This is a genomic window from Bacillus sp. FSL R5-0654, from assembly GCF_038008745.1.
Taxonomy (GTDB): domain Bacteria; phylum Bacillota; class Bacilli; order Bacillales; family Bacillaceae; genus Bacillus; species Bacillus safensis.
This window is the reverse complement of record NZ_JBBOZV010000001.1, coordinates 115,344-170,197: the sequence shown is the minus strand read 5'-3', so window position 1 is coordinate 170,197 and position 54,854 is coordinate 115,344. Positions and strand designations below refer to the sequence as shown.

The window sequence follows — 54,854 nt, the reverse complement described above, 5'->3', positions numbered from 1 at the left end:
GCCCCAGTCAAACTGCCCACCTGACACTGTCTCCCTGCCCGATAAGGGCAGCGGGTTAGAAGGTCAATACAGCCAGGGTAGTATCCCACCGATGCCTCCACCGAAGCTAGCGCTCCGGTTTCCAAGGCTCCTACCTATCCTGTACAAGCTGTACCAACATTCAATATCAGGCTGCAGTAAAGCTCCACGGGGTCTTTCCGTCCTGTCGCGGGTAACCTGCATCTTCACAGGTACTATAATTTCACCGAGTCTCTCGTTGAGACAGTGCCCAGATCGTTGCGCCTTTCGTGCGGGTCGGAACTTACCCGACAAGGAATTTCGCTACCTTAGGACCGTTATAGTTACGGCCGCCGTTTACTGGGGCTTCAATTCGCACCTTCGCTTACGCTAAGCGCTCCTCTTAACCTTCCAGCACCGGGCAGGCGTCAGCCCCTATACTTCGCCTTACGGCTTCGCAGAGACCTGTGTTTTTGCTAAACAGTCGCCTGGGCCTATTCACTGCGGCTTCTCGGGGCTTTAACACCCTAAGAAGCACCCCTTCTCCCGAAGTTACGGGGTCATTTTGCCGAGTTCCTTAACGAGAGTTCTCTCGATCACCTTAGGATTCTCTCCTCGCCTACCTGTGTCGGTTTGCGGTACGGGCACCTCTCACCTCGCTAGAGGCTTTTCTTGGCAGTGTGGAATCAGGAACTTCGCTACTAAATTTCGCTCGCCATCACAGCTCAGCCTTTATGGGAAACGGATTTGCCTATTTCCCAGCCTAACTGCTTGGACGCGGATATCCAATACCGCGCTTACCCTATCCTCCTGCGTCCCCCCATTGCTCAAATGGTGAGGAGGTGGTACAGGAATATCAACCTGTTGTCCATCGCCTACGCCTTTCGGCCTCGGCTTAGGTCCCGACTAACCCTGAGCGGACGAGCCTTCCTCAGGAAACCTTAGGCATTCGGTGGACGGGATTCTCACCCGTCTTTCGCTACTCATACCGGCATTCTCACTTCTAAGCGCTCCACCAGTCCTTCCGGTCTGGCTTCACAGCCCTTAGAACGCTCTCCTACCACTGTTCGTAAGAACAGTCCGCAGCTTCGGTGATACGTTTAGCCCCGGTACATTTTCGGCGCAGAGTCACTCGACCAGTGAGCTATTACGCACTCTTTAAATGGTGGCTGCTTCTAAGCCAACATCCTGGTTGTCTAAGCAACTCCACATCCTTTTCCACTTAACGTATACTTTGGGACCTTAGCTGGCGGTCTGGGCTGTTTCCCTTTCGACTACGGATCTTATCACTCGCAGTCTGACTCCCAAGGATAAGTCATCGGCATTCGGAGTTTGACTGAATTCGGTAACCCGGTAGGGGCCCCTAGTCCAATCAGTGCTCTACCTCCGAGACTCTTACCTTGAGGCTAGCCCTAAAGCTATTTCGGAGAGAACCAGCTATCTCCAGGTTCGATTGGCATTTCACCCCTACCCACACCTCATCCCCGCACTTTTCAACGTGCGTGGGTTCGGGCCTCCATTCAGTGTTACCTGAACTTCACCCTGGACATGGGTAGATCACCTGGTTTCGGGTCTACGACCACGTACTCATGCGCCCTATTCAGACTCGCTTTCGCTGCGGCTCCGCATCTTCTGCTTAACCTTGCACGGGATCGTAACTCGCCGGTTCATTCTACAAAAGGCACGCCATCACCCGTTAACGGGCTCTGACTACTTGTAGGCACACGGTTTCAGGATCTATTTCACTCCCCTTCCGGGGTGCTTTTCACCTTTCCCTCACGGTACTGGTTCACTATCGGTCACTAGGGAGTATTTAGCCTTGGGAGATGGTCCTCCCGGATTCCGACGGAATTTCACGTGTTCCGCCGTACTCAGGATCCACTCTGGAGAGAATGACATTTCAGTTACAGGGCTGTTACCTTCTTTGGCGGGCCTTTCCAGACCTCTTCGCTTATATCATTCCTTTGTAACTCCGTATAGAGTGTCCTACAACCCCAAGAGGCAAGCCTCTTGGTTTGGGCTGTTCCCGTTTCGCTCGCCGCTACTCAGGGAATCGCATTTGCTTTCTCTTCCTCCGGGTACTTAGATGTTTCAGTTCCCCGGGTATGCCTTCTCATACTCTATGTATTCAAGTATGGATACTACTCCATTACGAGCAGTGGGTTTCCCCATTCGGAAATCTCCGGATCAAAGCTTGCTTACAGCTCCCCGAAGCATATCGGTGTTCGTCCCGTCCTTCATCGGCTCCTAGTGCCAAGGCATCCACCGTGCGCCCTTTCTAACTTAACCATTTCTTACTTTAGAAAGAATCACTATGTGTGATGAACTTTGCATTGCATTCAATGTGAATGTATTACTTATTGTTATCTAGTTTTCAAAGAACAATCCTGTCTCGCTAGAGACATGTTTTGAAGGAATGATCCTTCAAAACTAAACAAGACGAAAACGTACGCTGCTCCATATATCCTTAGAAAGGAGGTGATCCAGCCGCACCTTCCGATACGGCTACCTTGTTACGACTTCACCCCAATCATCTGCCCCACCTTCGGCGGCTGGCTCCATAAAGGTTACCTCACCGACTTCGGGTGTTGCAAACTCTCGTGGTGTGACGGGCGGTGTGTACAAGGCCCGGGAACGTATTCACCGCGGCATGCTGATCCGCGATTACTAGCGATTCCAGCTTCACGCAGTCGAGTTGCAGACTGCGATCCGAACTGAGAACAGATTTATGGGATTGGCTAAACCTTGCGGTCTTGCAGCCCTTTGTTCTGTCCATTGTAGCACGTGTGTAGCCCAGGTCATAAGGGGCATGATGATTTGACGTCATCCCCACCTTCCTCCGGTTTGTCACCGGCAGTCACCTTAGAGTGCCCAACTGAATGCTGGCAACTAAGATCAAGGGTTGCGCTCGTTGCGGGACTTAACCCAACATCTCACGACACGAGCTGACGACAACCATGCACCACCTGTCACTCTGTCCCCGAAGGGAAAGCCCTATCTCTAGGGTTGTCAGAGGATGTCAAGACCTGGTAAGGTTCTTCGCGTTGCTTCGAATTAAACCACATGCTCCACCGCTTGTGCGGGCCCCCGTCAATTCCTTTGAGTTTCAGTCTTGCGACCGTACTCCCCAGGCGGAGTGCTTAATGCGTTAGCTGCAGCACTAAGGGGCGGAAACCCCCTAACACTTAGCACTCATCGTTTACGGCGTGGACTACCAGGGTATCTAATCCTGTTCGCTCCCCACGCTTTCGCTCCTCAGCGTCAGTTACAGACCAGAGAGTCGCCTTCGCCACTGGTGTTCCTCCACATCTCTACGCATTTCACCGCTACACGTGGAATTCCACTCTCCTCTTCTGCACTCAAGTTTCCCAGTTTCCAATGACCCTCCCCGGTTGAGCCGGGGGCTTTCACATCAGACTTAAGAAACCGCCTGCGAGCCCTTTACGCCCAATAATTCCGGACAACGCTTGCCACCTACGTATTACCGCGGCTGCTGGCACGTAGTTAGCCGTGGCTTTCTGGTTAGGTACCGTCAAGGTGCGAGCAGTTACTCTCGCACTTGTTCTTCCCTAACAACAGAGCTTTACGATCCGAAAACCTTCATCACTCACGCGGCGTTGCTCCGTCAGACTTTCGTCCATTGCGGAAGATTCCCTACTGCTGCCTCCCGTAGGAGTCTGGGCCGTGTCTCAGTCCCAGTGTGGCCGATCACCCTCTCAGGTCGGCTACGCATCGTCGCCTTGGTGAGCCATTACCCCACCAACTAGCTAATGCGCCGCGGGTCCATCTGTAAGTGACAGCCGAAACCGTCTTTCATCCTTGAACCATGCGGTTCAAGGAACTATCCGGTATTAGCTCCGGTTTCCCGGAGTTATCCCAGTCTTACAGGCAGGTTACCCACGTGTTACTCACCCGTCCGCCGCTAACATCCGGGAGCAAGCTCCCTTCTGTCCGCTCGACTTGCATGTATTAGGCACGCCGCCAGCGTTCGTCCTGAGCCAGGATCAAACTCTCCGAAAAAGTACAAAACCGAAGTTTTGCTTTTCGCCAGTTTGACTGACTACCTATGAAGTATCATAGGATTTTTTATAAAAACTCGAATTAACAGGTACGTTTTGTCTTGTTTAGTTTTCAAAGATCATCTCCGCCGTTCTTAGCGGCTTTAATAATATAACATTTCGCTTCATCTTATGTCAACAACTTTTTTCAAGTTTATTTCCCGAAGCGTTTTGTGTTTGTCACTGTGTGTCAGCGACGATTAATAATATATCACGAAAACATTCTCTTGGTCAATGTCTTTTCAAAACTTTTTTTGAAATAGTTTTATTAAGCATCTTAAATCCTTGTCCTGCATACAATCAAGTAACAATCTTGGACAAGGCAGGAGTGTTTGAATTGAGTCGATTATATGTGTTGCCTATTAAACGGCTGAAGCAAGTTGTCATTATTCTTGTAGCAGCCCTTGCAGCTGCAACCTTTTTTTATGTACAAAAGGCACCGCCGCTGTCGGTATTTAAAACTGAACATGGACCCCGAGCCATTTATAAAGGCGAGACTTCATCAAAACATGTCTCTCTCACTTTTAATATTGGCTGGGGAGATGAGAAGGCTGTTCCTATTTTAAATGTCCTTCGAGAGTACGGTATAAAGAACGCCACCTTCTTTCTGTCTGCTTCTTGGGCTGAGCGTCATCCTGATATCGTGAAACAAATTAGGGAGGACGGCCACCAGATCGGAAGCCTCGGCTATGCTTATAAAAATTATAGCCAGCTTGAGGATAGTGAGATCAAGCAAGATCTTGTCCGTGCACAAAATACATTTCAAAAGCTTGGACTAGATGACATTCAACTATTAAGACCGCCAACTGGACAGTTTAACGAAACAGCACTAAAAATAGCCACACAGTACGGTTATACCGTTGTTCATTACAGTATCAATTCACAGGATTGGCTGAATCCGGGTGTCGACCAGATTGTTCAGAATGTAAATGATCGAATGAAAAGCGGAGACATTGTTCTCCTTCACGCCTCAGATTCAGCAACCCAAACCGCCCAAGCCTTACCAGCTATTTTGAAACAAATAAAAGAAAAGCATTTAAAAAATGTGACGGTTGGCGAACTGATCTCCAATACGAAAACAAAATCATCGGAAGTTAAGTAGCTTTCGCTTTTGAAAACCGCGGCATCGCTAACAGCTGAAACGCATTACAGCCTAATAGCGGGAATAGCATTAAATACAGCCAGTCCTCTTCATTGACTCTGAGCGCCGGAAACCATTCTAACGACGTGATGACGACCATGAGAAACATTGCGGAAACAAATGTTTTCTTAGAGGACTGCTGCTGTTTAAAGTAAGCCACGATCAAAGCAAACACACCGATAAATAAAGGCAGCCACAAGTATGGAAGAAATGATTCATTCTCCCCGAAAAACAAAAATCGCAAGTAAGCTAAATCAAACAGCACAAAAATCACAAGAAACAGCTGAATGGTATTCCATAAAGAATGCGACCGAAAAATCTCTAACGCAAACCGGTGCACCGTCAAGAAGACAACAAACCCCATCTGGCTAATGACACTAAAGATCATCCCTACACCAATGAACCAAAACAACACAGATGCGATCTCTAGAATTTCAAACGATATAAAAAGCTTCTGATATTTCCCCCACTCCAGCGCAAAGCCTACCACGCTTGTAATGACCGCTCCAACAGCTAGCACAGAGAAGAAAAAACGAACTAAATCCCGACTTTTCATTGAATTGATCCAACCCCTATTTTTGTTATGTATAAATTTACGTGAAACATTCATATTAAAAGTAAGACATGTAACGAAAGGAGCCACAGTATGTCAAAAGGCATCTTGCGTATAATGAGCTGTTTTCTTCTTTTATCTCTAACAGCTTGTGCTCCCAAAACCCAATCCTCATCTAATATGGACTATGACGAAACAAAAAAAATGGTCGTCGATATATTAAAGACAGATGACGGTAAAAAGGCCATTCAACAGTTATTAAATGACGAGGCAATGAATGAAGCTTTGGTAATGGATGAACAAACTGTGAAAAAAACGATAGAGAAAACACTGACTTCTGATAAAGGCAAAGAGTTCTGGAAGAAGGTCTTTGAGGATTCTAAATTTGCCGAGACTTTCGCAAAATCCATGCAGCAACAGCATGAAAGAATGTTAAAACAGTTAATGAAGGATCCTGACTATCAACAGCTGATGATGGATATTCTCAAGGATCCTGAGATGGAAAAGAAATACGGTGAACTTGTAAAAAGCAAAGAGTTTAGAAAGCACTTAGAAAAAGTCATTACGGAAACATTGAGCAGCCCTCTTTATAAGAAGAAATTCGAAGATGAGCTCAAAAAGGCAGCATCTGAAAGCGGCAGTGATTCCGGCTCGAAAGATAGCGAAGGAAGCGATTAGTTAAACATCACCCGAGTGGCGTTCATCCACTCGGGCTTTCATTATGCTTTCACTGCTAATTGTTCAATGACTTTATTCGCAATGTGTTGATACACTTCTCCTGTCGGATGACTTGCATCATAGACAGAAGGCGCGAAATCATCCTCATTCCAATCAGGCTGTCTTAAAGGAATTTGGCCAAGAACTGATACACGCAGCTCTTCAGCCAGCTTGTCCCCGCCGCCTTTTCCAAAGACGTATTCCTTTTCACCTGTTTTTTTGCTTTCATAATAACTCATATTCTCAACGACCCCGAGCACCTCATGATCTGTTTGCAGTGCCATTGCGCCTGCTCTTGCTGCAACGAAGGCAGCCGTTGGATGTGGTGTAGTGACAATGATTTCTTTACAGCTAGGCAGCATTGTATGAATATCAAGCGCTACATCTCCCGTTCCAGGCGGAAGGTCTAATAGTAAGTAATCTAATTCTCCCCACTCAACTTCGTGGAAGAAGTTATTTAACATTTTTCCAAGCATCGGTCCTCTCCAAATAACCGGTGCATTTTCTTCAACAAAAAAGCCCATTGAAATCACTTTGACACCAAAGCGCTCCACAGGAATAATTTTTTCCCCTTTAACTGTTGGTCTGACAGTGATTCCCATCATATCCGGTACACTAAAGCCATAAATATCAGCATCAATCAGTCCGACTTTTTTCCCTAGACGAGCGAGCGCTACAGCAAGGTTAACAGAAACCGTCGATTTACCAACGCCGCCCTTTCCACTCGCAATCGCTAAGAACTCAGGCGGATTTTTAGAGTTAAGCAGGGTTTCTTCCTCATCTTGTGATGGCATAAACTTTTCAAGTGTTTCCTGAGGAAGTTCTTCAAAACGAAGTCCTACTGTGTTAGCGCCAGCTGCTTTCAAGGCTTGTACGATATCTTGCTGCAGCTTCATCTGCTCAGCAGTGCCTGTTTTGGCAATAGCCACCTTTAGACTCACATGCTCTTTCTCAGGCTTTAGGCTGATTTCCTTGATGGCATCCAGCTCACCAAGCGGTATATGAAGGAAAGGTTCGTCCATCTTCCCAACTAGTTTTCTTACATCATCTTGTCCGATCATAGCAGAACCTCACCCTTTATTGAATTCGTTTACAATCCAAGTATATCATACATATCCTTACAATGTCTGTCCTGTTTGCCTGCGATCAAAAGGAAAAAGCCCCTTATTCAGGCGGCTCTTTTTGCTCTGTTAAATATCTTAAAATCCCTTTATAAATAGAGGCAGCAATTTGATCCTGATATTTAGGTGTTGCCAGCTGGCCAGCCTCTTTCGGATTGGAGAGAAATCCAATTTCCACAAGAGCTCCTGGCTTTGTGACATTTTGCATTAAATAAATGCCGTTGATCCGCTTCGCTTTTCGATCTGTGTTTTCAAGATTTCTGCGTAATTCATCTTGAATGAACTTCGCCGCCTTTTCATTCTCTTCATACTTTCCGTAAAAAAACGTCTGCGCTCCGCTCCATTTGTTCGATGGTATCGCATTTAAATGAATGCTTAAATAGAGGTCCGCTTCAGATTCATTGATAACTTTAACGCGGTTCCTTAAATCCTCCGCTTTCTTCCGGGCATAACCCTTTGTATTCTTTGATGATAAATCAGAATCATCCTCTCGGGTCATGAGAACAAGTGCTCCCTGCTCCTGCAAATAGTCACGTATCTTCATGGATACATCTAGCGCAATCTCTTTCTCAAGCAGCTCTCCTCCTACAGCCCCGCCATCTGGACCGCCGTGACCCGGATCTAAATAGATGATCTTCCCGCTTAGAGGCAAATTCCACGATTTCCAAGAATCATCATTTAGAAATTGAAACCTGAATAAGAATAAGAGGACAATAAACCCGATTAAAAACCCTGTCCACTTCAGCTTTCTTTTCATCCCTGTCCCTCCCATACACCATTATTTTATAGATATGGGACAAGGGCTGGAAATATGCTTAGTGCAGCCGAAGCTTGTGTCTTTTTTCTGATTCACGAAAGCCTTCCTGCCACCACATACTTAAAAAATCTTTCGCAAATGGATATAAACATGACATCTTCCGCTCCATACGGAACATATTCCCCCACGATTGCAAGCATCCTGCGAGCTCTTCAATCAGCTCAGCTTCCTCCTGGGAGGACCGTTTTTTGATATCGTCGAACGATTCCCCGTATTTACTCGACTCACCGTATCTCCCGCCAGCTAAAAAAGCTTCAATGGCGAAATCGATACAGCCATCACTCATAATCCCAGCTGGATCATCTGCAAATGGAAACAGCTTCTTTGTGAATTTCTCAGAAGCGGCCGTTACTTGTTGAAGAGACAATGTACGCAAAAGCTTCTTTTCAAGCGTGACATCTCTTTTTGTTTTTAGTTGATAAAATGAAAGCACTTCTGCCATGGACTGAACTCCTTTTTTCTTTGTATTGTTCGTTGGTTTGAACAAAACATGCAGTTCAGTAAATGGAAATGACGGCCTGTGAACGATCGGAATGGAAAATTGTGATAAAATAGACATTTACATATAGAAAGAACAATAAAGGGGCAAAATCAATGAAGAAATGGATGTATATCCTGCTGCTATTAACAGTCGTCTTATCTGCATGCAGCAGTCAAGCCACAGAGAAAAAGAGCGATATAAAAGGAATAGAAGACATATCCTTAAAACAACTTTCAACACACAAAAACACGTATCTCGGTGACAATTCAGCCATTCGTGAAATCTTATCAGATCTTCCTGGAGGCGTAATACGTGAATTTGAAATCATCGATGGAAAAGCATTAGACGTCACGTATGGAGTAAAAGAAAATGCAGGCTATACAGAAGAACAGTTTGACGCCTTCTGGTTTGATCAAAAGGATACGATCGAAAAAACGTATTTATACAACGCCATCGCACTTTTTATTCTTGTCGATAACGTAGAGCAAGTGACACTTAACATGAGCTCTAAAGACGAGCCGTCCGTCACGTTTAAAAGAAAACAGCTAGAAAAAGAGCTCCCTCACCCTTTTAAAAAGTACAAAGACGATACTGCGCTTTGGCAAAAGGAACTGGTTGATGGAGTTGTGAAGTCAAAAAAGAAACGCCAAGATGTATACAAAGCGTTTCCAATGCAGAAATAATAAAACAGAGGGATGTTTCCCTCTGTTTTTTGATGTTTATGTATTGAAAGCCTGTATCAATCGTTGTCGAAAGTTTTGATCCACTGCTGCAGTAAGCATAAATTCGTTGAATACTCCCCCAATCCAGTGAGAATTGTTCGCTTTCGGATCATTGATAAAAAGAGAAATGGATATAGAGGATGTATCTATTCTTCGATATAAAGCACCTGTGAAAACGAACAATGTTGCTCCGCCTTTATACCAAAGATATTGATCTGTTTCCTTTTTCATTGTTTCTCCCAGTACGATTTGGCTAAAAAGACTCTTTTCTTCTATTGTTAACAGCTCATCCTGGAGACGTTTCATAAAATGTGCATATTGATTGGTTGTAGACTTTGTCAACTTTTGCGTCAGTAATGATTGAATACGCCAGCCTAATAAGTTCTTTTTTTTCATTTTTTCTTCTAACGCCTTTTTATGCTCTGGGTCATTTTTCATGATATTAAAAATCTCATTCATTAGAGATTTGTATTGTTCTTCGGATACACCGCTCATTTTCTTGAATGCATCCCGCCGACGATCAGATACATAAGCGGACCACAAAATCATTGGCGTCAGCGGCATGAGTTCATCATGTTCTGTAAGACCTGCTTGTTTCATCTGATCATTGATCTTTTCTAAGCCCAGCCGGTCAATCAAATAATCCGTACAAGCATTCGAACTGAATTGCATCATCCCTTTGGCAACATCTAATAAAGTCGCATGCTCAGAAAAATCATTGACCTCCAGCCAGTACGCGTGCGCACCACCGTCTGTCTATCAATATAAAACCGCTCTATAGCAGACAATGCCACTTTTTCCTCTAGCTTAATGGCGCCGCTCGATACAGCTTTAACAAAATGAAATAAAACCACTAATTTCACCGTACTTGCAAGTGGTGTTTTTTGATCAGCATTCCACTCTAACATCACATCATCATTTTCAATGATTGTCACTGAAACGTCCTTTTTGTTTTTTGCGACAAATGTCAAAAGATCTTCCTTCGTTTTTTTCATATCTCTTTTATACAGCAAGACTTGAACCAACACATAAAGTATGACCACACATATGACAATTAGACCGATTTTGAGTAACATGTTTCTCCTTTCCAAATAACAGAGGATTTATATATTGAATATAGCAAATATTTCTAATGAAGGCACAAAAAAGGCAGAGGTACGTGAATCCTCCGCTTCTTGATGTTCTTATTCATGGGGCAAATGCAGCTTCATTCCTTCATGAGTGGCTTCAAACCCTAATTTCTCATAAAAATGTCGTGCTTCTGGCCTCTGTTTATCTGTTGTCAGTTGAATCATATGACAGCCACGGTCGCTTGCGCGTTGAATGGCCCACTTTATAAGCAGCGAACCGACTCCTTTTCCTCTATGACTCGAAGCCGTGCGAACTCCTTCGATGGATGCTCTCCATCCCCCTTGATGTGTAAGAAATGGCGTCATGGTTAACTGAAGAACACCAACTGCTTCTTCCTGGTCACACGCAACAATGAGTTCAATATTTGGATCAGCATCGATTGATTGAAAGGCTTTGATATAGCTTTCTAATAATGGGCGAGTGTAACGCTCTCTCTTTTGACCTAACTTATCATCTGAAAGCATGAAGACGATTTTGTCGAGATCTTCTTGCACAGCTTCTCTAAATGTCAATTGATTTAAATTCAATGAAAGCACCTCCTTAGATGGAAGACTGTTTTTCACTTACTAAAATACCAGTTAAGAGCGTTCTCATATAAAAATTTGATCAGCTGCTTTTTCATCAAAGTACTTCATATCATGAAAACTGATCAAGCCCTCTTCACGAACCATTCCTCTTGTAAGATGGCATAGTAAAACTCATCCCACCACTCATTTCCTTGTGGTATACATTTTTTAAAATACCCCTCTCTCCTCATCCCCATTTTCTCCATCACTCTCCACGATGGCACATTTTCAGGCTGACAAGTGGCAATGATCCGATGTAAGTTCAGAGTGTGAAAACCATGATGTAAGACAGCATACGCCGCTTCTGATGCATATCCCTTGTTTTGATAGGCAGGATTGAAAACCCAGCCAATTTCATATGTGTGCTCACCAAAGTAAGAATGAAACACGATATGCCCGATGCAAATCTGGTCTTCTTTTAATAGAACAGCAAAATTCTTGGCTGTTTTAAGACGATTATTTTTAACAAATTCCTGCGCATTTTCTTTAGAAAAAACACCTTCCGGAATATACTTCATCACTTCCGGATCAGAAGTATATGCATAGACATCCTGCCAATCATCCTCAGCAAATGATCGAATGATACACCTTTCTGTTGTTAGATTCATATGACACCCTCCATAGACTTCGTTTTTTAAACAGAAACCTCGCTATGATCCTATTTTATATGTTTCCATACAGAATAAAACACAAATAAAAAAGCACCAGCAGGATGCTGATGCTTTTTTTATAAGGTTTGTCTGTAACAAACCTTTGTAAAACGTCCATACAATATAAAATTGATTAACGTTTTGAGAACTGAGGTGCGCGACGAGCGCCTTTAAGACCGTATTTCTTACGCTCTTTCATACGAGAGTCACGAGTAAGAAGTCCAGCACGTTTAAGTGGTGTACGGTACTCAGGATCTACTTCTAGAAGAGCACGAGAGATACCGTGACGAATTGCTCCAGCTTGACCAGAGAATCCACCACCGTGAACATTTACAAGAACATCGTAGCTGTTAGCTGTTTCTGTGATGTTCAAAGGCTGTTTCACGTCTTCGATTAAAGCAGCGAATGGAATGTATTCAGTAATTTCACGATTATTAACGACGATACGGCCTTCACCTGGAACTAAGCGAACGCGCGCTACAGAACTTTTACGACGACCTGTACCGTAATATTGAACCTGTGCCAAATTGTTAACCTCCCTTATAATTAACCGCGAAGTTCGTAAACTTCAGGTTGTTGTGCTTGATGTGGATGCTCAGAACCACGGTACACATTTAATTTTTTGAACATTTGACGACCTAGTGGACCCTTTGGAAGCATACCTTTGATAGCAAGCTCCAACATTTTTTCAGGGTAGTTTGTACGCATCTCAAGAGCAGTTCTTTGTTTCAAACCACCTGGGTGCATCGTGTGACGGTAGTAAATTTTGTCCGTCAATTTCTTACCAGTTAATTCGATTTTCTCAGCATTGATGATGATCACATGATCACCTGTATCAACGTGTGGTGTATAAGTTGGTTTGTGCTTACCGCGCAAAAGTGATGCTACTTCAGTAGAAAGACGACCTAGAGTCTTGCCTGCCGCATCAACAACTAGCCATTTGCGCTCAATTGTGCTTGCGTTCGCCATTGGTGTTGTACGCATGAGTTTCCCTCCTAAATAAATCAATGAATTTTCCTTGAATCAAATGCTACGTTCTATTTCAAAACACAGATAAGTCTTCCGGGGCTTATTTGTGGGGTTGAAATACATACCATATGATATCTTATAACTTTCTGCTTCCTGTGTCAAGAACATGTTACACCTGGTTTAGTTGTCATAGAAAACTTCCCATAAATACAGTCCGTGACTAGGCGCAGTCTTGCCTGCCGCTTCGCGATTTCGGGCGGCAAGCATGGTTTTTATGTCATCAGGGTGAAATTTACCAGAACCGATTTCAAGCAACGTTCCAGCGATAATCCGCACCATGTTGTATAAAAAACCATTCCCTCTCACACGCATTTCAAGCCCGTCTGAGACGCTTTTCCACTCGAGGGCATAAATAACCCTCACCTTGTCCTGAACCTCTGTATTGGCCGCACAAAAGCTTGTAAAGTCATGTGTCCCAATCAGGTGCTCTGCGGCTTCTCTCATTTTATCGATGTCCAGCCGGTAAGGATAGTGGCAGGCATACTGTCTCGTGAACACATTTTGGTGTGTTTCTGTTGAGACCTTATAACGGTACTCCTTCGAAACAACACCAAATCTGGCATGAAACGAATCATCGACCTCCTCAGCCTTTAGAACACGGATATCACCCGGCAGCAGGCTGTTGAGGGCAAAAGGCCATCTCTCCATCGGGATCGAGAGCGGGGTCTCAAAATGGATGACCTGCCCCTTTGCATGGACACCGCTGTCTGTCCGGCCGGAAGCCACAATCGGAATCAGTTCATCCTGTTTGTGCATTCTTGCAAGGGCAGACTCAATCTCCGTCTGAACGGTTCGCTGCCCTGGCTGCACCTGATAGCCTTTAAAATGTGTCCCATCGTAGGAAACGGTACATTTGACCTTCATCTAGGAATCACCTAATTTCTAAGCAGCACAAGGAGTGCTGTTAACAGGATGAATAGAAGCAGCGTGAACGTGTCCTTCATGCCCCAGACAAGCTGACGGTATTTCGTCCGTCCTTCTCCCCCGCGGTAGCCTCTCGCTTCCATCGCGGTCGCCAGTTCCTCTGCACGCTTAAACGCACTGACAAAAAGCGGAACAAGCAAAGGAACGATAGCTTTCAGGCGATCCTTTAAAGGTCCGCTTGTAAAATCAACGCCTCGTGCCATTTGTGCCTTCATGATTTTGTCTGTCTCTTCTAATAACGTCGGAATAAACCGAAGAGAGATGGACATCATGAGAGCAAGCTCATGAACAGGCAGTTTGATTTTACGGAATGGGTGCAGCAGTTTTTCCATCCCGTCTGTCACTTCTATAGGCGTTGTCGTTAACGTAAGAAGTGTCGTCATCATGATGAGATAGACAAAACGGAGTGAAATGAAGATCCCCTGCTTTAGACCTTCTTCATAAATATTCAGAAAACCAAAGTGGAATAGCAAGGCGCCATCCTTCGTCATGAAAATATGAAGAATAAAGGTAAACAGGACAATCCATAGGATCGGCTTCATTCCCTTGAGAATAAAGTATAGCGGCACCTGAGAAACCATCACCACAAGGATGGTAAAGACACCTAAAAGCCCGTAAGTGATGTAATTATTAGCAAAAAAGACAATAAAGACGAAAAAGAAAATTGATAACAGCTTTGTCCTTGGGTCAAGACGATGGACAAAGGATGAGCCTGGCACATATTTGCCGATAATCATACTATCCATCATGATGTCGTGTCCTCCTGATAAAGAGCTGTTAAGGCTTCTGCCATCTCATCCATGGTCAGAAGCGGCCTTGGAAACGTAATACCAAGCTTTTCTTCTACAGTCTGCTGGAATTTAATCGTTTCTGGGAGGTCGAGACCAAACGAAGACATGTCTTTACGATTGGCAAACAACTCTCTCGGCGTGCCTGTTGCCTTCACTGTCCCTTTATGCATCACAATCATTTGATCCGCATAATGAGCGGCATCCTCCATACTGTGTGTGACGAGGATCGTGGTGAGGTTTGCCTTTTGATGAAGGTCATAGAACATGTCCATGATTTCCTTCCGTCCGCGTGGATCCAATCCAGCAGTCGGCTCATCAAGCACAAGCACTTCTGGCTCCATCGCTAAAACGCCTGCAATCGCCACACGTCTCATTTGACCGCCGCTTAGTTCAAAGGGAGATCGAGATAATAGGGATTCAGGAAGACCCACCAGTTTCAGCATCTCCTTCGCCTTCGCTTCTGCCTTCTCTTGAGGGACACCGAAGTTCATTGGACCAAAGCAGATATCCTTGAGGATGGTTTCCTCAAAGAGCTGATGTTCAGGAAACTGAAACACGATGCCTACCTTTTTCCGGAGGGGTTTCATATCCTTCTGCTTTTTATTGGCTTGTAAAATGGTCTCTCCAAGCGCAATGCTCCCCTTCGTTGGTTTGAGCAATCCATTTAAATGCTGCAGCAATGTAGACTTGCCAGAGCCCGTATGACCAATGACAGCGACATAGCTGCCCTCTTTGATGGAAGCATTGACATCATACAAAGCGAGACGCTCAAACGGCGTTTTCATTTGATAACGATGCTCTAATTCTTTGATCGTAATGTCCATAGCTCTTTCACCAATCCTTCTTGTGTCAAATGGGCATTTGCAAGCGGCACACCTTGCTGCTTCAATTGCTTGCTCAATCGATAGGAGAATGGCAGATCAAGTCCAATCTGAACCAGCTGTTCATCTAGTTCAAATACTTCCTCTGGCGTTCCCTCGGCAAATTTCTTCCCGCCATTCATCACAATGACGCGGTCTGCCTTGGCAGCCTCGTCTAAATCATGTGTGATGGAAATGACTGTGACTGTTCCTTGTTCCTTCAGTAGTCTAACAGTCTCTAACACTTCTTCACGGCCAATCGGATCAAGCATTGATGTTGCTTCATCCAAGATCATGATGTCAGGGCTTGCGGCAAGCACACCTGCAATAGCGACTCTCTGCTTCTGCCCGCCTGATAGATGGTGCGGCTCTTGATCAAGAAACTCCTGCATATTGACCTGTTTGACAGCCCAATCTACACGTTCTATCATCAATTCCCGCTCAACCCCGTTATTTTCTAAACCAAAAGCCACATCATCACGAACTGTTGAGCCCACAAATTGGTTATCTGGGTTTTGAAAGACCATTCCGACCTTTTTGCGAATATCCCAAACACTTTCTTCTTTGAGCTCAATCTCTCCAACCTTGACCGTACCAGCATCCGGTAAAATGAGCCCATTCAGCACACGGGCAAGTGTGGATTTACCTGAACCGTTATGACCAACAATGGCGAGCCATTCATTTTGATTCACATGCAGTGACACTTGATCTAAAGCGGGCTTGTCCGCATCCTTGTGATAACGAAATACAATGTCCTTTACGTCAATTAATGTCTTCCCCATCTCTACCGGACCTCCTCTCAGCTCAACCTCTTCTTTGCTTATTCCTAAAAAAAGCCGTAGTACCTAAAAAAGGGCATAGATCCAGTTATGAACTGTCCCGCCCTTTCTTAGATACACGATATGTGATTAAACTAATTCAATGACAGCCATTGGTGCGCCATCGCCGCGACGAGGTCCAAGCTTCATGATACGAGTGTATCCACCTTGGCGATCTTCGTAGCGAGTTGCAACGTCAGCGAATAATTTTTGAAGTGCATCTTGGTTTGTTTCAGCGTTAGCTACTTCATTACGAATGTAAGCTGCAGCTTGACGGCGAGCATGAAGATCTCCGCGTTTGCCAAGAGTGATCATTTTTTCAACTACAGAGCGAAGTTCTTTCGCACGTGTTTCAGTTGTTTCGATGCGTTCGTTGATGATCAAATCAGTCGTTAGGTCACGAAGCATTGCTTTACGTTGTGCACTAGTGCGTCCTAGCTTTCTGTATGCCATGTGATGTCCCCTCCTTAATTAGAGATGCTGTATGAATAAAAAACACACGAAAATCCTAGTTCACAATGAAACTAGTCAATCGTCTTTACGAAGACCCAGTCCAAGTTCTTCTAGTTTCGCTTTCACTTCTTCAAGAGATTTACGTCCAAGGTTACGAACTTTCATCATATCCTCTTCTGTCTTGTTAGCAAGCTCTTGAACAGTGTTAATACCCGCACGCTTCAAACAGTTGTAAGAACGAACAGAAAGATCAAGCTCTTCAATTGTCATTTCAAGCACTTTTTCTTTTTGGTCTTCTTCTTTCTCAACCATGATTTCAGCATGCTGAGCTTCGTCAGTTAACCCAACGAAAATATTCAGGTGTTCAGTTAAAATCTTAGAACCTAGAGCGATCGCTTCTTTCGGTCCTGTGCTTCCATCAGTCCATACATCTAGTGTTAATTTATCATAGTTTGTGATTTGCCCAACACGGGTGTTCTCCACTTGATAAGTCACACGAGATACAGGTGTATAGATTGAGTCGATCGGAATCACACCGATTGGCTGATCGTCTCTTTTGTTTGCATCAGCAGGATTATACCCGCGACCTCTTTGTGCAGTTAAGCGAACACGGAAGCTCGCATTCTTGCCAAGAGTTGCGATGTGAAGATCTGGATTTAAGATTTCAATATCGCTGTCGTGTGTAATATCAGCAGCTGTTACAGTACCTTCATCTTGTACATCAATTTCAAGCGTCTTCTCTTCTTCAGAGTAGATTTTGAGTGCAAGCTTTTTAATGTTTAAGATAATCGTTGTAACATCTTCAACCACGCCTTCGATCGTTGAGAATTCGTGTAAGACACCATCTATCTGGATCGATGTTACAGCTGCACCAGGAAGTGAGGATAAAAGGATACGACGAAGGGAGTTCCCTAAAGTGGTACCATATCCACGCTCAAGTGGCTCTACGACAAACTTGCCATACTTGGCATCGTCGCTGATTTCAACCGTTTCGATTTTTGGTTTTTCAATTTCGATCATCTAATAAAACCCTCCTTCAAAACGTCGAAACCTCGAATAGAATCATATGAGATTCCATCCGAAATTCCTCATTGTTTAGTCCCGTATGTGCTCAGGCAACGAGTCGTGTATTCGTCTCATAAATAACTGTATCATAACCCATTATTGACAGGGACACAAAATCTATACAAACAAATTACACGCGGCGACGTTTTGGTGGACGGCATCCGTTATGAGGAACTGGAGTTACGTCTCTAATTGCAGTAACTTCAAGACCTGCAGCTTGAAGCGCACGAATTGCAGCTTCACGACCAGAACCAGGACCTTTAACAGTTACTTCAAGTGTTTTAAGACCGTGTTCGATAGAACCTTTAGCAGCTGTTTCAGCAGCCATTTGTGCAGCGAAAGGAGTAGATTTACGAGAACCTCTGAATCCTAATGCACCAGCACTTGACCAAGAAATTGCGTTTCCATGAACATCAGTAATCGTTACAATCGTGTTGTTGAAAGTGGAACGGATATGAGCGATTCCAGCTTCAATATTCTTTTTCACGCGACGTTTACGCGTATTTTGTTTACGAGCAGCAGCCATTCTTTAACTACCTCCTTTACTTATTTTTTCTTGTTAGCTACAGTACGACGCGGACCTTTACGAGTACGCGCGTTGTTTTTTGTGTTTTGTCCACGAACAGGAAGTCCTCTACGATGACGGATTCCGCGGTAGCTTCCGATTTCAATTAGACGCTTAATGTTAAGTGAAACTTCACGACGAAGGTCACCTTCTACTTTAAGTTTGTCAATGATATCACGGATTTTACCAAGTTCGTCTTCAGTTAGATCGCGAACGCGAGTGTCTTCAGAAACACCTGCTTCTTTAAGGACTTGTTGCGCAGTCGTACGACCAATTCCAAAAACATATGTTAAAGAAATGACAACACGCTTATCACGTGGAATATCTACACCAGCAATACGAGCCATGATTTGGGCACCTCCTTGTTATTAGCCTTGTTTTTGTTTATGTTTTGGGTTTTCACAGATCACCATTACTTTTCCTTTTCTGCGAATCACTTTACATTTTTCACAGATAGGTTTAACAGATGGTCTCACTTTCATGTGTTTCCAACCTCCTTCTTCCGGAGTTGCTTTATTTGTAACGGTACGTAATTCTACCACGAGTTAAGTCATATGGAGATAATTCTACCGTAACTTTGTCTCCAGGTAAAATGCGAATGAAGTGCATACGGATTTTTCCTGATACATGAGCCAAAACTGTATGACCATTCTCTAGTTCAACTTTGAACATTGCGTTTGGCAAAGTTTCTGCTACAGTACCTTCCACTTCAATTACATCGTCTTTCGCCATTCAAGTGTTCTCCCTTCTTCAAATCAGTAACTTGCTCTCTGACAAATGTCCAAATGAGAATCTCTCAATTGTTCATCTATCACCCGACCTGTTTTGAATATACTGTTCTGAACTTCCGGAGATACGCAATCATAAAAGGTTATATGATTGATATTTTTTCTTAGGAGAATGAAATTTACGCTTTTCTCCGTCTGCGATTAGTACATGGCAGTCAACGAATATACCGATGACACCTGTATACTGATCTTGTTCTTTCTTTGGACTATACAGACAACCTGCCCGATTTGGGCCTGAAAGGCTTCAGTGAAGACCTAAATCTTAGTCAGTATATCAAAACCTGTATCTGTAATCGCAATCGTATGCTCAAAGTGAGCACACTTTTTCCCATCAACCGTTACAACCGTCCAGTTATCAGCCAATGTTTTCACATATCGGCTGCCTGCGTTCACCATCGGTTCGATGGCCAACACCATTCCAGGTTTTAGCCGCGGGCCTTTGTTGGGCGGACCATAATGAGGAATTTGAGGGTCCTCATGAAGATCCTGTCCGACCCCATGTCCAACATATTCTCTAACAACTGAAAAATTCTCATTTTCAACATACGTTTGTATGGCATGGGAAATGTTCGACAGACGTTCGCCTGGCTTTGCTTCCTGTAAGCCTTTATATAGAGATTCCTCTGTGACTTCCAGTAGTTTGCGGTCTTCATCACTGATTACCCCAACTGGATAAGTCCAAGCAGAGTCACCATGATAGCCATTTAACTTTGCGCCAATATCGATACTAATGATGTCACCATCACGTAAAACCCGTTTACCAGGAATACCGTGAACGAGTTCTTCATTCACCGAAACGCAAATGCTCCCGCGAAAACCATTATACCCTTTAAAAGATGGGATTGCACCCTGCTTTGTAATAAAACGTTCGGCAATTTGATCCAATTCTTTTGTCGAAATACCTGGTTTTATGTGTTTCTTCAGCTCTTCATGAGTCAGTGCGACAATACGTCCAGCTTCTCTCATAATCTCAAGCTCGCGAGGAGTTTTACAGATAATCATTTATTTAATCCTCCAAGCAGGTCCTTGATATCTGCATATACATCGTTAATGTGCTTCGCACCATCAATGTTTGCAAGATATCCTTTTTCTGAATAGAAGTTCAGTAAAGGTTCAGTCTGCTTTACGTTTACTTCAAGTCTAGTCGAAACGGTTTCTGCATTATCATCTGCACGTTGATAAAGCTCGCCTCCGCACTTGTCGCAAACATTTTCTTTCGCAGGTGGATTGAATACTAAATGATATGTTGCTCCGCAATTTTTGCAAATTCTTCGGCCAGTCAGACGCTCCATCAAAGCATCTTTATCGACTTTAATATTAATGACATAATCAATCGTTCTGCCAAGGTCCTTTAGAATTTCTTCTAAAGCTTCAGCCTGAGCGACTGTTCGCGGAAATCCGTCCAGAAGAAAACCTTGTTCACAATCATTTTTGCCAAGTCTTTCTCTAACAATACCGATTGTGACCTCATCAGGAACAAGCTCTCCTTTATCGATAAAGGATTTTGCTTCGAGCCCAAGTTGTGTCTCCTCTTTCATAGCAGCGCGGAACATATCTCCTGTTGAGATATGAGGGATCCCATAATCATCAACAATTCGTTCTGCCTGAGTGCCTTTACCAGCACCCGGAAGCCCCATTAAGACTAAGTTCATTTCGGATTTCCCCTTCCTTACTTAGAGAGGTTGGGCAGCTGCCCAGCCCTCTGTTTTATTTCATAAATCCACGGTAATTTCGTTTCACTAATTGGCTTTCAAGCTGTTTCATTGTTTCAAGTGCAACACCTACAACAATGAGAAGACTTGTGCCGCCAATTTGTGCAGCGGAAGGTAATCCAGCGAATTGAATGAAAAAGATAGGAAGTATTGAAATCACGGCTAAGAAAATGGCGCCCACAAACGTGAGTCGGTACAAAATGCTCGTAATTCTATCTTGAGTCATTTTCCCTGGACGAACTCCCGGGATATAGCCACCCTGCTTTTGCAGATTTTCAGCCATTTGTTCAGGATTGACTTGGACAAAGGCATAAAAATATGTGAAAGCAACAATCAGTGCTACATAAATCGTCATACCGATTGGCTTAGTATAGTCAAAGTTGTTGGTTATCCAAGTTGTCACATTATTGGTTCCGAAGAACGATGCGATCGTCTGCGGAGTAATAATGAAAGAAACGGCAAAGATGACTGGAATCACCCCTGCTGGATTCACTTTCAATGGAAGGTGCGTTGCTTGACTAGCAGACATTTGTGCACGGCCAGTTCCTTTTGAATATTGAATTGCAATCTTTCTCACTGCCATTTGAATGTAAATAACACCGATAACAATGACAAGAATGGCAATGACAATAAGGGCAATTTTAAGGATTTGCATGAACAGCTGTCCATCTCCACCTACAAATTGTTGAGCGTACACTTGTTTTAATGTTTGAGGGATACCAGCGATGATACCGGCAAAGATAATAATCGAAATACCATTACCAACACCGTGAGCAGTAATCTGCTCACCCAGCCACATTAAAAATGCTGTTCCCGCAGTGAGTACGACCGCAATTAAGAGATACGTTGAAACACCAGGGTTTTCAATCAGCATGCCTCCTGCCATATTGTTGAATCCATATGACATTCCCAGCGCCTGGATAAATCCTAGAACAATTGTAAAATACCTTGTGAATTGTGCTAATTTTCGGCGGCCAACCTCTCCTTGCTTTGACCACTCAGTAAACTTCGGAACAACATCCATCTGCAAGAGCTGAATGATGATCGAAGCAGTGATATACGGCATAATCCCCATTGCAAGAATGGAGAATTGGAAAAGTGCCCCGCCCCCAAACGTGTTGAGGATTCCGAAAACACTCATTTGATCCTGTGCCTGGAGAACTTCGGCGTTCACATTAGGCACAGGGATGAAAGCACCTATACGAAAGACGACTAACATTAAAAGTGTGAATATAATCTTATTCCGTATATCTTTCACGCGCATAAAATTGGAGATTGTCTTAAACAAGTTAGATCACCTCGGCTGTACCGCCAGCAGCTTCAATCGCTTCTTTCGCAGAAGCAGAGAATTTATTGGCTTTTACAGTTAATTTTTTTTCTAATTTACCGTTGCCAAGAATTTTTACTCCTGCTTTTAACTTGCTTATTGCACCAGTCTCTAGAAGAAGTTCAGGAGTTACTTCCGTTCCTTCGTCAAAACTGTTTAATCTGTCTAAGTTGATTACCGCGTAATCTTTACGGTTGATGTTTGTAAAACCACGTTTTGGAAGGCGTTGGAATAAAGGCATCTGACCACCTTCGAAACCAGGGCGTACACCGCCGCCAGAACGAGCGTTTTGACCTTTATGACCTTTACCAGAAGTTTTACCGTTACCTGATCCAATACCACGACCAACACGGTTGCGTACTTTACGTGAACCTTCTGAAGGCTTCAATTCATGAAGTTTCATTTGGGCACCTCCTTATCGATTAAAAATGTTTTATTGTTCTTTAACAGAAACTAAATGAGACACCTTGTTAATCATGCCGCGGATCGCTGCATTGTCTTCATGTACGACTGTTTGGTTTGTTTTCTTAAGACCAAGAGTACGAACAGTGACACGCTGATCTTCAGGGCGACCGATTACACTGCGTTTGAGGGTAATTTCTAATTTATTTGCCATTATTGTTCCCTCCTTATCCTAACAGGTCTTCTACAGATTTTCCACGAAGCTTCGCTACATCTTCAGCACGTTTAAGCTCACTTAAACCTTGAAGTGTTGCGCGGATCATGTTGATCGGTGTATTAGAACCTAGAGATTTAGAAAGGATATCAGCTAGACCAGCAAGCTCAAGTACCGCACGCACTGGGCCTCCAGCGATAACTCCTGTACCTTCTGAAGCAGGCTTCAATAGAACGTTTCCTGCACCGAATCGACCGATGATTTCATGTGGAATTGTAGTTCCAACCATTGGTACTTCAATTAAATTCTTTTTCGCATCTTCAACAGCTTTGCGGATCGCTTCTGGTACTTCTTGTGCTTTACCAGTACCGAAACCTACATGACCGTTTTTGTCACCGACAACAACTAAAGCTGCAAAACGGAAACGACGTCCACCTTTAACAACTTTCGCTACGCGGTTAACCGTAACTAAGCGTTCTTCTAACTCTAATTTGCTTGGGTCAATACGACTCATTCGGATGTGTCCCTCCTTCTTTTATTAAAATTTAAGTCCAGCCTCACGAGCAGCTTCAGCTAGAGCTTTTACACGTCCATGATATAGGTATCCTCCGCGGTCAAATACCACGTTAGAGATTCCTTTTTCAACAGCACGTTTTGCAACAAGTTCGCCAACTTTTGTAGCAGCTGCAGTGTCAGAACTATTCTCGATCTTTAACTCTTTATCAAGAGTAGAAGCACTTACAAGTGTTACACCGTTAACATCATCAATTACTTGAGCGTAGATATTCTTGTTAGAACGGAAAACGTTAAGGCGAGGTCTTTCAGCAGTACCTGAAAGTTTCGCACGAACACGAGCATGTCTTTTAAGACGAGTAGCGTTTTTGCTAGTTTTCGTAATCATCCGAGTCACTCCTTTCTTCACTTTAAGCGATCTTACTTACCAGTTTTTCCTTCTTTACGGCGAACGAATTCACCTTCGTAACGAATTCCTTTACCTTTGTAAGGCTCTGGAGCACGGACAGCGCGGATGTTAGAAGCTAGAGCTCCTACACGCTCTTTATCGATACCTTTAACGATTACTTTCGTTTGAGATGGAACTTCTACTTCAACTCCAGCCTCAGGAACGATTTCAACTGGGTGAGAGTATCCAACGTTAAGAACAAGTTTGTTTCCAGATTTAGCTGCACGGTAACCGACACCGATAAGTTCTAAACCTCTTTCGAAACCTTTAGATACACCTTCAACCATGTTTGCAATCAAGCTACGTGTTGTACCATGTAATGCACGGTGTTCTTTATTTTCAGACGGACGGCTTACAGTTAAGACGTTGTCCTCAATTTTAATTTCCATATCAGGGTGAAATGCACGAGTTAGTTCACCTTTTGGTCCCTTTACTGTCACTGTGTTATCGTTGTTTGTCACAGTTACTCCTGAAGGGATCTCGATTAGTTTTTTACCTATACGAGACATACCAAGCACCTCCATTCATCTTAAACTTTTTTTACCATACGTAAGCAAGTACTTCTCCACCAGCTTGTTTAGCACGGGCTTCTTTGTCCGATAAAACACCTTGTGATGTAGAAATAATTGCGATTCCAAGTCCGTTAAGTACACGTGGTACTTCATTTGATTTCGCATATACGCGTAAACCAGGTTTACTGATTCTTTTAAGACCAGTGATAACACGTTCGTTGTTTTGGCCGTATTTAAGGAACAAACGGATAATTCCTTGTTTGCTGTCTTCGACGTACTCAACGTCACGGATAAAACCTTCACGCTTTAAGATTTCAGCAATTTCTCTTTTGATTTTTGAAGCCGGTACTTCTAGCTTCTCATGACGTACCATGTTCGCATTGCGAATACGAGTCAGCAAATCTGCAATCGGATCTGTCATAACCATTATTTAATAACCTCCTTCCCATTTATGGGGATTACCAGCTGGCTTTTTTAACGCCAGGAATTTGTCCTTTATATGCAAGTTCGCGGAAACAAATACGGCAAAGTTTAAACTTACGAATAACTGAATGTGGACGTCCACAACGTTCGCAGCGCGTATACTCTTGAACTTTAAACTTTTGTTTGCGTTGTTGTTTCGCAATCATAGACTTTTTAGCCACGATTTCGCCTCCCTTTCATTGATTATTTCTGGAACGGCATACCTACTTGAGTTAATAACTCACGTGCTTCTTCGTCCGTATTGGCAGTAGTAACGATAACGATATCCATACCGCGGACCTTTGTTACTTTATCGTAATCAATTTCTGGGAAGATTAACTGTTCTTTAATACCAAGCGTGTAGTTTCCACGACCGTCGAAAGATTTCTTAGAAATCCCGCGGAAGTCACGTACACGTGGTAAAGACACAGAAATAAGTTTATCAAGGAAATCATACATGCGCTCTCCGCGAAGTGTTACTTTCGCACCGATTGGCATTCCTTCACGTAGACGGAATCCAGCAATAGACTTCTTCGCACGAGTAACGACAGGTTTTTGACCAGCGATAAACGTTAATTCTTCAACAGCAGTATCGATTGCTTTAGCGTTTTGAACGGCGTCACCAACACCCATGTTGATCACGATTTTTTCGATTTTTGGCACTTGCATTACTGAAGTGTATTCAAACTTAGAAACTAATGCAGGTGTAATTTCTTTTACATACTTTTCTTTAAGGCGGTTCATGAGAAAGACCTCCCTTCCTTATTTACTATTTATCTAGAACTTGCCCAGATTTTTTCGCTACACGGACTTTCTTTCCGTCCTCAACTTTATACCCAACACGTGTCACTTCACCCGTTTTAGGATCAAGCGGCATTACGTTTGATACGTGGATCGGCGCTTCTTGTTCAGAAATTCCGCCTTGAGGGTTAGCTTGGGTTGGTTTAGAGTGTTTTTTCACAAGGTTAATACCTTCTACTAAAACACGTTCCTTTTTAGGGAAAGCAGCAAGGATGACACCTTGTTTACCTTTATCTTTACCAGAGATAACCACTACTTTATCGCCCTTTTTAACATGCATTTAATCGCACCTCCTTGAGTCGCGGATTGTATTCATTAAAGTACTTCTGGTGCTAGAGAAACAATTTTCATATAGTTGTTTTCACGAAGTTCACGTGCTACCGGTCCGAAGATACGAGTTCCACGTGGGCTCTTGTCGTCACGGATGATGACACATGCATTTTCGTCGAAACTGATGTAAGATCCATCGTTTCTGCGAGCTCCGCTCTTAGTACGAACGATAACTGCTTTCACAACTTCACCTTTTTTGACAACGCCTCCAGGTGTTGCTTGTTTAACCGTACAAACAATGACATCACCGATGTTAGCCGTTTTACGTCCAGAGCCACCAAGAACTTTAATCGTTAGTACTTCGCGTGCGCCAGAGTTGTCAGCTACTTTTAAACGAGTCTCCTGTTGAATCATTAATGTTACCTCCTTTCGGAAAAAGAAATCCGAACTTTATTAGATAATAACGGCTTCTTCGACAACTTCAACTAGACGAAAGCGTTTAGTCGCAGATAAAGGACGAGTTTCCATGACCTTTACGATGTCTCCGATTTTTGCTTGGTTGTTTTCATCATGTGCTTTGAACTTTTTAGAGTATCTTACACGTTTGCCATAAAGTGAATGCTTTTTGTATGTTTCAACTACAACAGTGATGGTTTTATCCATTTTGTCAGAAACAACACGACCTTGATACACTTTACGTTGGTTACGTTCGCTCATGTTTGCGGGGCCTCCCCTCTAATTATTATTTATTAGCAGCGATTTCTCTTTGACGAATCACAGTTTTCATGCGTGCGATTGATTTACGCACTTCACGAATGCGAGCAGTGTTTTCAAGCTGCCCAGTCGCTAATTGGAAACGAAGATTGAAAAGTTCTTCTTTAAGAGACTTTACTTTTTGTTCAATTTCAGCAGTGGTAAGGTCACGAATTTCATTAGCTTTCATTTGATTCACCACCAATTTCTTCACGTTTTACGAACTTCGTTTTAATTGGCAATTTGTGAGATGCAAGACGAAGAGCTTCACGAGCAACTTCTTCAGACACACCAGAAATTTCAAATAAAACTTTGCCCGGTTTTACTACAGCTACCCATCCTTCTGGAGCACCTTTACCGGAACCCATGCGGACCTCTAGAGGTTTAGCTGTGTATGGCTTAGAAGGGAAAATTTTAATCCAAACTTTACCGCCACGTTTCATGTAACGAGTCATAGCAATACGAGCAGCTTCGATTTGACGGTTTGTGATCCAAGAAGCTTCAAGAGCCTGGATACCGTACTCACCGAAATGTACTTCAGTACCGCCTTTTGCACGACCACGCATTTTTCCACGATGTTCTCTGCGATACTTCACGCGTTTTGGCAATAACATATTATTTTCCTCCTTCCGCAGTATTCTTCTTAGTTGGAAGGACTTCTCCACGATAGATCCATACTTTTACGCCAAGCTTACCATAAGTAGTGTCAGCTTCAGCAGTAGCATAGTCGATGTCAGCACGAAGTGTGTGCAATGGAACAGTACCTTCACTGTAATATTCAGAACGAGCAATATCTGCACCGCCAAGACGACCAGAAACCATTGTTTTGATTCCTTGTGCTCCAGCACGCATTGTGCGTTGGATTGTTTGTTTTTGTGCACGACGGAATGAAATACGGTTTTCAAGTTGACGAGCGATGTTTTCAGCAACTAGCTGAGCATCAAGATCTGCTCTCTTGATTTCAAGAATGTTGATGTGTACACGTTTGCCAGTTAGGCTGTTAAGAGCTTTACGAAGTGCTTCAACTTCAGATCCGCCTTTACCAATTACCATACCTGGTTTAGCCGTGTGGATTGTGATATTTACGCGGTTTGCAGCACGTTCGATTTCTACTTTAGAAACAGACGCGTCAGACAAACGCTTGCTGATGAATTCACGGATTTTCAAGTCTTCATGTAAGAAGTCAGCGTAATCTTTTCCTGCGAACCATTTAGATTCCCAATCACGAATGACGCCAATACGAAGACCTACTGGATTTACCTTTTGACCCACGGATTATCCCTCCTTCTTTTCTGATACAACGATTGTAATGTGGCTAGTACGTTTGTTAATTGCGCTCGCACGACCCATAGCACGTGGACGGAATCTCTTAAGTGTTGGACCTTCGTCAACGAATGCTTGAGTAATCACTAGGCTGTTAGCGTCCAACTCGTAGTTGTGCTCAGCGTTTGCGATAGCAGATTTTAATACTTTTTCAATAATTGGTGAAGCAGCCTTAGGTGTAAGGTTTAAGATAGAAACTGCTTCTCCTACTTGCTTACCTCGGATCAGGTCCATTACTAGACGTGCTTTACGAGGAGCAATACGGACTGTTCTTGCGACAGCTTTAGCTTGCATTTAAAAGCCTCCTCTCATTAGCGTCTTGTTTTTTTATCGTCACTAGCATGACCTTTGTAAGTACGGCTTGGTGCGAATTCGCCCAATTTGTGACCTACCATATCTTCAGAAATGAAAACAGGTACATGTTTGCGTCCGTCATAGACAGCGATTGTGTGACCGATGAATTGTGGGAAAATTGTAGAACGACGAGACCAAGTTTTTACGACTTGCTTTTTGTCAGTTTCATTCAATTTCTCGACTTTAGCCATCAAATGATCATCAACAAATGGTCCTTTTTTTAAGCTGCGAGCCATTGTGGAACCTCCCTTCGTGATTGAACTACGGTCCTAAATGAACCGTAGACAACCCCGTTACTTGTTTTTACGACGACGTACAATGAATTTATCAGACTTGTTGGTTTTCTTACGAGTCTTGAATCCAAGAGTCGGTTTACCCCATGGAGACATTGGTGATTTACGTCCGATTGGAGCGCGTCCTTCACCACCACCGTGTGGGTGATCGTTAGGGTTCATTACAGAACCACGAACTGTTGGGCGTACGCCTTTCCAGCGAGAACGTCCAGCTTTACCGATGTTGATTAATTCGTGTTGCTCGTTTCCAACTTGACCGATAGTCGCACGGCAAGCAGAAAGAATCATGCGAACTTCTCCTGAGTTCAAACGTACAAGAACGTATTTACCTTCTTTACCTAGAACTTGAGCAGAAGTACCAGCAGAACGAACTAATTGTCCACCTTTACCTGGTTTTAATTCAATGTTATGCACAACTGTACCAACTGGGATGTTGATAAGTGGAAGAGCATTACCTGGTTTGATGTCAGCTTCTGGTCCAGAAGTAACTTCAGTACCAACTTGGATTCCTTTCGGAGCAAGAATGTAACGTTTCTCACCATCTGCATAGTTTACAAGAGCGATGTTAGCTGAACGGTTTGGATCATACTCGATTGTAGCAACGCGTCCAGGTATACCGTCTTTATCACGCTTAAAGTCGATGATACGGTATTGACGTTTGTGACCGCCACCTTGATGACGAACAGTCAATCTACCTTGGTTGTTACGTCCGCCTTTTTTGTGTAGCGGTGCAAGCAACGATTTTTCTGGTTTGTCAGTCGTGATTTCAGCAAAATCTGAAGTAGTCATGCCACGACGACCATTACTGGTTGGTTTATACTTTTTAATCGCCATTTTGAATTTCCCTCCTTCTTTTTAAGATTTACGCTTCAAAAATTTCGATTTCTTTGCTGTCAGCAGTTAATTTCACGATCGCTTTTCTGCGACGGCTAGTCATACCAGTGTAGCGTCCAACGCGTTTTGATTTTCCTTTGTAGTTTTGAACGTTGACTTTCTCAACTTTCACTCCAAAGATTTCTTCAACAGCGTCTTTCACTTCTGTTTTGTTAGCTCTGACATCAACTTCGAACGTGTACTTCTTCTCTGTCATTAGATCAGCAGAACGTTCAGTAATGATAGGGCGCTTTAGAACATCACGAGGATCTTTCATTATGCAAGTCCCTCCTCTACTTTTTCAACCGCTGCTTTAGTGATCAGAAGTTTGTCGTGGTTGACAACGTCAAGAACGTTGATACCGTTAGCTTCAACAACTGTTACTCCAGGGATGTTACGAGCAGATAAAGCAACTGTTTCGTTTGCATCCGCAGTGACGATCAACGCTTTCTTCTCAACAGATAATCCTTTAAGGATGCCTGCGAATTCTTTCGTTTTCACTGCATCAAGAGTCAGATCTTCAAGAACGATGATGTTGTTGTCGATTACTTTAGAAGACAATACTGACTTGATAGCCAAGCGGCGAACTTTTTTAGGTAATTTATAAGAATAACTGCGTGGTGTTGGACCGAATACGATACCGCCTCCGCGCCATTGTGGTGAACGGATAGAACCTTGACGAGCACGACCTGTACCCTTCTGTCTCCAAGGCTTACGACCTCCGCCACGTACTTCAGAACGAGTTTTTACTTTATGAGTTCCTTGACGTAAGGAAGCTCTTTGCATAAGAATAGCATCGAATACTACGCTTTCGTTTGGCTCGATTCCAAACACAGAAGCGTTTAATTCGATTTCACCGTTAGTAGAACCGTTTTGGTTATATAATGCTACTTTTGGCATGACTTGTTTCCTCCTTTCCTAAGAGAGTTATTTAGATTTAACTGCACTCTTTACAGTTACTAGAGATTTTTTAGCTCCTGGTACGTTTCCTTTGATCAATAGAAGATTGCGTTCTGCATCAACTTTAACGATCTCAAGGTTTTGGACAGTGATTTGCTCTCCGCCCATACGACCTGGAAGAAGTTTACCTTTGAATACACGGTTTGGATCAACAGGTCCCATTGAACCAGGACGACGGTGGTAACGTGAACCGTGAGTCATTGGTCCGCGTGATTGTCCGTGGCGTTTGATAGCCCCTTGGAATCCTTTACCTTTTGATGTTCCTGTTACATCTACGATATCTCCATTTGCGAAAATATCAACTTTGACTTCCTGACCAACTTCATACGCATCTAACTCCGCACCGCGTAATTCTTTTACGAAGCGCTTAGGAGCAGTTTCCGCTTTAGCAACGTGGCCTTTCTCTGGTTTGTTAGAAAGCTTTTCACGTTTATCATCAAAACCGATTTGGATTGCTTCATAGCCATCCGTGTCAACAGTCTTCTTTTGAAGAACAACGTTAGCAGCAGCCTCAACAACAGTTACAGGGATAAGATCACCGTTTTCTGCGAATACTTGCGTCATACCAATTTTTCTACCTAAGATTCCTTTGGTCATTAGTCACACCTCCTATAATATGTGTTTTCTATTTGAATTAAAGTTTGATTTCGATATCTACACCAGATGGTAAATCTAAACGCATAAGTGCATCAACTGTTTGCGGAGTTGGATTCACGATGTCGATTAGACGTTTGTGAGTACGCATCTCGAATTGCTCACGAGAATCTTTGTACTTATGCACCGCACGAAGGATTGTGTAAACTGATTTTTCAGTTGGAAGCGGGATTGGACCAGATACACTAGCACCAGAACGCTTAGCCGTTTCAACAATCTTCTCAGCAGATTGATCAAGAATTCTATGATCATATGCTTTTAAACGAATACGAATTTTTTGTTTTGCCATTATTTTCCCTCCTTTTCGCCTACTTACGTTAGACAGTTCTCCGTGAGAAAAACCTGATCACCTCGCCATGGCAAAGCGGCCGGGTGTGTCAGCAACCTCTCACTTCATCGCAGTCAAAGACCAACATGCACTATTGTACCAAATTGGCCTGCGTGTTGCAATAATAAATCGGATAAATTTATGATTTGCACACTTTTCATATTATACAGGGATTCAGCCTATAAATCAAGCTTTCCCTGAAGATGATGTATAGCAGTCTTTCTTATGATACGTATAAATTCATCTGGCTCTTCGATATGCGGAGAATGTGCAGAGTCTTTAAAGGTAAACCATTCTTTGATTGGCGCTTTTAATTGATCAACATATGGTTTTGATACAGCAGCTGGTGTAATCATGTCGTGATCGCCAATGAGAAAGTAGCACGGTATTAATATAGTAGAAACTCGGTATTGAATACTCTCATTCATTAGCTGATCCCATAATTTGTCTTGACTAAACTTCTGCCCTTTTATGAACTTCCATTTATCTTTCAGCTGATATTGCTTACTAAAAAGAAACCCTTTTAGTATTTGAAAAACCGGCTTCCATCTATGTGTGAGACCTACGCTCGCAAACTCTTTATATAGAGAAAACAAGGCATGAGCTGATGTCCGTTTCCATGGAGGAGGCGTCAGTAATCGCAGACACCCAGCAAACAGCCGATTGCGATGGTATTTCTTCAAAAGGAGCTCGTACGATACGATATCTTCCTTTAACACATCTACTACCTGACTAATCCCATAATAAGCATGATAAAGATCCGGACGCTTATGTACTGCTTGTATGGCAATTAATGATCCCCACGAGTATCCTGCGATATACAATTTTGAATGACCTAGATAAGATAGGATCTTCTCTGTCAATTCAATCGTGTCTTCAATAAATTGTTGAATGGTCATCGATGCATCGGGAAGATTCTCTTGATAGGAAAGTCCTGCGCCACGCTGATCCCAATGGACAACTGTAAAGTCTTGATCAAGTTCCTCGAGAAAGGAATCAATATAACTGATTTGAGCTGAGCCGGGCCCACCGTGTAAAAATAAAAGTACAGGCTTCGTTTCACTCGTCTGATCTTCTTTCATCCTAATCCATTGGTCAATCCCGCCGATCGACCATTTTTTCAAATATGTCTTTGCCATTCCAGCGATCCTCTCGGTTCCATTTAGATTCTATAGCTTATAGTAGCCGTTCTGATCTGGAAAAGCAAAAAAAAGAGACCCTTTTACAAGGAGTCTCTTTTATATGTTTATTACTTAATGATAGTTGAAACGACACCAGAACCTACAGTACGTCCACCCTCACGGATAGAGAAACGAGTTCCTTCTTCGATAGCGATAGTAGAGATAAGTTCAACTTCCATCTCAGTGTTATCGCCAGGCATTACCATTTCAGTACCTTCTGGAAGATGTACGATACCAGTTACGTCAGTTGTACGGAAGTAGAACTGAGGACGGTAGTTAGCGAAGAATGGAGTATGACGTCCACCCTCTTCTTTAGAAAGTACATAAACTTCAGCTTTGAAACGGCTGTGTGGAGTGATTGTACCTGGTTTAGCAAGTACTTGACCACGTTGGATATCTTCACGAGATACACCACGAAGTAGTGCACCGATGTTGTCACCAGCTTCAGCATAGTCAAGAAGTTTACGGAACATTTCAACACCTGTAACAGTTGTTTTACCGTTTTCTTCTTGAAGACCGATGATTTCAACTTCGTCACCGACTTTAACTTGTCCACGCTCAACACGACCAGTAGCAACTGTTCCACGACCAGTGATTGAGAATACGTCCTCAACTGGCATCATGAATGGCTTCTCAGTGTCACGCTCTGGAGTTGGGATGTACTCATCAACCGCATCCATAAGTTCAAAGATTTTTGCTTCGTAATCAGCATCTCCTTCAAGAGCTTTAAGAGCAGAACCTTTGATAACTGGTACATCGTCACCAGGGAAGTCATAGTCAGAAAGAAGGTCACGAACTTCCATTTCAACAAGTTCAAGTAACTCTTCATCGTCAACCATGTCACATTTGTTAAGGAATACTACGATGTATGGTACACCTACGTTACGAGAAAGTAGGATGTGCTCACGTGTTTGTGGCATTGGACCATCAGCAGCAGATACTACTAAGATCGCGCCGTCCATTTGAGCAGCACCAGTGATCATGTTTTTAACATAGTCAGCGTGTCCTGGGCAGTCTACGTGTGCATAGTGACGAGTTTCAGTTTCATACTCAACGTGTGCAGTTGAGATTGTGATTCCACGCTCGCGCTCTTCTGGAGCACCATCGATTTGGTCATAAGCCATAGCTGTACCTTTACCAGATTTCTTATGAAGAACTGTTGAGATAGCAGCAGTTAGAGTTGTTTTACCATGGTCAACGTGTCCAATTGTACCAATGTTAGCATGCGATTTGGAACGGTCGAATTTTTCTTTAGCCATTCTAAAAATCCTCCTTAAAGGTTCATTGTATTTGGTATAGAGTGATAGAAAGTGAAGAGTTACCTCTCACTTTCTGATCTTCAATAGTAGTTATACTTTAGTTTAAAGGCAAAATCAATTATTCACCTTTATTTTTTTTGATGATTTCTTCACTGATGCTCTTAGGCACTTCTTCGTAGTGATCCATGTGCATAGTGAAAGTACCGCGTCCTTGTGTGTTAGAACGGAGTGCAGTAGCATATCCGAACATTTCAGAAAGTGGAACCATAGCGCGAACAACTTGAGCGTTACCGCGAGCTTCCATACCTTCTACACGTCCACGACGAGATGTGATATCACCCATGATGTCTCCCATGTATTCTTCTGGGATAACAACTTCCACTTTCATCATTGGCTCAAGTAGAACTGGGTTACATTTGCTGACAGCATTTTTCAATGCCATAGATGCAGCAATTTTGAACGCCATTTCGTTAGAGTCAACATCGTGGTAAGATCCATCAAATAATTTTGCTTTGATGTCGATTAATGGGAATCCAGCTAATACACCATTTTCAAGTGAATCTTCAAGACCTGCTTGAATTGCTGGGATGTATTCACGTGGAACAACCCCACCGACGATTGCATTTTCAAACTCGAATCCTGCGCCTTCTTCGTTTGGTTCGAACTCGATCCAAACGTGTCCGAACTGACCGCGTCCACCAGACTGACGTACGAATTTACCTTCAACTTTTGCACCAGAACGGAATGTTTCACGGTACGCAACCTGAGGAGCACCTACGTTAGCTTCAACCTTGAACTCACGCTTCATACGGTCAACAATGATATCAAGGTGAAGCTCACCCATACCAGAGATGATCGTTTGACCAGTTTCAGGGTTTGTTTGTGTACGGAATGTTGGATCCTCTTCAGCTAGTTTAGCTAAAGCGATACTCATTTTATCTTGGTCAGCTTTAGATTTAGGCTCGATAGCTACATCGATTACTGGCTCTGGGAATTCCATAGACTCAAGGATAACAAGATTTTTCTCGTCACAAAGAGTGTCACCAGTAGAAGTATCTTTAAGACCTACAGCTGCTGCGATATCCCCTGCATATACAGTAGAGATTTCTTCACGGCTGTTTGCGTGCATTTGAAGGATACGTCCAACACGTTCACGCTTGTTCTTAGAAGAGTTCTTCACGTATGAACCAGAATCAAGTGTTCCAGAGTATACGCGGAAGAAAGTTAGTTTCCCAACATAAGGGTCAGTCATAACTTTAAATGCAAGAGCTGCGAATGGTGCGTCATCAGTAGACTCACGAACAACCTCTTCATTTGAATCTGGCAGGATACCTTTGATCGCAGCAACATCAGTTGGTGCAGGAAGGTAGTCAAGCACAGCGTCAAGTACAAGCTGAACACCTTTGTTTTTGAAAGCAGATCCAACAAGAACTGGGTAGAATTCAACATTCAATGTTCCTTTACGGATTGCAGCTTTCAATTCAGGAATTGTGATTTCTTCACCCTCAAGGTATTTTTCCATAAGCTCTTCATCAAGCTCAGCGACAGCTTCAATTAGGCTGCTGCGAAGCTCTTCAGCTTTGTCTTTATACTCAGCAGGGATTTCTTTAGCATCAGAGCGAGTTCCAAGGTCATCTTCGTAGAAGTATGCTACGTTTTCTACAAGGTCGATGATTCCTTCGAATTGATCTTCAGCGCCGATCGGCAATTGTATTGCATGAGCGTTCGCTTGAAGACGATCTCTTAATGTGCTTACAGAGTAAAGGAAGTCCGCACCGGTTTTATCCATTTTGTTAACGAATACGATACGAGGTACTCCGTAAGTTGTTGCTTGGCGCCAAACTGTTTCAGTTTGTGGCTCTACACCTGATTGTGCATCAAGAACAGCAACCGCACCATCAAGTACACGTAAAGAACGTTCAACTTCAACAGTGAAGTCTACGTGTCCTGGTGTATCGATGATGTTTACACGGTAACCTTTCCATTGTGCTGTAGTAGCAGCAGAAGTGATTGTAATACCACGTTCTTGCTCCTGCTCCATCCAGTCCATTTGTGAAGCTCCTTCGTGAGTTTCACCAATTTTATGGATACGACCAGTGTAGTATAAGATACGCTCAGTCGTTGTCGTTTTACCGGCATCGATGTGAGCCATGATACCAATATTACGAGTTTTGTCTAAGGAGAACTCTCTTGCCATTGGGTAATTTCTCCTTCCTCATTAGGGAATAGTTTTTTTAGTTTGGTATAAATCCTACCAGCGGTAGTGAGCGAATGCTTTGTTCGCTTCTGCCATTTTATGTGTATCTTCACGTTTCTTAACAGCAGCACCAGTGTTGTTAGCTGCGTCAAGGATTTCGTTAGCAAGACGCTCTTCCATCGTTTTTTCTCCACGAAGACGAGCGTAGTTTACTAACCAGCGAAGACCTAAAGTAGTACGACGGTCTGGGCGAACTTCTACAGGAACTTGGTAGTTAGCTCCACCTACACGACGTGCTTTAACTTCAAGAACTGGCATGATGTTTTTCAAGGCTTGTTCGAAAACCTCCATCGCTTCATTACCAGTACGTTCTTTGATGATATCAAATGACTTGTAGAGAATTGTTTGTGCTTTTCCTCTTTTACCGTCGATCATCATTTTGTTGATCAAACGAGATACAAGTTTAGAATTGTAAATTGGATCTGGCAATACGTCTCTTTTTGCTACAGGACCTTTACGTGGCATCTGAATAGCCTCCCTTCTCTTTTAAAAGGATTTCTATCTGTCTCTCATCTCAATATCATTGTCAGCTTCCTGACTCCACTGATCTGATATCAACTTCTAAAAACCCTTATGTTTGTTTGTATTATTTGCTTTGTTTAGGGCGTTTTGTTCCGTATTTAGAACGTCCTTGCATACGACCGTCAACTCCGGCAGTATCAAGCGCACCACGAACGATGTGGTAACGTACACCCGGTAAGTCTTTTACACGTCCGCCACGGATAAGTACTACACTGTGCTCTTGTAGGTTATGTCCGATACCAGGAATGTAAGCTGTTACTTCAATCAGGTTAGACAAACGTACACGAGCATATTTACGTAGTGCTGAGTTTGGTTTTTTCGGTGTCATTGTACCGACACGAGTACAAACCCCGCGCTTCTGTGGAGATGTTACGTTAGTGTGCTCTTTTTTGAAACTGTTGTATCCTTTGTTAAGTGCAGGTGACTTTGAGTTTTCAACTTTACTCACGCGTCCTTTGCGTACTAGCTGATTAATTGTAGGCATGTTGTTATTCCTCCCTTCATTACTTTTTTTATAACCCACATACCCAGGTGGTTCATCAAAAGGCAAAAAACAATGCTTTTGCATTTTAAGCATGCAAAAACAAAACAAGTACGTTATAACATAATGGCAACAGCTGCTGCCCCAACTTCAATTCCGCAGGCCTTGCCGAGCTTTTTCATGGAATCTACCACTAAAATGTCTACACCCTTCTCTTGTGCTAGTTTCAATACACTAGCAGTTAAAGCAGGATCAGCATCTTTCGCTACGACGACTTCCTTTACTGAATCTCGTTTTAGAGCTTTTACTGTTTGCTTCGTACCGATAATAATGGATTGAGCCTGTGATACTTTATCATAAGACATCGAATATCCTCCAAAGTAACAGGTTTTATTTTGAGCACCTTGGTTATATTATCATCATGGCAGAAGGATGTCAATATCGTATGACAGATTATCTTGACATCCTTCACCATTTTTGATGATTTTATAGGAATCTCACGAGAAAGATTACTCTACAGGAACCATATCGTCAGACGGCTGCACTTGCGAAACCGGCTTAACTTTACGGTAGTTTGGCATTCCCGTTCCAGCAGGAACAAGTTTACCAATGATCACATTCTCTTTCAAGCCAAGCAGTTCATCACGTTTTCCTTTGATCGCCGCATCTGTTAGGACACGAGTCGTTTCTTGGAAGGATGCCGCAGACAAGAATGAGTCTGTTTCAAGCGAAGCTTTTGTAATACCAAGAAGAACTGGACGGCCTGTTGCAGGACGTTTGCCTTCGAATAGTACTTTTTTGTTCGCTTCAGTGAATTGATGTACATCAAGAAGTGTGCCTGGTAATACGTCTGTATCCCCTGCATCAGCGACACGCACTTTACGAAGCATTTGGCGAACCATTACCTCTACGTGCTTATCTCCGATTTCTACCCCTTGCATACGGTATACTTTTTGTACTTCATGAAGCAGATATTCTTGAACAGCTGTCATGTCAGTCACTTTAAGAAGTTCTTTCGGATCGATCGAACCTTCTGTAAGTACTTGACCACGAGTAACTGTGTCACCTTCAACAACTTTTAGACGCGCATTGTAAGGAGCTGTGTATGAGCGAGTTTCAACTTCGCCTTGAACCACAATTTCCTGCTGCTTGTCACGAACATCGTTAATTTCAGCAACGACACCATCAATTTCAGAAATTGTCGCTTGCCCTTTCGGATTACGCGCTTCAAATAGCTCTTGGATACGAGGTAGACCTTGAGTGATATCGTCTCCTGCTACCCCACCGGTGTGGAACGTACGCATTGTAAGCTGTGTTCCTGGCTCACCGATTGATTGTGCAGCGATGATTCCAACTGCTTCACCGACTTCAACGTCAGTACCAGTTGCAAGGTTACGGCCGTAGCATCGTTTACATACACCATGAGGCGTGTTACATGTAAATGCAGAACGGATCCATACTTCCTCAATTCCTGCTTCAACTACTTCAAGTGCTTTATCTTCATCAATTAGTTCGTTTTCGGCTACAATGACTTCGCCTGTTTCAGGATGAACAATTGGTTTTCTTGCAAAACGTCCGATCAGACGTTCTTCAAGTTTCTCAATAATTTCATTTCCTTCTTTAATAGACTTCGCCAAGATTCCACGGTCTGTACCGCAATCTGTTTCACGGATGATGACATCCTGTGCAACGTCAACGAGACGACGCGTGAGGTAACCTGAGTCAGCTGTTTTAAGGGCTGTATCGGCAAGACCTTTACGCGCACCGTGAGTGGAAATAAAGTATTCCAATACGGTTAAACCTTCACGGAAACTAGATTTAATCGGAAGTTCGATGATACGTCCAGCCGGGTTGGCCATCAGACCACGCATACCAGCCAGCTGAGTAAAGTTAGATGCGTTACCACGCGCTCCAGAGTCACTCATCATGTAGATTGGGTTGACTTCATCAAGGGACTTCATCAGTTTACCTTGGATCACATCTTTAGAAGAACTCCAGATTGAAATAACTCTCTCATAACGCTCTTCTTCAGTAATCAAACCACGTCTGAATTGCTTCATGACGTTATCTACTTTTGCTTGTGCTTCTTCAAGAATTTGCTGCTTATCATCTAATACGACGATATCAGACACACCAACCGTAATACCGGCTTTAGTAGAGTATCTGAAACCAAGATTTTTCATGCGGTCAAGCATTTTAGATGTCTCAGTGATATGGAATCTCTTAAAGATTTCAGCAATGATTTTACCTAAAATACCTTTTTTGAACGGCGCATTGATTTCTTGTTTCTCGATCGCAGCTTTTACATCCTCACCTTTTTCAAGGAAGAAACGATCAGGCGTTTTTTCTTCAATATTGCTCTTTGTCGGCTCATTCATGTATGGGAATGATTCCGGTAAGATTTCGTTAAAGATCAGTTTTCCAACTGTTGTAATCAACAATTTAGAACGCTGTTCATCAGTGAATGTCACATTCTTCAACGAGCTAGCTGCAACAGCTACACGTGTATGAAGATGCACATAACCATTTTGATAAGCTAGAAGGGCTTCGTCAGTATCTTTGAAGACCATACCTTCTCCGATAGCACCTTTGCGCTCAAGTGTAAGGTAGTAGTTACCAAGCACCATATCCTGAGATGGCGTAACAACTGGTTTTCCATCTTTCGGGTTCAAAATGTTTTGAGCAGCAAGCATTAAGATACGAGCTTCAGCTTGAGCTTCAGCAGATAATGGTACGTGAACCGCCATTTGGTCACCGTCAAAGTCAGCGTTGTAGGCTGTACATACAAGTGGATGCAGACGAATTGCGCGTCCTTCCACAAGTGTAGGTTCAAACGCTTGAATACCAAGTCTGTGAAGAGTCGGTGCACGGTTTAGTAAGACTGGATGCTCACGAATAACTGATTCTAAAACATCCCATACTTCCGGCTGCACGCGCTCAATTTTACGCTTCGCACTCTTGATGTTGTGAGCTAATCCTTTTTCAACAAGCTCCTTCATCACGAATGGTTTGAATAATTCAAGAGCCATTTCTTTCGGAAGTCCACACTGATACATTTTCAAATGTGGTCCTACGACGATAACGGAACGTCCAGAATAGTCAACACGTTTACCAAGCAAGTTTTGACGGAAACGTCCTTGTTTCCCTTTCAGCATGTGAGAAAGAGATTTCAATGGTCGATTTCCTGGTCCTGTTACTGGTCGGCCTCTACGTCCATTATCAATCAAGGCATCGACAGCTTCTTGAAGCATGCGCTTCTCGTTCTGAACGATGATGCTTGGCGCGCCAAGATCTAATAAACGCTTCAGACGATTGTTACGGTTGATGACACGACGATAAAGGTCGTTCAAGTCCGAAGTAGCAAAACGTCCACCATCAAGTTGAACCATTGGACGTAATTCTGGCGGAATAACCGGAAGTACATCAAGAATCATCCAAGATGGTTTGTTTCCTGAGTTACGGAAGGCTTCTAATACTTCAAGGCGTTTGATCGCACGTGTACGGCGCTGTCCTTGAGCAGTTTTCAGCTCTTCTTTCAGTGTATCTACTTCTTTTACAAGATCGATATCTTGAAGAAGTTTGTTGATTGCTTCTGCACCCATAGCTGCTTGGAATGTATTACCGTATTTATCTAAATAAGCACGGAATTCTTTCTCAGAAAGAAGTTGTTTCTTCTCAAGCGGTGTGTTGCCCGGATCTGTCACGACGTAAGAAGCGAAGTAGATCACTTCTTCTAACGCACGTGGTGACATATCAAGAACAAGACCCATACGGCTTGGGATACCTTTGAAATACCAAATGTGGGAAACTGGGGCAGCCAGTTCGATATGCCCCATTCTCTCACGACGGACTTTTGCCCGTGTTACTTCTACACCACAACGGTCACATACAACACCCTTATACCGAACGCGTTTATACTTCCCACAATGACATTCCCAGTCTTTTTGTGGTCCGAAGATACGTTCACAAAAGAGACCATCTTTTTCAGGTTTCAGTGTACGATAGTTAATCGTTTCAGGCTTTTTCACTTCACCAAAAGACCAAGAACGGATTTTATCAGGTGATGCGAGACCGATGTTCATATACTCAAAATTGTTCACATCTAGCAAGGGGCCTACCTCCCTTTTAATCTTCGGGTTATACCCTAGTCACTTGCTCTAATCGTTTCTGCTATTCTTTTGTGACTGCGTCACGTTCAAGATCGACAGGTGCGAGGTCTGCAGCATCTTCGTCATTAGATAACGCTAATCCGTCTGCTTTCTTCGTTTCCTCATCGTCTTCTAAATCTCTCATTTCTATCTCTTCTTCATCGCCAGATAGGATTTTCACATCCATACCTAAACTTTGAAGTTCTTTGATTAACACTTTGAATGATTCAGGCACACCTGGTTCAGGTACGTTATCCCCTTTGACGATGGCTTCGTATGTTTTCACACGACCCACAACGTCATCCGATTTAACTGTTAAGATCTCTTGAAGTGTATATGCTGCACCGTAAGCTTCAAGTGCCCATACTTCCATCTCTCCGAAACGCTGACCACCAAACTGTGCTTTACCGCCAAGTGGCTGCTGCGTAACAAGTGAGTATGGTCCAGTTGAACGAGCGTGAAGTTTATCGTCAACCATGTGAGCCAGTTTGATCATGTACATGATTCCGACAGATACACGGTTGTCGAATGGTTCACCAGTTCGACCGTCATAAAGGACTGTTTTCGCATCACGGGACATACCTGCTTCTTCAAGCGTTTCCCAAACATCTTCCTCGCGCGCACCATCAAATACTGGTGACGCAATGTGGATGCCAAGGTAACGTGCTGCCATACCCATATGAAGCTCAAGTACCTGACCGATGTTCATACGAGATGGTACCCCTAGAGGGTTCAACATGATATCGATCGGTGTTCCGTCTGGAAGATACGGCATATCTTCTTCTGGAAGGATTTTAGAGATAACCCCTTTGTTACCATGTCGTCCGGCCATTTTGTCACCTTCAGAAATCTTACGCTTCTGAACGATGTATACGCGGACTAACTGGTTTACACCTGGAGGTAATTCATCTCCATCTTCACGGTTGAAGACTTTTACATCGTGGATAATTCCGCCGCCGCCGTGTGGAACACGTAGTGACGTATCACGAACTTCACGAGCCTTTTCACCGAAGATTGCATGTAATAGACGTTCTTCAGCTGTTAGTTCAGTTACACCTTTAGGCGTTACTTTACCTACAAGAAGGTCTCCGTCTTTTACTTCTGCACCGATACGGATGATTCCGCGCTCGTCAAGGTTGCGTAAAGCATCTTCCCCAACGTTTGGAATATCACGAGTGATTTCTTCTGGTCCAAGCTTTGTATCACGAGCTTCTGATTCATATTCTTCAATATGAATAGACGTGTAGACGTCATCTTTTACAAGGCGCTCACTCATGATGATCGCATCCTCGTAGTTGTAACCGTCCCAAGTCATGAAGCCGACCATGACGTTACGTCCTAGAGCCAATTCACCTTTTTCCATAGAAGGACCGTCTGCAAGGATTTCCCCTTTAACGACTTCATCTCCAACACTTACGATAGGACGCTGGTTGTAGCAAGTCCCTTGGTTAGAGCGGACAAATTTCAGCAGGCTGTATTTGTCTAGGTTTCCTTTGACTTGTTGTCCGTCAACGTCTTCATAACGGCGAACCCAAATATTTTTTGCTTCTACACGTTCTACAACACCTGGGTAGCGGCAGATGACAGCAGCACCAGAGTCTTTACCTGATACGTACTCCATACCTGTACCAACAATCGGTGATTCTGGCTGCATCAAAGGCACAGCCTGACGCTGCATGTTCGCTCCCATTAGAGCACGGTTAGAGTCATCGTTTTCTAAGAATGGGATACATGCTGTCGCTGCAGAAACAACCTGCTTTGGCGAAACGTCCATGTAGTCAACGCGGTTTCGAGGAACAACGGTGTTTTCCCCTCTGAAACGAGCAATGATATTATCATCGATAAACGAACCATCATCAGCTAACTGAGCGTTCGCTTGAGCTACTACGTAGTTATCCTCTTCATCAGCAGTTAAGTAATCGATTCTTGGTGTCACTTTACCAGTTTCAGGATCAACCCGGCGGTAAGGTGTTTCGATAAATCCGAAGCGATTCACTTTTGCAAATGAAGATAGAGAGTTGATCAAACCAATGTTTGGACCCTCTGGTGTTTCAATCGGACACATACGTCCATAGTGAGAGTAGTGAACGTCACGAACTTCCATTCCTGCACGCTCACGTGTCAAACCACCCGGTCCAAGCGCTGACAGACGACGTTTGTGCGTCAATTCAGCAAGCGGGTTTGTTTGATCCATGAACTGAGAAAGCTGAGAACTACCAAAGAACTCTTTGATAGAAGCGATCACAGGACGAATGTTGATCAGCTGCTGAGGTGTGATCGTGTTTGTGTCTTGAATTGACATTCTTTCACGGACAACACGCTCCATTCTGCTTAGACCAATACGGAATTGGTTTTGCAGAAGTTCACCTACAGAACGCAGACGACGGTTACCAAGGTGGTCGATATCATCTGTGTCACCTACACCATGAAGAAGGTTGAAGAAGTAACTGATTGACGCAATGATGTCAGAAGGCGTGATGTTTTTCACAGCTTCCTCTACATATGCATTACCAATCACGTTGATCACTTGCTCGCCTTCTTGATCAGTCGGTGCATAAATCTTAATAGATTGAAGTTCTACTTCATCTTCTACTACGCCACCATTAGGATATAGCTTTCTAAATCCGATGCCGTTTTCTAAGTATGGAAGAACTTTATCAAGAACTCTTCTGTCTAAAATTTGACCTTTTTCTGCTAGAATTTCACCTGTTTCAGGATCAACTAGCGTTTCAGCCAATTTTTGATTGAACAGTCTATTTTTAATATGAAGCTTCTTATTAATCTTGTAGCGTCCAACATTTGCTAGGTCATATCTCTTCGGATCGAAGAAGCGAGAGTCTAGCAAGCTTTTCGCATTTTCAACAGTTGGCGGTTCTCCAGGACGGAGGCGCTCGTAGATTTCGAGAAGTGCTTTATCCGCATTCTCTGTATTGTCTTTTTCCAGTGTGTTGCGTAAGTATTCATTCTCGCCAATGAGGTCAAGAATCTCTTGATCAGAGCTGAAGCCGAGAGCACGCAAAAGAACCGTAACCGGCAACTTACGTGTGCGATCGATGCGTACATAGACTACATCCTTCGCATCAGTTTCGTATTCTAACCATGCGCCACGGTTTGGAATGACAGTCGCAGTAAAACCTTTTTTACCGTTTTTGTCTACTTTACCACTGAAATATACACTTGGAGAACGCACTAACTGAGAAACGATTACACGTTCCGCACCATTAATGATAAAAGTACCTGTGTCTGTCATGATTGGGAAATCTCCCATGAACACATCTTGGTCTTTTACTTCTCCTGTTTCTTTGTTAATTAAACGAACTTTTACTCTTAGTGGAGCAGAGTAAGTTACATCACGTTCTTTTGATTCTGCTACAGGATACTTAGGATCCCCTAGGCTGTAATCAATGAATTCAAGAGAAAGGTTACCAGTAAAATCCTCAATTGGGGATATATCTTGAAACATCTCTCTAAGACCCTCATCAAGAAACCACTGATAAGAAGAGGTTTGAATTTCAATGAGATTTGGTAATTCTAACACTTCGCTTATGCGTGCGTAGCTTCTGCGCTGGCGGTGTCGTCCATACTGAACTAGTTGACCTGTCAACTGATTCACCCCTCAAATCATGCGTATTATATGTGTAAAAAGTATTTCTGTCTTTCAAATGTCAGTAAAGAAATACTTTTACAAGACAAAAGAAAAAAGGGTTTCTAAAATAAGAAAACCACATCCAAAAACAAATACCGATTTTATTAGTTTTCCCAAGTATGCATAATTTATACAAAATAGTTGTTTTTTAAGCCTATCAAGCAAAATATACACATTGGCATTTTATAATGTTAACACAGCTAGGAAACTGCGTCAAACTTTTTTAGCTTTGATGATATAGTAGCCCTTTTTTTTCAGCACAACCTCGACTTCTCCAAAGAGCTGCTCTAATTTTTCAATCGCAGATGGTCCACCTTGCTTTTTCTGAATAACCACCCACAACTCACCTTCCGGCAATAAATGATCAGCACTTTTTTCAAAGATCGCATGTACAACTTTCTTCCCTGCCCGTATTGGGGGATTGGTCAGTATAGAGGCAAAAGCAGCTGAGGAATGAACATTCGAGAACAAATCACTTTGATAGATGCGAACATTATCAATGCGATTATGTTTAGCGTTTTCCTTTGAAAGTTCGACTGCTCTTTCGTTCACATCAATCATATGAATGGTACGGCTAGTCATTTCGTTTGCTAACGATAAGCCGATCGGTCCATAACCGCAACCGACATCTAAGACATCGCCATCCAAGTCAGGTTCTTCGAAAGCTTCAATTAAAAGCCTTGAACCAAAGTCGACTTCTTTCTTAGAAAACACTCCACTGTCACTTGTAAAAGTAAAGGTACGGTTTCTCAAGGTGAAGTCCCATGTCTGTTTATTGCTTTTCACTGATGGCTTTTCCGTATAATAGTGGTCACTCATGGTGAATGGACCTCCTCTGGATTCAATCGTTTCAGGAGATTAGAAAAGAAAAAGCCCGCCAGTAAAAGCGAGCTTTCCCAAAAGATTAGGCGAAGATTACTTAACTTCTACAGAAGCGCCAACTTCTTCAAGCTTAGCTTTAAGTTCTTCAGCTTCTTCTTTAGCAATACCTTCTTTAAGTGGTTTTGGAGTGTTGTCAACAAGTTCTTTAGCTTCTTTCAAGCCAAGACCAGTGATTTCACGAACCACTTTGATAACTTTGATTTTTTGGTCTCCAGCACCAGCAAGTACTAGATCAAAATCAGTTTTTTCTTCAGCAGCAGCACCGCCACCAGCAGCTACAGCTACAGGAGCAGCAGCAGTTACGCCAAATTCTTCTTCGATTGCTTTTACTAAGTCGTTTAACTCAAGTACAGTTGCTTCTTTAACTGAAGCAATGATTTCTTCGATATTTAAAGCCATTTGTAATTCCTCCATTTTAAGTTTTTTTACGTAAACGTAAAGTACGCATTAAGCGCCTTGTTCTTCTTTTTGATCTGCAACTGCTTTAGTAGCAAGAGCAAGATTACGAACTGGAGCTTGAAGAACGCTAAGCAACATAGAAAGTAAGCCTTCGCGAGACGGAAGTTCCGCAAGAGCCTTCACTTCTTCTACAGTCGCTACGTTTCCTTCGATGACACCAGCTTTGATTTCTAAAGCTTCGTGGCTTTTCGCAAATTCGTTGATGATTTTCGCAGGTGCGATAACATCTTCGTTACTGAATGCGATAGCGTTTGGACCTGTTAAGAAATCGTTTAAACCCGTTAGTTCAACTTGTTCAACTGCACGGCGAGTCAAAGTGTTTTTGTAAACTTTGAATTCTACGCCAGCTTCACGAAGCTGTTTACGAAGTTCAGTCACTTCAGAAACTGAAAGACCGCGGTAATCTACAATGACAGTAGACATACTATCTTTAAATTTAGAAGTAATTTCATCAACGACAACTTTTTTAGTATCGATTGCATTGCTCATGGTTACACCTCCTGTACATTCTTTGTGTAACACTTATACCGATCAGGCCATCACGTTCCTAACGAACGGTTCTCCATATAAAAAGCCTCCATTAAGACATGGAGGCTGTATATACAAGCATACGTTAACGTAAGACTGTGACATATACACCTCGGCGGGTTAATTAAGCCATAAGGCCCCTGCTGTCTACGGTATAAATGGACATTATTCTATTTTACAACATTTTGATATTATCAAAATGGTTGTCATAAGTCAAGAATTATTTTGCAGAGAAAGAAGATGGATCCACTTTCACGCCTGGGCCCATAGTAGATGTAACAGAAACGTTTTTCACGTATACACCTTTAGCCGCTGCAGGTTTTGCTTTAAGGATTGTGTCATAGATTGTTGCAAAGTTCTCAACAAGCTTTTCGTCCTCGAAAGAAACCTTTCCGATTGGCGCGTGGATGTTACCAGCTTTATCAACGCGGTACTCTACTTTACCAGCTTTGATTTCATTGATTGCTTTTTCAACTTCGAACGTTACAGTTCCTGTTTTAGGGTTTGGCATAAGACCTTTTGGTCCAAGTACACGACCGATCTTACCAACTTCACCCATCATGTCAGGTGTCGCAACGATTACATCGAATTCGAACCAGCCTTGTTGGATTTTAGTGATGTAATCAGAATCTCCAACGTAGTCTGCTCCAGCAGCTTCTGCTTCTTTTGCTTTTTCGCCTTTAGCGAACACAAGAACGCGTTGAGTTTTACCAGTTCCGTTAGGAAGTACAACTGCACCGCGGATTTGTTGATCGTTTTTACGAGGGTCTACGCCCAAACGAAAAGCAACTTCTACAGTCGCATCAAATTTAGCTGTATTTGCTTTTTTTGTAAGAGAAACAGCTTCAGCTACATCATACGCTTTTGTACGATCGATCAGCTTAGCAGCTTCTACATACTTTTTACCTTTTTTAGCCATTATAAAAATCCTCCTTATGTGGTTTTAGCGGAATAACCTCCCACGAATAAGGGTTGCGAACTTGTCAAAACCAAACTCGCAACCCAACAAGACAAAAAATTAATCTTCGATGACAATACCCATACTGCGTGCAGTACCTTCAACCATGCGCATAGCTGATTCAACGCTAGCAGCGTTTAAGTCAGGCATTTTTGTTTCCGCGATTTCGCGTACTTTATCACGCTTAACAGTTGCCACTTTATTACGGTTAGGTTCACCAGAACCAGACTCAATACCAGCTGCTTTTTTAAGTAAAACTGCAGCAGGTGGAGTTTTAGTAATAAATGTAAATGAACGGTCTTCAAAAACCGAAATTTCAACAGGAATGATAAGACCAGCTTGGTCAGCTGTACGAGCGTTAAACTCCTTACAGAATCCCATGATATTAACACCGGCTTGACCTAGTGCAGGTCCAACTGGTGGAGCTGGGTTAGCTTTTCCAGCAGGAATTTGCAATTTAACAACTTTAACTACTTTTTTAGCCACGAGACACACCTCCTTAAAGTCCGTGATGTGGTAATAGGGGAATCCCCCTCCCACTCAACAACTTCATTCTTTATATGAATGACGAAATAACTAGCTAGCGATCTTGAGTGAACTCAAGACGTACCTTTGCTATATTACCACTTCTATACACTCATTTCAAGCTCTTTTAAATTACAATTTATCGATCTGCGTGAACTCAAGTTCAACAGGTGTTTCTCTACCAAACATATTAACGAATACTTTGACTTTGCTTTTATCGTAATCAATTTCTTCAATCGATCCAGTGAAGTTAGCAAATGGTCCATCAATGACCTTAACTGTTTCTTTCAGTTCAAAGTCGATTTCTGTTTTGCGTTCTTCAAGACCCATTCTCTTCAGAATGGTTTCGGCTTCGCCTGGCAGCAGTGCAGTCGGCTTTGAGCCTGATCCAGCTGATCCAACGAATCCAGTGACACCTGGTGTATTACGAACAACATACCAAGAGTCGTCAGTCATCACGATTTCCACTAGGACATAGCCAGGGAATACTTTCTTTTTGACGACTTTTTTCTTACCATTTTTAATATCCGTTTCTTCTTCTTCTGGTACGACGACGCGGAAGATTTTATCCTGCATGCCCATTGATTCAACACGCTTTTCCAAATTCGCTTTTACTTTGTTTTCATAGCCAGAGTACGTATGCACAACATACCAATTCTTTTCCATTTTCGTTCAGGACTATTTAGTCCTTCCCTCCCCACATTTCATAATGTCTATTTGACGAATCTCGAGTAACGGTAAATATTTTCAAGCAATTGAAAAAACCCGTAAAACGGGTTTTTTGGCAAGTCATATTATGATCTATTATAGCACGTTCAGCAGACCATTATTCAAGTATTAATGAATTAATTCGATTAATTGTGAGATTCCTATATCAAGAAAAGAGAAAAAGATGGCAAAGAATACGACTGTTAAAATAACAGTGATTGTGTAGCGGACCATTTCGTTCTTCTTTGGCCAGCTGACCTTTTTCATTTCTTTTCCGACACTTTTTAAGAAACTGATAATACGCATGTAAAAGACCTCCACAGATTAAAGAACGCAAATCTTACTTCGTTTCTAAATGTGTTTTATGTGAATTACAAGTCTTGCAATATTTCTTAACTTCTAATCTTTCAGCTGCTGAAGCAACACTTTTCATTGTCGTATAATTGCGGCTTCCGCAGTCTTTACAGGCTAGAGTAATCTTTTTCCTCATATTTACACCTATTTTCTCGACATCATTTCATTAGTACCTTATCACAGTGTCGAAAAAGCTGTCAATATAGGTTTGATTAGAGACTAATCTCGCGAAGCTCTAAATATTTCTCTAATTTTCTCTTTACTCTTTGGAGTGCGTTATCAATTGATTTCACATGACGGTTTAAATCTTCCGAAATCTCTTGATAGGATCTGCCATCAAGATAAAGCACAAGTACCTTTCTTTCCAGCTCGCTTAGCAGTTCACCCATCTTCATTTCGATATCATCAAATTCTTCTTTGCTAATGATTAAGTCTTCTGGGTTAAGCGCTTTAGCACCGGAAATGACATCCAATAATGTTCTGTCCGATTCTTCATCGTAGATCGGCTTGTCTAATGATACATAGGAATTTAACGGGATATGTTTTTGGCGAGTAGCTGTTTTAATTGCGGTGATAATTTGGCGGGTAATACATAATTCTGCAAAAGCCTTAAATGAAGTAAGCTTGTCCTCTCTGAAATCGCGGATAGACTTATAAAGTCCGATCATTCCCTCTTGGACAATGTCCTCTCGATCCGCTCCTATCAAGAAATAAGATCTTGCTTTCGCACGTACAAAATTGCGGTATTTCGTTATTAAATAATCTAGCGCATCACTATCTCCGACATGAACCCTTTCAATGACTTGTTCATCTTCCAACTGGCAAAATTGCTCTCTGATGGACTTACCCTTGCTGTTGTTTAGATTCACTTCGATCCCCCCGACCGCACCTAGATAGAAATATTATACATTAATGGTTGAAATATCGTCAAGCTATTCCAGATTCCCGCGCCGCCATTTTTCAAACGTTTTCAATACATCTTCTGACAATTCAATCTTAGATGCTGGTTTATCAGACGTAATCTTTTTGACCCTCGTTTCAATCTTTCGTTCTATCACTTCAATCTCTCTTAAAAGCTCACGAGCCGACTTCCGAAGAGCTCCTTGTCCAAAAATAGCCCATTGTTCCGTAAAATCTGAGGTTGCCACATGAATTTGCGTCCGAATATTATTCAAATCCTGCGCCAGCTTTTCAATCCGCTCATCTGCCGTTTCATTCTCTCTCGTAAAGATGACCTCTACTCGGTGGTTAGTCCGCTTCTTTTCAATTCCTTTGACCATATGGGCATCGAATACGACAATGACTCGATACCCAGTGTAGGCTTGATATTCTGCTAAATGTTGAATCAGCACGTCTCTGGCTTCTTCAAAGCTGTTTTCCTTTAAGTGCTGCAGCTGAGGCCATGCACCTATCATGTTGTATCCATCGACTAAGAGGATATCCATCTCTATTCTCCTAACGGATAACGTTTTCGATACACTTCATACATCAATAGACCAGCCGCAACTGATGCGTTTAACGAAGTAACCTTCCCGGCCATAGGCAGTTTAATCAGAAAATCACACTTTTCCTTAATCAATCGGCCAATTCCTTTTCCTTCACTGCCAATCACAAGAGCCAGCGGCATTGTGCCATCAAATTGTCTGTAATCCTGTTTAGCAGACGCATCTGTTCCAGCAACCCAGATTCCTCTTTCTTTCATTTCATCAAGGGCTCTTGAAAGATTGGTCACTTTTGCAACAGGAATATGCTCAATTGCTCCAGTGGATGCCTTAGCAACTGTTGTTGTTAGACCGACCGCTCTCCTTTTCGGAATGACAATCCCGTGTGCACCTACAGCATCTGCCGTTCTCATAATAGATCCTAAATTATGTGGGTCTTCAATTTCATCTAAAATCAGAAAGAAAGGCTGCTCATTCCGCTTTTCAGCGATTTGATACAGATCATCTAATTCTGCATATTCATATGCTGCTACTTGTGCAACGATTCCCTGGTGCTGACCTGTAACCATTTGATCAAGCTTTTTCCTCGGAACATACTGAATGGTGATATTTTGCTTTTTAGCGAGTTCAATGACCTGCTGGGCTTGTCCTTTTACAGTGTTTTCTGCCATCCAGAGCTTGTATAACTCCCGATCTGACTTCAGTGTCTCAATCACTGCATTTTTCCCAATGACATAATCATGTTGCTGACTCATTTGTCTTCCTCCCTGACGTTCCGATTTCAATCGCCTGACCAATCAGCTCTTCTAAGCGTTCGTCCTGCTTTTCGATAAATAAATACCCCATAAGCGCTTCAAACGCTGTACTATAACGATACGTTTGAACGTCTGTGTTTTTAGGCACTGTGCCTGATTTTGCGTTTCTTCCTCTTTTCAGCACCGCTTCTTCTGCTTCAGTGAAAAAGCCTTGCTGCTGAAGCGTAAATAAAATAGCAGCCTGTGATTTAGCTGAAACAATTTTGCTTGCTCGTTTGTGCAGCTCATTGGGCTTTGTCGCCCCCGTTTGGAGGAGGTGATGCCTCACATATACTTCAAAAATGGCATCACCCATATAAGCCAGCGCAAGTCCGTTCAGCTGTTTACCATCTTTCAGCTTTTCAAAATTCAACATTGCCTATTCTCCTCTTTTCCAGCGAGTACCTTGAGGAGTGTCCTCCAACACAATATTCATGTTCTTTAATTGATCACGAATTTGATCAGATAGAGCAAAGTCACGATTTCTTCTAGCTTCATTGCGTTTTTCAATTAACGCTTCTACCTCTTCGTCAAGCGTGTGCTTTTCTTCTAATGAGAAGCCGAGAACAGACGTAATTTCTTGGAACAAGCCGATAAATGCCTTGATCACTTCCTCCGAAGTATGATCATTTTCCATATAATAATTCGCCTGTTTTGCTAATTCGAATAAAACAGAGATCGCATTTGCCGTATTGAAGTCATCATTCATTTCAGAAACAAATGTCGCACGCTGCTCTTCAATTTTTTCCAGCCATTCAGCATTATCTTCCGTAATATTCGTACTGCTCTCAAGACGGTGATGTAAATTCGCATACGATGTCTTGAGTCGGTTAAACGCACTCTTTGTACTTTCTAATAAATCCATTGAGTAGTTAATTGGGTGGCGATAGTGAACCGACAACATAAAGAAGCGGAGCACATCAGGATCTTGTTCTTTCACAATGTCATGCACCAGCACAAAGTTGCCAAGTGATTTTGACATTTTTTCATTATCGATATTAATATACCCGTTATGCATCCAATACTTCGCAAAAGGCTTCCCTGTCAAAGCCTCAGATTGGGCAATTTCATTCTCATGGTGAGGGAATGTTAAATCCTGTCCGCCAGCATGAATGTCGATCGTATCACCTAAATATTTTTTGACCATTGCCGAGCATTCGATGTGCCATCCTGGGCGTCCTTTGCCCCACGGGCTATCCCAAGAGATTTCCTGATCCTTTGCAGCCTTCCAAAGAGCAAAGTCCAGCGCATCTCGTTTCTTTTCACCTACACGAATACGAGCACCCGTCTTCAGTTCATCAATTGATTGGTGAGAAAGCTTTCCATAACCTTCAAATGATCGTGTGCTGTAATACACGTCACCATCTGCTTCATAGGCGTAGCCTTTTTCAATCAATGTCGCAATAAACGCAATGATATCATCCATGTTTTCCGTCACTCGCGGGTGAAGGTCTGCTTTTTTGCAGCCGAGCGCACTGACGTCTTCGAAGTAGGCTTGGATAAAACGGTCAGCAATTGTCGGCACATCTTCTCCGAGTTCATTGGCTGCTTTGATGAGTTTATCATCCACATCTGTAAAGTTTGATACAAAGTTCACATCGTAACCGCTGTATTCTAAATACTTACGTACAGTGTCATAAACAATAGCAGGTCTAGCATTCCCGATATGAATGTAGTTATAAACGGTTGGTCCGCACACATACATCTTGACCTTTCCTGGCTCAAGCGGGACAAATTCTTCCTTCTTACGTGTCAATGTATTATAAATATTGATTGTCATGATTGTTCTTCCTTTCTGCTCAATGAAGCCAGCTCACCTTTTAGCTTTTCCATTTCTCGTTCCAATTCTTTAAAACGATCGGAAACTGGATCTGGCAAATCTTGATGGTTGAGATCACGATTGATTTTCTTTCCATTTTGAACGACCACTCGCCCAGGTATACCTACAACAGTGGAATGGTCTGGGACGTCTTTTAACACGACCGACCCTGCACCAATCTTGGACCCTTTTCCAACCGTGATAGAACCAAGCACCTTGGCACCTGTCGCAATGAGGGCATCATCTAAAATGGTCGGATGCCGCTTTCCCTTTTCTTTCCCTGTTCCCCCTAATGTCACGCCTTGGAAAACAGTGACGTTGTCTCCAATTTCACATGTTTCCCCGATCACGACGCCCATGCCGTGATCAATGAAGAACCGCCTGCCAATGGTTGCCGCCGGATGAATTTCCACCCCTGTGAAAAAGCGGCTGACCTGAGAAATGATCCGCGCAATAAAATACAGCTTCCGCTTATAAAATGCGTGCGCAATACGGTGAGCCCAAATCGCATGAAGCCCTGAATAGGTAAGCACTACTTCAATATAGCTTCTAGCAGCAGGATCTTGATCAAACACAGTATCAATATCTTCTTTCAGCATTTTGAAAAACACATGCTCCCCCCGTTCTTCCCCATGAATCTCTCTTAGGACTTGCTCTCTTTTTTTGGACAAATAAAAAACGCCTCTGCCAAATGACAGAGACGTTTTGAAAACGCGGTTCCACTCTGTTTAGAAAGCTACTTATCTTTCAGCCTTCTCAACTTAATCCCATAACGGAGGGTACCGCCCTTGCATACTAACGTACGTGTTCCTCAAGGGTCTTGAGGGTGCATTTCCAATGTCTGTCCATAAGTCTCTTTCAGCCGGTGGAGACTCTTTCTGTGATGGACGAGTACATTGTACTTCTCCCTCGCAACGATTTCCTTATATTTGTTTAATGCGGTTTAATACCGTTTCTTTACCTAGTAATTCAATACTTTGCGGAAGTTCTGGGCCATGCGTTTGTCCTGTGACAGCCACACGAATCGGCATGAATAGTTTCTTGCCTTTATGCCCTGTTTCTTTTTGTACCGCTTTAATGGCAGCCTTGATTTCATCAGGTGTGAAAGACTCAAGCTGTTCAAGCTGACGTGCAAAAGATGCCATCACTTCTGGTACTTGCTCCTCTGCTAGAACTTCCTTTGCCTCTTGATTATACTCAATTTGCTCCTTAAAGAACAACTCTGTTAACTCAACAATTTCTGCTCCGTAGCTTAATTGTTCGTGATACAGAGAAATAAGCTTGCGTACCCACGTGTTTTCTTCTTCAGTCAGCTGCTCACTTACCTTGCCTGCTTTTTGAAGATGCGGAAGTGTTAGTGCCACTACCTGATCAAGATCAAGTGCTTTCACGTATTGGTTGTTCACCCATTTTAGTTTATGCATATCGAATAGAGCTGGTGACTT

At 42.8% G+C, this 54,854-nt stretch carries 70 protein-coding genes, 2 rRNA genes, 1 pseudogene and 2 other annotated features (2 of these 75 cut by a window edge); of the genes and pseudogenes, 3 read left to right on the top strand and 70 right to left on the bottom strand.

All coding sequences use genetic code 11. The features are described from left to right. Together NSS76_RS00975 and NSS76_RS00970 are read right to left on the bottom strand one after the other, a co-directional pair. A 23S ribosomal RNA gene (locus NSS76_RS00975) occupies positions 1-2,286 on the bottom strand (it extends 645 nt beyond the left edge of the window). A 182-nt stretch (positions 2,287-2,468) separates the two neighbouring features. Then, positions 2,469-4,017: ribosomal RNA gene (locus tag NSS76_RS00970) — 16S ribosomal RNA — on the bottom strand. Together the 16S and 23S rRNA genes form the textbook arrangement of a ribosomal RNA operon. A 375-nt stretch (positions 4,018-4,392) precedes the next feature. Between NSS76_RS00970 and pdaB the strand changes: the two genes are divergently transcribed. After that, a complete protein-coding gene (pdaB, locus tag NSS76_RS00965) occupies positions 4,393-5,157 on the top strand; it encodes a polysaccharide deacetylase family sporulation protein PdaB (protein WP_024425619.1) in 765 nt (254 codons plus the stop codon). On the opposite strand, the gene NSS76_RS00960 is transcribed toward pdaB, so the two are convergent. Continuing rightward, the gene (locus tag NSS76_RS00960) at positions 5,150-5,752 is read right to left on the bottom strand and encodes a KinB-signaling pathway activation protein (RefSeq protein WP_073203503.1); all 603 of its coding nucleotides are present in this window, start codon (positions 5,750-5,752) and stop codon (positions 5,150-5,152) included. The two genes, pdaB and NSS76_RS00960, sit on opposite strands and share 8 nt — an antisense overlap. A gap of 90 nt (positions 5,753-5,842) precedes the next feature. On the opposite strand from NSS76_RS00960, the gene gerD reads away from it, so the two are divergent. Next, positions 5,843-6,427, top strand: a complete 585-nt coding sequence (gene gerD / locus NSS76_RS00955) for a spore germination lipoprotein GerD (protein WP_024425617.1) — start codon at positions 5,843-5,845, stop codon at positions 6,425-6,427. A 41-nt stretch (positions 6,428-6,468) separates the two neighbouring features. Here gerD and NSS76_RS00950 read toward each other — a convergent pair whose 3' ends face one another. The 3 genes from NSS76_RS00950 to NSS76_RS00940 all read right to left on the bottom strand — a co-directional run bounded on the left by NSS76_RS00950 (position 6,469) and on the right by NSS76_RS00940 (position 8,846). Then, positions 6,469-7,527: an Mrp/NBP35 family ATP-binding protein gene (locus tag NSS76_RS00950; RefSeq protein WP_024425873.1), complete on the bottom strand. Its 1,059-nt coding sequence runs from the start codon at positions 7,525-7,527 to the stop codon at positions 6,469-6,471. 103 nt (positions 7,528-7,630) lie between these two features. Beyond that, positions 7,631-8,344, bottom strand: a complete 714-nt coding sequence (gene cwlD / locus NSS76_RS00945; protein WP_024425615.1) for an N-acetylmuramoyl-L-alanine amidase CwlD — start codon at positions 8,342-8,344, stop codon at positions 7,631-7,633. A gap of 58 nt (positions 8,345-8,402) precedes the next feature. Further along, entirely contained in the window at positions 8,403-8,846 is a 444-nt protein-coding gene (locus NSS76_RS00940) for a DUF2521 family protein (protein WP_044333888.1), read from the bottom strand. 152 nt (positions 8,847-8,998) lie between these two features. Here NSS76_RS00940 and NSS76_RS00935 point away from each other — a divergent pair, with 152 nt between their 5' ends. Next, positions 8,999-9,568 (top strand): DUF4825 domain-containing protein, encoded by a 570-nt coding sequence (locus NSS76_RS00935; protein WP_044333887.1) that lies wholly within the window; start codon positions 8,999-9,001, stop codon positions 9,566-9,568. 36 nt (positions 9,569-9,604) lie between these two features. Here NSS76_RS00935 and NSS76_RS00930 read toward each other — a convergent pair whose 3' ends face one another. From NSS76_RS00930 to gltX, 64 genes and pseudogenes are all read right to left on the bottom strand, one after another. Next, positions 9,605-10,282: a serine hydrolase gene (locus NSS76_RS00930; protein ID WP_254241446.1), complete on the bottom strand. Its 678-nt coding sequence runs from the start codon at positions 10,280-10,282 to the stop codon at positions 9,605-9,607. A gap of 14 nt (positions 10,283-10,296) precedes the next feature. Further along, a complete protein-coding gene (locus NSS76_RS00925; protein ID WP_254241447.1) occupies positions 10,297-10,683 on the bottom strand; it encodes a serine hydrolase in 387 nt (128 codons plus the stop codon). Positions 10,684-10,791: 108 nt separating this feature from the next. Beyond that, the gene (locus NSS76_RS00920) at positions 10,792-11,265 is read right to left on the bottom strand and encodes a GNAT family N-acetyltransferase (RefSeq protein ID WP_122632208.1); all 474 of its coding nucleotides are present in this window, start codon (positions 11,263-11,265) and stop codon (positions 10,792-10,794) included. 122 nt (positions 11,266-11,387) lie between these two features. Continuing rightward, a complete protein-coding gene (locus NSS76_RS00915; protein ID WP_024425869.1) occupies positions 11,388-11,912 on the bottom strand; it encodes a GNAT family N-acetyltransferase in 525 nt (174 codons plus the stop codon). Between the two features lie 175 nt (positions 11,913-12,087). Further along, the gene (gene rpsI, locus NSS76_RS00910; protein WP_007496354.1) at positions 12,088-12,480 is read right to left on the bottom strand and encodes a 30S ribosomal protein S9; all 393 of its coding nucleotides are present in this window, start codon (positions 12,478-12,480) and stop codon (positions 12,088-12,090) included. A gap of 20 nt (positions 12,481-12,500) precedes the next feature. Continuing rightward, entirely contained in the window at positions 12,501-12,938 is a 438-nt protein-coding gene (gene rplM, locus NSS76_RS00905) for a 50S ribosomal protein L13 (RefSeq protein WP_003217042.1), read from the bottom strand. A gap of 165 nt (positions 12,939-13,103) precedes the next feature. Continuing rightward, positions 13,104-13,847 carry a tRNA pseudouridine(38-40) synthase TruA gene (truA, locus tag NSS76_RS00900; RefSeq protein ID WP_103132742.1) on the bottom strand — a complete coding sequence of 248 codons (744 nt, stop codon included), beginning with the start codon at positions 13,845-13,847 and terminating at the stop codon, positions 13,104-13,106. Positions 13,848-13,858: 11 nt separating this feature from the next. Then, entirely contained in the window at positions 13,859-14,656 is a 798-nt protein-coding gene (locus NSS76_RS00895; protein ID WP_024425607.1) for an energy-coupling factor transporter transmembrane component T family protein, read from the bottom strand. Further along, complete coding sequence (locus NSS76_RS00890; RefSeq protein ID WP_103132743.1) at positions 14,653-15,522, bottom strand: energy-coupling factor ABC transporter ATP-binding protein; 870 nt, start codon at positions 15,520-15,522, stop codon at positions 14,653-14,655. Before NSS76_RS00890 ends, NSS76_RS00895 begins: the two co-directional genes overlap by 4 nt. Beyond that, the gene (locus NSS76_RS00885) at positions 15,498-16,340 is read right to left on the bottom strand and encodes an energy-coupling factor ABC transporter ATP-binding protein (RefSeq protein ID WP_008356549.1); all 843 of its coding nucleotides are present in this window, start codon (positions 16,338-16,340) and stop codon (positions 15,498-15,500) included. The genes NSS76_RS00890 and NSS76_RS00885 overlap by 25 nt, the downstream gene beginning before the upstream one ends. Before the next feature lie 126 nt (positions 16,341-16,466). Continuing rightward, entirely contained in the window at positions 16,467-16,829 is a 363-nt protein-coding gene (rplQ, locus tag NSS76_RS00880) for a 50S ribosomal protein L17 (RefSeq protein WP_003216944.1), read from the bottom strand. 75 nt (positions 16,830-16,904) lie between these two features. Further along, a complete protein-coding gene (locus tag NSS76_RS00875) occupies positions 16,905-17,849 on the bottom strand; it encodes a DNA-directed RNA polymerase subunit alpha (RefSeq protein ID WP_003217009.1) in 945 nt (314 codons plus the stop codon). Positions 17,850-18,024: 175 nt separating this feature from the next. Further along, positions 18,025-18,420: a 30S ribosomal protein S11 gene (rpsK, locus tag NSS76_RS00870; protein ID WP_003217231.1), complete on the bottom strand. Its 396-nt coding sequence runs from the start codon at positions 18,418-18,420 to the stop codon at positions 18,025-18,027. A gap of 20 nt (positions 18,421-18,440) precedes the next feature. Beyond that, positions 18,441-18,806, bottom strand: coding sequence for a 30S ribosomal protein S13 (gene rpsM, locus NSS76_RS00865; RefSeq protein ID WP_003217023.1), 366 nt, complete (start codon positions 18,804-18,806; stop codon positions 18,441-18,443). Positions 18,807-18,827: 21 nt separating this feature from the next. Continuing rightward, positions 18,828-18,941, bottom strand: a complete 114-nt coding sequence (gene rpmJ, locus NSS76_RS00860; RefSeq protein WP_003156543.1) for a 50S ribosomal protein L36 — start codon at positions 18,939-18,941, stop codon at positions 18,828-18,830. A 31-nt stretch (positions 18,942-18,972) separates the two neighbouring features. Continuing rightward, positions 18,973-19,191, bottom strand: coding sequence for a translation initiation factor IF-1 (gene infA, locus NSS76_RS00855; RefSeq protein WP_003217190.1), 219 nt, complete (start codon positions 19,189-19,191; stop codon positions 18,973-18,975). Continuing rightward, a pseudogene (locus NSS76_RS00850) lies at positions 19,169-19,475 on the bottom strand (KOW domain-containing RNA-binding protein). The gene infA and the pseudogene NSS76_RS00850 overlap by 23 nt, the downstream one beginning before the upstream one ends. 27 nt (positions 19,476-19,502) lie before the next feature. Beyond that, positions 19,503-20,249 carry a type I methionyl aminopeptidase gene (gene map / locus NSS76_RS00845; protein ID WP_003217210.1) on the bottom strand — a complete coding sequence of 249 codons (747 nt, stop codon included), beginning with the start codon at positions 20,247-20,249 and terminating at the stop codon, positions 19,503-19,505. Continuing rightward, positions 20,246-20,899, bottom strand: coding sequence for an adenylate kinase (locus NSS76_RS00840; protein ID WP_103132744.1), 654 nt, complete (start codon positions 20,897-20,899; stop codon positions 20,246-20,248). The genes map and NSS76_RS00840 overlap by 4 nt, the downstream gene beginning before the upstream one ends. Before the next feature lie 55 nt (positions 20,900-20,954). Then, positions 20,955-22,247 (bottom strand): preprotein translocase subunit SecY, encoded by a 1,293-nt coding sequence (secY, locus tag NSS76_RS00835; protein WP_007496334.1) that lies wholly within the window; start codon positions 22,245-22,247, stop codon positions 20,955-20,957. Between the two features lies 1 nt (position 22,248). Beyond that, positions 22,249-22,689, bottom strand: a complete 441-nt coding sequence (gene rplO / locus NSS76_RS00830; RefSeq protein ID WP_003216888.1) for a 50S ribosomal protein L15 — start codon at positions 22,687-22,689, stop codon at positions 22,249-22,251. A gap of 30 nt (positions 22,690-22,719) precedes the next feature. Then, positions 22,720-22,902 (bottom strand): 50S ribosomal protein L30, encoded by a 183-nt coding sequence (gene rpmD, locus NSS76_RS00825; RefSeq protein ID WP_003217067.1) that lies wholly within the window; start codon positions 22,900-22,902, stop codon positions 22,720-22,722. A 13-nt stretch (positions 22,903-22,915) separates the two neighbouring features. After that, on the bottom strand, positions 22,916-23,416 hold the full coding sequence (gene rpsE, locus NSS76_RS00820) for a 30S ribosomal protein S5 (protein WP_007496332.1): 501 nt from the start codon (positions 23,414-23,416) through the stop codon (positions 22,916-22,918). A 24-nt stretch (positions 23,417-23,440) separates the two neighbouring features. Next, the gene (gene rplR / locus NSS76_RS00815; RefSeq protein ID WP_008356544.1) at positions 23,441-23,803 is read right to left on the bottom strand and encodes a 50S ribosomal protein L18; all 363 of its coding nucleotides are present in this window, start codon (positions 23,801-23,803) and stop codon (positions 23,441-23,443) included. A 32-nt stretch (positions 23,804-23,835) separates the two neighbouring features. After that, positions 23,836-24,372: a 50S ribosomal protein L6 gene (gene rplF, locus NSS76_RS00810; protein WP_008345395.1), complete on the bottom strand. Its 537-nt coding sequence runs from the start codon at positions 24,370-24,372 to the stop codon at positions 23,836-23,838. Positions 24,373-24,403: 31 nt separating this feature from the next. After that, entirely contained in the window at positions 24,404-24,802 is a 399-nt protein-coding gene (gene rpsH / locus NSS76_RS00805; protein WP_007496327.1) for a 30S ribosomal protein S8, read from the bottom strand. A gap of 31 nt (positions 24,803-24,833) precedes the next feature. After that, complete coding sequence (gene rpsN, locus NSS76_RS00800; protein ID WP_008356542.1) at positions 24,834-25,019, bottom strand: 30S ribosomal protein S14; 186 nt, start codon at positions 25,017-25,019, stop codon at positions 24,834-24,836. Positions 25,020-25,041: 22 nt separating this feature from the next. After that, complete coding sequence (gene rplE, locus NSS76_RS00795) at positions 25,042-25,581, bottom strand: 50S ribosomal protein L5 (protein ID WP_024425600.1); 540 nt, start codon at positions 25,579-25,581, stop codon at positions 25,042-25,044. Between the two features lie 25 nt (positions 25,582-25,606). Then, complete coding sequence (rplX, locus tag NSS76_RS00790; RefSeq protein ID WP_008356538.1) at positions 25,607-25,918, bottom strand: 50S ribosomal protein L24; 312 nt, start codon at positions 25,916-25,918, stop codon at positions 25,607-25,609. A gap of 35 nt (positions 25,919-25,953) precedes the next feature. Further along, positions 25,954-26,322 carry a 50S ribosomal protein L14 gene (gene rplN, locus NSS76_RS00785; RefSeq protein ID WP_003216882.1) on the bottom strand — a complete coding sequence of 123 codons (369 nt, stop codon included), beginning with the start codon at positions 26,320-26,322 and terminating at the stop codon, positions 25,954-25,956. Positions 26,323-26,361: 39 nt separating this feature from the next. Continuing rightward, a complete protein-coding gene (gene rpsQ / locus NSS76_RS00780; protein WP_003216906.1) occupies positions 26,362-26,625 on the bottom strand; it encodes a 30S ribosomal protein S17 in 264 nt (87 codons plus the stop codon). Positions 26,626-26,650: 25 nt separating this feature from the next. Next, complete coding sequence (gene rpmC / locus NSS76_RS00775) at positions 26,651-26,851, bottom strand: 50S ribosomal protein L29 (protein ID WP_003217155.1); 201 nt, start codon at positions 26,849-26,851, stop codon at positions 26,651-26,653. Next, positions 26,841-27,275, bottom strand: coding sequence for a 50S ribosomal protein L16 (gene rplP, locus NSS76_RS00770; RefSeq protein WP_003156478.1), 435 nt, complete (start codon positions 27,273-27,275; stop codon positions 26,841-26,843). The genes rpmC and rplP overlap by 11 nt, the downstream gene beginning before the upstream one ends. Position 27,276: 1 nt before the next feature. Then, complete coding sequence (gene rpsC, locus NSS76_RS00765; protein ID WP_003217241.1) at positions 27,277-27,933, bottom strand: 30S ribosomal protein S3; 657 nt, start codon at positions 27,931-27,933, stop codon at positions 27,277-27,279. 3 nt (positions 27,934-27,936) lie between these two features. Then, the gene (gene rplV / locus NSS76_RS00760) at positions 27,937-28,278 is read right to left on the bottom strand and encodes a 50S ribosomal protein L22 (RefSeq protein ID WP_007496316.1); all 342 of its coding nucleotides are present in this window, start codon (positions 28,276-28,278) and stop codon (positions 27,937-27,939) included. A gap of 17 nt (positions 28,279-28,295) precedes the next feature. Continuing rightward, the gene (gene rpsS / locus NSS76_RS00755; RefSeq protein ID WP_003216920.1) at positions 28,296-28,574 is read right to left on the bottom strand and encodes a 30S ribosomal protein S19; all 279 of its coding nucleotides are present in this window, start codon (positions 28,572-28,574) and stop codon (positions 28,296-28,298) included. A gap of 57 nt (positions 28,575-28,631) precedes the next feature. Continuing rightward, positions 28,632-29,465, bottom strand: a complete 834-nt coding sequence (gene rplB / locus NSS76_RS00750) for a 50S ribosomal protein L2 (protein WP_024425599.1) — start codon at positions 29,463-29,465, stop codon at positions 28,632-28,634. 28 nt (positions 29,466-29,493) lie between these two features. Further along, positions 29,494-29,781, bottom strand: a complete 288-nt coding sequence (gene rplW / locus NSS76_RS00745; RefSeq protein ID WP_003217016.1) for a 50S ribosomal protein L23 — start codon at positions 29,779-29,781, stop codon at positions 29,494-29,496. After that, positions 29,781-30,404 carry a 50S ribosomal protein L4 gene (gene rplD, locus NSS76_RS00740; RefSeq protein ID WP_024425598.1) on the bottom strand — a complete coding sequence of 208 codons (624 nt, stop codon included), beginning with the start codon at positions 30,402-30,404 and terminating at the stop codon, positions 29,781-29,783. The genes rplW and rplD overlap by 1 nt, the downstream gene beginning before the upstream one ends. Before the next feature lie 27 nt (positions 30,405-30,431). Then, positions 30,432-31,061, bottom strand: a complete 630-nt coding sequence (rplC, locus tag NSS76_RS00735; protein WP_024425597.1) for a 50S ribosomal protein L3 — start codon at positions 31,059-31,061, stop codon at positions 30,432-30,434. Between the two features lie 37 nt (positions 31,062-31,098). Then, complete coding sequence (rpsJ, locus tag NSS76_RS00730; RefSeq protein ID WP_003156464.1) at positions 31,099-31,407, bottom strand: 30S ribosomal protein S10; 309 nt, start codon at positions 31,405-31,407, stop codon at positions 31,099-31,101. A gap of 218 nt (positions 31,408-31,625) precedes the next feature. Beyond that, a complete protein-coding gene (locus NSS76_RS00725; RefSeq protein ID WP_125587477.1) occupies positions 31,626-32,585 on the bottom strand; it encodes an alpha/beta fold hydrolase in 960 nt (319 codons plus the stop codon). A gap of 110 nt (positions 32,586-32,695) precedes the next feature. Then, positions 32,696-33,886 (bottom strand): elongation factor Tu, encoded by a 1,191-nt coding sequence (tuf, locus tag NSS76_RS00720; protein WP_034283892.1) that lies wholly within the window; start codon positions 33,884-33,886, stop codon positions 32,696-32,698. A gap of 118 nt (positions 33,887-34,004) precedes the next feature. Beyond that, entirely contained in the window at positions 34,005-36,083 is a 2,079-nt protein-coding gene (gene fusA, locus NSS76_RS00715) for an elongation factor G (RefSeq protein ID WP_024425594.1), read from the bottom strand. 54 nt (positions 36,084-36,137) lie between these two features. Next, entirely contained in the window at positions 36,138-36,608 is a 471-nt protein-coding gene (gene rpsG, locus NSS76_RS00710; protein ID WP_008356520.1) for a 30S ribosomal protein S7, read from the bottom strand. Between the two features lie 121 nt (positions 36,609-36,729). Then, entirely contained in the window at positions 36,730-37,149 is a 420-nt protein-coding gene (gene rpsL, locus NSS76_RS00705; protein WP_008356518.1) for a 30S ribosomal protein S12, read from the bottom strand. A gap of 113 nt (positions 37,150-37,262) precedes the next feature. Next, a complete protein-coding gene (locus tag NSS76_RS00700) occupies positions 37,263-37,511 on the bottom strand; it encodes a 50S ribosomal protein L7ae-like protein (protein WP_024425593.1) in 249 nt (82 codons plus the stop codon). A 144-nt stretch (positions 37,512-37,655) separates the two neighbouring features. After that, positions 37,656-41,255 carry a DNA-directed RNA polymerase subunit beta' gene (gene rpoC, locus NSS76_RS00695; RefSeq protein ID WP_024425592.1) on the bottom strand — a complete coding sequence of 1,200 codons (3,600 nt, stop codon included), beginning with the start codon at positions 41,253-41,255 and terminating at the stop codon, positions 37,656-37,658. A gap of 61 nt (positions 41,256-41,316) precedes the next feature. Beyond that, positions 41,317-44,898 (bottom strand): DNA-directed RNA polymerase subunit beta, encoded by a 3,582-nt coding sequence (rpoB, locus tag NSS76_RS00690; RefSeq protein ID WP_024425866.1) that lies wholly within the window; start codon positions 44,896-44,898, stop codon positions 41,317-41,319. Between the two features lie 255 nt (positions 44,899-45,153). After that, entirely contained in the window at positions 45,154-45,759 is a 606-nt protein-coding gene (locus NSS76_RS00685) for a class I SAM-dependent methyltransferase (RefSeq protein WP_024425591.1), read from the bottom strand. A 96-nt stretch (positions 45,760-45,855) separates the two neighbouring features. Further along, the gene (gene rplL, locus NSS76_RS00680) at positions 45,856-46,221 is read right to left on the bottom strand and encodes a 50S ribosomal protein L7/L12 (RefSeq protein WP_008345418.1); all 366 of its coding nucleotides are present in this window, start codon (positions 46,219-46,221) and stop codon (positions 45,856-45,858) included. A gap of 48 nt (positions 46,222-46,269) precedes the next feature. Further along, positions 46,270-46,770, bottom strand: coding sequence for a 50S ribosomal protein L10 (rplJ, locus tag NSS76_RS00675; protein WP_024425590.1), 501 nt, complete (start codon positions 46,768-46,770; stop codon positions 46,270-46,272). Positions 46,771-46,839: 69 nt separating this feature from the next. After that, positions 46,840-46,980: a sequence feature (ribosomal protein L10 leader region), on the bottom strand. A gap of 49 nt (positions 46,981-47,029) precedes the next feature. Then, on the bottom strand, positions 47,030-47,728 hold the full coding sequence (rplA, locus tag NSS76_RS00670; RefSeq protein ID WP_017359164.1) for a 50S ribosomal protein L1: 699 nt from the start codon (positions 47,726-47,728) through the stop codon (positions 47,030-47,032). Between the two features lie 99 nt (positions 47,729-47,827). Further along, complete coding sequence (gene rplK, locus NSS76_RS00665) at positions 47,828-48,253, bottom strand: 50S ribosomal protein L11 (protein ID WP_003216956.1); 426 nt, start codon at positions 48,251-48,253, stop codon at positions 47,828-47,830. A 171-nt stretch (positions 48,254-48,424) separates the two neighbouring features. After that, entirely contained in the window at positions 48,425-48,958 is a 534-nt protein-coding gene (gene nusG, locus NSS76_RS00660; protein ID WP_003217197.1) for a transcription termination/antitermination protein NusG, read from the bottom strand. 171 nt (positions 48,959-49,129) lie between these two features. Then, positions 49,130-49,306: a preprotein translocase subunit SecE gene (gene secE, locus NSS76_RS00655; protein ID WP_008345422.1), complete on the bottom strand. Its 177-nt coding sequence runs from the start codon at positions 49,304-49,306 to the stop codon at positions 49,130-49,132. Between the two features lie 34 nt (positions 49,307-49,340). Continuing rightward, on the bottom strand, positions 49,341-49,490 hold the full coding sequence (rpmG, locus tag NSS76_RS00650; RefSeq protein WP_008356502.1) for a 50S ribosomal protein L33: 150 nt from the start codon (positions 49,488-49,490) through the stop codon (positions 49,341-49,343). Between the two features lie 76 nt (positions 49,491-49,566). Then, positions 49,567-50,223 carry an RNA polymerase sporulation sigma factor SigH gene (gene sigH / locus NSS76_RS00645; RefSeq protein ID WP_008345424.1) on the bottom strand — a complete coding sequence of 219 codons (657 nt, stop codon included), beginning with the start codon at positions 50,221-50,223 and terminating at the stop codon, positions 49,567-49,569. Positions 50,224-50,286: 63 nt separating this feature from the next. After that, a complete protein-coding gene (gene rae1, locus NSS76_RS00640; RefSeq protein ID WP_024425589.1) occupies positions 50,287-50,799 on the bottom strand; it encodes a ribosome-dependent mRNA decay endonuclease Rae1/YacP in 513 nt (170 codons plus the stop codon). Between the two features lie 2 nt (positions 50,800-50,801). Further along, the gene (gene rlmB / locus NSS76_RS00635; protein WP_024425588.1) at positions 50,802-51,551 is read right to left on the bottom strand and encodes a 23S rRNA (guanosine(2251)-2'-O)-methyltransferase RlmB; all 750 of its coding nucleotides are present in this window, start codon (positions 51,549-51,551) and stop codon (positions 50,802-50,804) included. After that, positions 51,535-51,966: a Mini-ribonuclease 3 gene (locus NSS76_RS00630; RefSeq protein ID WP_024425587.1), complete on the bottom strand. Its 432-nt coding sequence runs from the start codon at positions 51,964-51,966 to the stop codon at positions 51,535-51,537. Before NSS76_RS00630 ends, rlmB begins: the two co-directional genes overlap by 17 nt. 3 nt (positions 51,967-51,969) lie before the next feature. Then, positions 51,970-53,370 (bottom strand): cysteine--tRNA ligase, encoded by a 1,401-nt coding sequence (gene cysS / locus NSS76_RS00625; protein ID WP_044333797.1) that lies wholly within the window; start codon positions 53,368-53,370, stop codon positions 51,970-51,972. Further along, a complete protein-coding gene (gene cysE / locus NSS76_RS00620; protein ID WP_024425585.1) occupies positions 53,367-54,020 on the bottom strand; it encodes a serine O-acetyltransferase in 654 nt (217 codons plus the stop codon). The genes cysS and cysE overlap by 4 nt, the downstream gene beginning before the upstream one ends. 82 nt (positions 54,021-54,102) lie before the next feature. Beyond that, positions 54,103-54,333, bottom strand: a binding site (T-box leader). Next, positions 54,333-54,854, bottom strand: partial view of a glutamate--tRNA ligase gene (gene gltX / locus NSS76_RS00615; RefSeq protein ID WP_213405166.1) — the 3' portion only. The gene runs 930 nt beyond the window's last position; 522 of the gene's 1,452 nt are visible here — the last part of the coding sequence; its start codon lies beyond the right edge, outside the window; the stop codon is at positions 54,333-54,335. Its footprint overlaps the feature before it by 1 nt.

What these genes read in the sequence shown, in the direction of transcription:
- NSS76_RS00960 (WP_073203503.1), bottom strand. Translation starts at nt 5,752, where the DNA reads ATGAAAAGTCGGGATTTAGTTCGTTTTTTCTTCTCTGTGCTAGCTGTT.
- gerD (WP_024425617.1), top strand. Translation starts at nt 5,843, where the DNA reads ATGTCAAAAGGCATCTTGCGTATAATGAGCTGTTTTCTTCTTTTATCT.
- NSS76_RS00950 (WP_024425873.1), bottom strand. Translation starts at nt 7,527, where the DNA reads ATGATCGGACAAGATGATGTAAGAAAACTAGTTGGGAAGATGGACGAA.
- cwlD (WP_024425615.1), bottom strand. Translation starts at nt 8,344, where the DNA reads ATGAAAAGAAAGCTGAAGTGGACAGGGTTTTTAATCGGGTTTATTGTC.
- NSS76_RS00940 (WP_044333888.1), bottom strand. Translation starts at nt 8,846, where the DNA reads ATGGCAGAAGTGCTTTCATTTTATCAACTAAAAACAAAAAGAGATGTC.
- NSS76_RS00935 (WP_044333887.1), top strand. Translation starts at nt 8,999, where the DNA reads ATGAAGAAATGGATGTATATCCTGCTGCTATTAACAGTCGTCTTATCT.
- NSS76_RS00930 (WP_254241446.1), bottom strand. Translation starts at nt 10,282, where the DNA reads ATGATGCAATTCAGTTCGAATGCTTGTACGGATTATTTGATTGACCGG.
- NSS76_RS00925 (WP_254241447.1), bottom strand. Translation starts at nt 10,683, where the DNA reads ATGTTACTCAAAATCGGTCTAATTGTCATATGTGTGGTCATACTTTAT.
- NSS76_RS00915 (WP_024425869.1), bottom strand. Translation starts at nt 11,912, where the DNA reads ATGAATCTAACAACAGAAAGGTGTATCATTCGATCATTTGCTGAGGAT.
- rplM (WP_003217042.1), bottom strand. Translation starts at nt 12,938, where the DNA reads ATGCGTACAACACCAATGGCGAACGCAAGCACAATTGAGCGCAAATGG.
- truA (WP_103132742.1), bottom strand. Translation starts at nt 13,847, where the DNA reads ATGAAGGTCAAATGTACCGTTTCCTACGATGGGACACATTTTAAAGGC.
- NSS76_RS00895 (WP_024425607.1), bottom strand. Translation starts at nt 14,656, where the DNA reads ATGATGGATAGTATGATTATCGGCAAATATGTGCCAGGCTCATCCTTT.
- NSS76_RS00890 (WP_103132743.1), bottom strand. Translation starts at nt 15,522, where the DNA reads ATGGACATTACGATCAAAGAATTAGAGCATCGTTATCAAATGAAAACG.
- NSS76_RS00885 (WP_008356549.1), bottom strand. Translation starts at nt 16,340, where the DNA reads ATGGGGAAGACATTAATTGACGTAAAGGACATTGTATTTCGTTATCAC.
- rplQ (WP_003216944.1), bottom strand. Translation starts at nt 16,829, where the DNA reads ATGGCATACAGAAAGCTAGGACGCACTAGTGCACAACGTAAAGCAATG.
- NSS76_RS00875 (WP_003217009.1), bottom strand. Translation starts at nt 17,849, where the DNA reads ATGATCGAAATTGAAAAACCAAAAATCGAAACGGTTGAAATCAGCGAC.
- rpsK (WP_003217231.1), bottom strand. Translation starts at nt 18,420, where the DNA reads ATGGCTGCTGCTCGTAAACAAAATACGCGTAAACGTCGCGTGAAAAAG.
- rpsM (WP_003217023.1), bottom strand. Translation starts at nt 18,806, where the DNA reads ATGGCTCGTATTGCTGGTGTAGATATTCCACGTGATAAGCGTGTTGTC.
- rpmJ (WP_003156543.1), bottom strand. Translation starts at nt 18,941, where the DNA reads ATGAAAGTGAGACCATCTGTTAAACCTATCTGTGAAAAATGTAAAGTG.
- infA (WP_003217190.1), bottom strand. Translation starts at nt 19,191, where the DNA reads ATGGCGAAAGACGATGTAATTGAAGTGGAAGGTACTGTAGCAGAAACT.
- map (WP_003217210.1), bottom strand. Translation starts at nt 20,249, where the DNA reads ATGATTATCTGTAAAACTCCTCGCGAGCTTGAGATTATGAGAGAAGCT.
- NSS76_RS00840 (WP_103132744.1), bottom strand. Translation starts at nt 20,899, where the DNA reads ATGAACTTAGTCTTAATGGGGCTTCCGGGTGCTGGTAAAGGCACTCAG.
- rplO (WP_003216888.1), bottom strand. Translation starts at nt 22,689, where the DNA reads ATGAAACTTCATGAATTGAAGCCTTCAGAAGGTTCACGTAAAGTACGC.
- rpmD (WP_003217067.1), bottom strand. Translation starts at nt 22,902, where the DNA reads ATGGCAAATAAATTAGAAATTACCCTCAAACGCAGTGTAATCGGTCGC.
- rpsE (WP_007496332.1), bottom strand. Translation starts at nt 23,416, where the DNA reads ATGAGTCGTATTGACCCAAGCAAATTAGAGTTAGAAGAACGCTTAGTT.
- rplR (WP_008356544.1), bottom strand. Translation starts at nt 23,803, where the DNA reads ATGATTACGAAAACTAGCAAAAACGCTACTCGTCTTAAAAGACATGCT.
- rplF (WP_008345395.1), bottom strand. Translation starts at nt 24,372, where the DNA reads ATGTCTCGTATAGGTAAAAAACTAATCGAGATCCCTTCAGGAGTAACT.
- rpsH (WP_007496327.1), bottom strand. Translation starts at nt 24,802, where the DNA reads ATGGTTATGACAGATCCGATTGCAGATTTGCTGACTCGTATTCGCAAT.
- rplE (WP_024425600.1), bottom strand. Translation starts at nt 25,581, where the DNA reads ATGAACCGCCTTAAAGAAAAGTATGTAAAAGAAATTACACCTGCATTA.
- rplX (WP_008356538.1), bottom strand. Translation starts at nt 25,918, where the DNA reads ATGCATGTTAAAAAGGGCGATAAAGTAGTGGTTATCTCTGGTAAAGAT.
- rplN (WP_003216882.1), bottom strand. Translation starts at nt 26,322, where the DNA reads ATGATTCAACAGGAGACTCGTTTAAAAGTAGCTGACAACTCTGGCGCA.
- rpsQ (WP_003216906.1), bottom strand. Translation starts at nt 26,625, where the DNA reads ATGAGCGAACGTAACCAACGTAAAGTGTATCAAGGTCGTGTTGTTTCT.
- rpmC (WP_003217155.1), bottom strand. Translation starts at nt 26,851, where the DNA reads ATGAAAGCTAATGAAATTCGTGACCTTACCACTGCTGAAATTGAACAA.
- rplP (WP_003156478.1), bottom strand. Translation starts at nt 27,275, where the DNA reads ATGTTATTGCCAAAACGCGTGAAGTATCGCAGAGAACATCGTGGAAAA.
- rplV (WP_007496316.1), bottom strand. Translation starts at nt 28,278, where the DNA reads ATGCAAGCTAAAGCTGTCGCAAGAACAGTCCGTATTGCTCCTCGTAAA.
- rpsS (WP_003216920.1), bottom strand. Translation starts at nt 28,574, where the DNA reads ATGGCTCGCAGCTTAAAAAAAGGACCATTTGTTGATGATCATTTGATG.
- rplB (WP_024425599.1), bottom strand. Translation starts at nt 29,465, where the DNA reads ATGGCGATTAAAAAGTATAAACCAACCAGTAATGGTCGTCGTGGCATG.
- rplW (WP_003217016.1), bottom strand. Translation starts at nt 29,781, where the DNA reads ATGAAAGATCCTCGTGATGTTCTAAAGCGCCCTATCATTACTGAACGT.
- rplD (WP_024425598.1), bottom strand. Translation starts at nt 30,404, where the DNA reads ATGCCAAAAGTAGCATTATATAACCAAAACGGTTCTACTAACGGTGAA.
- rplC (WP_024425597.1), bottom strand. Translation starts at nt 31,061, where the DNA reads ATGACCAAAGGAATCTTAGGTAGAAAAATTGGTATGACGCAAGTATTC.
- rpsJ (WP_003156464.1), bottom strand. Translation starts at nt 31,407, where the DNA reads ATGGCAAAACAAAAAATTCGTATTCGTTTAAAAGCATATGATCATAGA.
- NSS76_RS00725 (WP_125587477.1), bottom strand. Translation starts at nt 32,585, where the DNA reads ATGGCAAAGACATATTTGAAAAAATGGTCGATCGGCGGGATTGACCAA.
- tuf (WP_034283892.1), bottom strand. Translation starts at nt 33,886, where the DNA reads ATGGCTAAAGAAAAATTCGACCGTTCCAAATCGCATGCTAACATTGGT.
- fusA (WP_024425594.1), bottom strand. Translation starts at nt 36,083, where the DNA reads ATGGCAAGAGAGTTCTCCTTAGACAAAACTCGTAATATTGGTATCATG.
- rpsG (WP_008356520.1), bottom strand. Translation starts at nt 36,608, where the DNA reads ATGCCACGTAAAGGTCCTGTAGCAAAAAGAGACGTATTGCCAGATCCA.
- rpsL (WP_008356518.1), bottom strand. Translation starts at nt 37,149, where the DNA reads ATGCCTACAATTAATCAGCTAGTACGCAAAGGACGCGTGAGTAAAGTT.
- NSS76_RS00700 (WP_024425593.1), bottom strand. Translation starts at nt 37,511, where the DNA reads ATGTCTTATGATAAAGTATCACAGGCTCAATCCATTATTATCGGTACG.
- NSS76_RS00685 (WP_024425591.1), bottom strand. Translation starts at nt 45,759, where the DNA reads ATGAGTGACCACTATTATACGGAAAAGCCATCAGTGAAAAGCAATAAA.
- rplL (WP_008345418.1), bottom strand. Translation starts at nt 46,221, where the DNA reads ATGGCTTTAAATATCGAAGAAATCATTGCTTCAGTTAAAGAAGCAACT.
- rplJ (WP_024425590.1), bottom strand. Translation starts at nt 46,770, where the DNA reads ATGAGCAATGCAATCGATACTAAAAAAGTTGTCGTTGATGAAATTACT.
- rplA (WP_017359164.1), bottom strand. Translation starts at nt 47,728, where the DNA reads ATGGCTAAAAAAGGTAAAAAGTATGTAGAAGCTGCTAAGCTGATCGAT.
- nusG (WP_003217197.1), bottom strand. Translation starts at nt 48,958, where the DNA reads ATGGAAAAGAATTGGTATGTTGTGCATACGTACTCTGGCTATGAAAAC.
- secE (WP_008345422.1), bottom strand. Translation starts at nt 49,306, where the DNA reads ATGCGTATTATCAGTTTCTTAAAAAGTGTCGGAAAAGAAATGAAAAAG.
- rpmG (WP_008356502.1), bottom strand. Translation starts at nt 49,490, where the DNA reads ATGAGGAAAAAGATTACTCTAGCCTGTAAAGACTGCGGAAGCCGCAAT.
- rae1 (WP_024425589.1), bottom strand. Translation starts at nt 50,799, where the DNA reads ATGGATATCCTCTTAGTCGATGGATACAACATGATAGGTGCATGGCCT.
- rlmB (WP_024425588.1), bottom strand. Translation starts at nt 51,551, where the DNA reads ATGAGTCAGCAACATGATTATGTCATTGGGAAAAATGCAGTGATTGAG.
- NSS76_RS00630 (WP_024425587.1), bottom strand. Translation starts at nt 51,966, where the DNA reads ATGTTGAATTTTGAAAAGCTGAAAGATGGTAAACAGCTGAACGGACTT.
- cysS (WP_044333797.1), bottom strand. Translation starts at nt 53,370, where the DNA reads ATGACAATCAATATTTATAATACATTGACACGTAAGAAGGAAGAATTT.